The sequence below is a fragment of the Bradyrhizobium sp. genome (genome assembly GCF_030646015.1).
In the GTDB taxonomy this organism is placed as follows: domain Bacteria; phylum Pseudomonadota; class Alphaproteobacteria; order Rhizobiales; family Xanthobacteraceae; genus Bradyrhizobium.
Window position 1 is genome coordinate 1 of sequence record NZ_JAUSLT010000093.1, and the last position, 48062, is coordinate 48062.

Here is a 48062-nt window from a genome sequence, read left to right on the forward strand (position 1 = left end):
AGCGCGAGATAAGCCGTCAAGCCATTGCGCAGGGAATGTCGGATGTTCTCCGCTGCCCTGTATGCTCGTGTGCGCCTTTTTCGCACAATTTTGCACACGAGACCGCGGGTGCAGCGCGCATCCGGCATTCCCTGCTCCCTCGTTGGAGGGACAACGAAATGAAAACCTCGGGCAAATCGTGCCGCGAGAAGGTTTAGCCGTGTGCGTTGTTCTTTTTCCCTTCTCCCCTTGTGGGAGAAGGTGGCGCGCGGAGCGCGCCGGATGAGGGGTATCTATCCGCGGGCAGAACTGCGCGTTGAGGCAACCCCTCGCCCGTCTCGAATGCGCGACGCGCATTCGATCCACCCTCTCCCACAAGGGGAGAGGGGAAGACGGCACCTTGCTCGCTGCTAGTTGGCCTCACCCCAGCAGCACCGCGTCGGCGCCGTTCACCGCTTCGGCGCTGTCCATCACCGTGCGTTCCAGCGAGCCGGCCTGCACCGTGATGTTCTCGGCAAAGAACCGCGCCAGCGTCACGTAGCGCGCGGGATCGCCGGCGCCTTCGCCGAGATCGCGGGCGGCGAGCGCCTCGCCGGCCAGCATGCAGCCACCGAGCGTCGAGCCGAACAGCCGCAGATACGGCGTGGCGCCCGCCAGTGCCTCGTTCGGCGCCGAGGTGACGCGCTCCAGCAGCCACTTGCTGGTGCGCTCCAGCGAACCCAGCGCGTCGCGCAGTTTCGCGCCGGTGGTGCCGAACGCGGGATCGTTCGAGGCTTCGACCTTGGTGACGATGCCGGAGAGTTCCTGAAGCAGCGTCCAGACCGCAGCACCGCCATTGGCGGCGAGCTTGCGGGTCACCAGGTCGATCGACTGGATGCCGTTGGTGCCTTCATAGATCGCGGTGATGCGGGCATCGCGGTAATGCTGGGCGGCGCCGGTCTCCTCGATGAATCCCATGCCGCCATGGATCTGGACGCCGAGCGACGACACCTCGTTGCCGATGTCGGTGGAGAACGCCTTGGCGATCGGCGTCAGCAGCGCGCCGCGCGCCGCGGCGTCGCCGCGCACCTTGGCGTCGGTCGCGCGCGTGGCGACGTCGAGTGCGACCGCGGTGGCGTAGCAGATGGTGCGCGCGGCGGCGGTGAGCGCGCGCATCTGCATCAGCATCCGCTTGACGTCGGGATGCGCGATGATCGGGTCCATCCCTTCGCCCTGCTTGCCGACAGCGCGGCCCTGCCGTCGTTCCTGTGCGAACGCCAGCGCCTGCTGGTAGGCGCGGTCGGCAATGCCGACGCCTTCGAGGCCGACGCCGAGCCGGGCCTGGTTCATCATCGTGAACATGCAGTGCATGCCGCGGTTTTCCTCGCCGATCAGGTAGCCGACCGCGCCGCCCTTATCGCCCATCGTCATGGTGCAGGTCGGCGAGGCATGCATGCCGAGCTTGTGCTCGACGCCGGAGGGATAGATGTCGTTGCGCATCCCGAGCGAGCCATCGGCATTGACCATGAATTTCGGGATCAAAAACAGCGAAATGCCCTTGGTGCCCGCGGGCGCATCGGGCAACCGGGCCAGCACGAAATGCACGATGTTGTCGGTCATGTCGTGATCGCCATAGGTGATGAAGATTTTCGTACCCTTGATCCGGTACGTGCCGTCGGGCGACCGCTCGGCGCGGCTGCGCAGCGCGCCGACGTCGGAACCCGCCTGCGGCTCGGTGAGTTGCATGGTGCCGGTCCATTCGCCCGACACCATCTTTTCGAGATAGATTTTTTTCAGCTCGTCGCTGCCATGGGCGTCGAGCGCCTCGATCGCGCTCAGCGTCAGCAGCGGGCAGAGCCCGAAGGCGATGTTCGACGCGCTCCAGATCTCGGTGCAGGCGGCGTTGATCGCCAGCGGCAGGCCCTGGCCGCCGAACGCTTCCGGACCCGACACCGCGTTCCAGCCCGCCGCGATCCAGCGCTGATACGCATCGGGCCAGCCGGGGGCGGTGGTGACCTTGTCGTTCTCGAGCTTGATGCCGTGCTCGTCGCCGACCCGGTTGAGCGGCGCCAGCACATCGGAAGCGAACTTTCCGGCTTCCTCCAGCACGGCGGCGGCGATGTCGCCGTCGAAATCGCCGTAATGGCCGGCCTTCACCGCGGCCTGCAGGCCCGCGCCGTGATTGAGGGCCAGCAGCATGTCGTTAACAGGCGCGCGGTAGGTCATGGCGGCGTCTCGCTTTGGGACGGGAACGGAGGGCTGCCGTCTTCCCACGAAACCCCGGTTCTCTCAACTCATACGTGGCGAGACCGGATGGGTTGCAAATGGCGCGGCCGCGCCATTTGGGCCGAAGTTCACCCGGTTCACGTGACGGATTACTCTATATACCGGGCAAAGCAGGCCGGCTCGGGTCCAGGCCGAAATTCGGCGGATAGGCGGTTGAAATGGCTCAACTCCCTCTATAGACCGGCGTTGCCAGAGGAATGCACGGCGAGCCCCGTCCCGCCGCCTTCCAGACCGGTTTTTGGGGCGTCGCCAAGTGGTAAGGCAGGGGATTTTGATTCCCCCATGCGGAGGTTCGAATCCTCCCGCCCCAGCCAGCCAGCGCGGCGGCCCTTGAATCGGCCTGGCTGGGGAGCTGATGTACAGCTCTGCGACACACTCCTGCTGCACAGGAAGTCGCGTTCCGATGGCTGTCCACATCTTTCGCCGCGAGGCGACCTACTATTGGCGGCGCCGGACCCCCCGCTCGCTTGCCATTTGCCTGGGCCGCCCGCGTCTTTTTATGAGCCTTCGAACGACGAGCCCGGTGATGGCGCGTCGGCTGGCAGCCCAACTCGACGCCATTCTGGAAGACGCCGCGATGCTTGCCGAGGACACCGACCTGCACCTCTCACGGTCCCAAATCGAGACAATGCTTGGCGCTCGTTGAGCGGCAGCTGACGAAGCTGGAGCGGGTGGCGCTCGCTGCGAAAAACGCGTTCGGTTTTGACATCGAACAGGCGAGGTCGGACGACAAGCGGGCCTTGTGGACCTATACCCTGCTCGACGCCCAGGGCGCCGCCGCGGCCGTGCGCCCCGAGGATCGTCTTCGCATGGCCGCCGACGGACTCTCGGACGCCGACATCGAGGCGGTGGACCGTCATCTGACCATGCTCCAGATGAATGCCCTGGTGCCGACAAAGCATCACATCCTTAGGCAAATGATCGAGGGCGTGGCGGCCGCGCCGACAGCCATGAACATGGGTGTGGCCCAAGGGATCGTTTCGGACGCACGCTTGTTTGAGCTGGTCGAAATCCTTCTCGCTTCGAAGGCAGACGTCTCGTTGATTACCGAAATGGCGAGGCGAGGGGATCTGACCACGCTTGCGACGATCAATACGAAGTGCCCGAAACTCCTTCAGGCCGTCTTGACGTTGGCGCAGTTGGATGATGAAAGCGTAGTTGCCTTGAATGGCATTCTTCGCAACGCCTGTGAGGCATCTTCCGGCGCCGAGGAAGTGTTGAATGCTGCAGTCGCAGCGTCACAACATCCTGGTGACGTTATGCGGTACCTCGAGGTCAACCGACGCGGTGGAGTGCGTGCTCGGGTTCTCAGATGGATCCTAAGGGGTGCGACCTAGCCTCGTTGCGCCAGTATCACGGTGTTCCTCTGTTTATGTCACGCCAATAGGGGAACGGCCGCTTCTGGCGCAAAGCAGCCGGTCGTGGATACGTCCGTTCCTGGAGGCAGAACGGACGGTGCCTTGGTTTCCCCCCATGTCCGATTCTGACCCGACCGACATGCTGCCTTCAATCACCGCGCGAACCCAAACCCGGCCCCATTTACCATCGCGACGCGCGTGGTACGATCCGCTTGCGCGTCGCGAGTTAGGAGGACAACCGCCACGAACTGTTTGGACGGAAAGGTCCAGACGACATGGCATCCTCGCTCGCTTCGAATCCGCTTCACAGGAGGGACGCTTGAGCATGAAAACGATCCGATCGCCCAAGGTGGCGGAGGCGCCGCCGCAGACTTGGTCCAGCATGAAAGTGGCAAACGGACATTTCCACATCGCGGGGATGACCGGCTCGGGGCCCAAGGGGGAGCACCCAGGCGACGACATGTACATTCAGGCCAAGTCGATCTTTCAGAAGTTCAAGGATCTGCTGGAGGCCGCGGGCGGGAAGATGAATGACATCATGTCTATCACGGTGTACGTCACCAATCTCGACGAGAACACCGAGGTGTGGCGCGCGCGCCGGGAGTTCTTCACCGGCGACTTTCCCTGCTCAACCTTGATCGAGGTAAAGCGCGTTGGTTCGCCAAAGGCCAGCCCGCCGCTCAAGGTGGAGATCAACGCGACCGGCGTAATCGGCGCGGGCGGCTAGTTCGCCGCTCCCGGGCGTCCCGTGCGCTTGTCGCAGAGAACCAGGATCTAACGGTCTGGGTAGGACAGCGACAATTAACTGCGGGAGCGATCCCGCCTGATCGTCGGCTATTGGCGCAAAGCGGTCATGTCCGACCTAGGACAAATCGCTTAGATGAGTTTCCCTTGCGCCGTGTTAGAAGGACCACCGACGCTCGATTTCCTTCACGGCTATCTTCATGCTGGGTAGATATTTTCGGGCGGCGGCCTCGGGCGTCATCGACGACGAGAAGAAGATAAGGTTTAGGCTGCCGAGACCTAGGCCACGGCCCGGGATAGCCAAAGCGATGGCGCTGATGCCGGTTTCGGTTCCTCTGACCGACGATGCGTACCGATGCCTTCTTCGTTTGCAGCAAGATGTCATCGATGAAGCGGCGATCCTTCGCCACCCCTGCATCTTTCTCGACAAGCGAAGCGGTCAAGTCGAGCATCTCGGGACGCAATGCCGGCGGTGAGGCAGAGAGGATGGCCCTTCCGAGCGCGCTGCGCACCAGAGACGTCTTGTGACCCATCATGAACCGATGAACGGAGAATGGACTGAAGGGGTGGGTGCTTTCTCGGATCAGAACCGAGCCGAGTTCGAAGACTCCGAAGTCGCTCGGCCAAGACACTTGGTCCAGCAGGCTGAACATCGCCGGAACCGCAGCCTGGCTCGATAGGTCTCGTGAAGAAACCCCTTCGTTCAGTTTGCGCACGTGTGGCGTGAGACCGAACAAGGCGTTCGTCTCATCGAACGTTACGTACCCGTCATCCCGCAACATATCGAGCAAAATTTTATGGCGCGATGCATGCGCCTGGATCGAAACTGTAGCTCTGCCTCAGTCGCACGGGTAAGCAACATGAACAAAATGGTCGCCGATAGCGCCTACGGCGCTCGGTGGCTGACTTACGCGCAGGATCAGACTCGTTCGGCCCTCCATCAATCCAAAGATTCACCGATTTCGATCATTCGCAGTGAAGACTTTGCGACGACGGTCCGTAGTAGTTCGGCAAATCTTAGTTGGAGAGGATATTTCATCGCGCCTTCGAGCTGAAGGATGCCCATCACTCTTGAGCCGGCACGCCCGTGAAGCGGTCGCGCAACCGTGTCGATGTGAAGCATGTTCGGGCAGGCAACCCAGGTATCGCGGACCGGACGAGCACGACCGTGTGGCTGAGGTCGTGGCGTTCACCGAAGCGGTAAAGCAAAAGCTCGGAAACTAATGTGGCAGCGCATGATGCCTCTTTGTCGGCCGCAGTTTTGCCGCTCCCGGCCGTCGCGGATCAGATCGCCGACAACGCGTCGCGTCTGTTGGCGGGCGACCAACTGCTTCGGGTGGGTCAGCAGAGCTTTTGGCTATTGAAATTCACAGAACCAGTGCAAGGAAAGAATCCAATGAACGAAACGCAGGCGACCAAAGGCAATGGACGAAACCTACACCTGGGCAAAGAATGAGGGACTTGCGAAATGATCGTTGCCAACCTGCGGCTACTCGGTGCCAGCGCGCAAGCGCCTTGGGCGAGTGTTGCGCTGACCAATTGAACCCGCCGCGCAAAGCGGTCGCTGAGGCTGGCAGTTAGACCAAACTTTCTTACGCTGGCTCGACCTACTCAAACTTCCCCATGATGGACTGGAGCGAGAGTTCAAGTTTTTCAATTGGTTAGAAGGCGGCGTGTGCACGATGTGTGCACCGGGAGGTCAAAGAAAATCTAGCGACACCCAATGTAAGCAGGCTGAACTGAACGCGCTGCGGTGTCAGCGGCGGGCCGATGTTTCGGGTCGATTGCCGAAGATCCAACTCGCGGAATGAACGATTATGGAATGGCCGCTTTCGGCGCAAAGCGGACCTTCGTCAGTTCGAGCAACACTGCTTTCTGACGGGGCCGTTCTTGGCAACGCCGCGGGCGGGGAAGGGCCTCGCAGCCGGAGGGCTAGGTTGAATGTCTGCGCGGACGTTTGCCAAACGCCATGTGGCCTTGCGGTCTGCTCCGCACGGTCCGCGATTGCTCCCTCGCTCATGACCGCCCGCAAAAATGAGACGCTTGGATATGGGCGGCGTGGGCTTTGGACGGCAGCTTTCCTGAAGGCGCGCCGGGGGGCGCGTCATGAGGCGTAACGGGGGAGATCCGGCGTGTGCCGGATTCTATCTCCAGCGTCACAGGGAGGAACAACAATGCGCAAGTCTTTGCTTGGCGCCGTGGCGATGGCCGCCCTTATGCTGCCCGGCGCAGCTCTCGCCCAGAGCGGCACCATCAAGATCGGCATTCTGGTGGCGCTGGAAGGCGCCTTCGCGACCGGTGGCCAGGATGGTGTCCGAAATGTCGAACTGGCTCTCAAACAGGTGAACAACACCATTGCCGGCAAAAAGATTGAAACTGTCGTCGCTCCGACGGATACCAAACCTGACACGACGGTTCGTATGGCTCGCAAGCTTATAGAGCAGGACAAGGTCGACCTTATAATCGGCCCGCTTTCCGGCTCGGAAGGCATTGCCATGCGCGATTTTGCCAAAACCATCCCGGACAAGGTAGTGATCAACGGCATTTCCGGCGCGCTCGAGACGACCTGGGTCGATCCCGCGCCGAACTTCTACCGCTTCAATCTCGACGGCTCGCAATGGGGCTTCGGCCTCGGCAACTACGTCGTGAAGAAGAAAGGCTGGAAGAAGGTGGCAACGATCGCAGCCGATTACTCGTTCGGCTACACGAACTTCATGGGCTTTGCGGTGGACTTCTGCAAGTCGGGCGGCGACATCGTCCAGCGGTTCTGGCAGCCGCTCGGCCAATCGGATTTCGGCGGGATCATCGCGCAGCTGCCGGACAATGTGGATGCGATCTACCTCGGCCTCGGCGGCACGGATGCGATCAACTTCCTCAATCAATATCAGCAGGCCGGTGAAAAGACCCGCTTGATCGGCGGCACCATCATGGCCGACCAGACGGTTCTGACGGCGAAAGGTAAAGCGAAAGACGTGCTGAAGGGCACGCCGACCTCCGGCCCCTTCGCCGCCGACAATACCGACCCGGCCTGGACCTCGTATGTGAAGCTCTATCAGGAAGGCTTCCCCGCCAAAGACCGCCTGCCATCGCCTTCGCTGTTCGGTCTGGGCTACTACACGGCCACGCTCGCGGCCATCAAAGGGCTTCAGGAGGCCGGGGGCGATCTATCGAACGGGCAGGCAAAGTTCAAGGAGGCTCTGAACAAGCTTCAACTCGACAGCCCCGTCGGCAAGATCACGCTGAACGAAAACCGGCAGGCGACCGGAACGGTCTTCGTCAACGAAGTGGTCGATGGGCCGGATGGCAACATGACCAGCAAGATGGTGGCCAAGACCGAAAACGTCAATCAGACGCTCGGCATGACGACGGCTCAGTTCAAGGCCATCGGGCTACCGTCGCGCGATGCGGTTGACTGCGCCAAGCTGCGCGCGGGCGGCTGAGCCCGCCTGTCCCTGATGTCATCTTCGGTGGCCGGCGTTCTCGGCCGGCCACCGCTTCCTTCGAGAATTCCGCCATTGGACTCATGCGGCGGAAACGCCGGGAGCATCTCCGATGACTCTCATCGACTATCTCACGCGCACCCATTTCGCAGAAGCTGCGATCGAGGATGCGCTTCCCGAGGAGGTGGGGTCGCTTGCTCGGGCGCTGGTGCTCGTTGACAACGAGCCGGGAAGTGCGGCCGTTTGTTCTCGCGTGCAGGAGTCGCTCGACCAGACGTCGATCAGCCTGGCGCGGACCGATCGTGCCGGCCCTCATGAGGAAGCGACCCTCCGGATTCTGAGGGCTATGCGCGACATCCGGACAGACACGCTCATCGCCGTGGGCGGATCTGCAGCCGTCGGGCAGGCGCGGCTCGTTGCGGAGCATGCATTGCGGCGCGGCGAACACCTCACGCTGATCGCGGTCCCTGCCGGACTTTGCGATTTCGGGTTAGCGCGGCGGGTGCGCCTGGGGCAGGGGCAGCCGGTCGCCTGTCCGCGCCCCGACCGGGTCATCGCCGATCCGACGGTACTTGAGGGCGCGTCCTCGCGCCGCCTCGCCGCCGCGGCCATGGAGGTGCTGGTCCATGCCATCGAGGCCTATGCCAGCCCCGTCTACCATCCGCCGGCAGACGCGCTTGCGCTAGAGGCCACAAAGCGGCTGACGCGGTGGCTACCGGTGGCGCTCGCTTCGCCCGGTCACCGGGAAGCGCAGCGCGAATTGATGGCCGCGGCATTGACGGCGGGGCTCGCGCTGGAAAAAGCGGTCGGAGGGGTCGATGCGCTTGCGCATCCGATCAAGGCTGAACTTGGACCCGGCGTCCTGCATGGCGATCTCCATGTGCCTTTGATGGCGGCCATGGCCGACTTCAATACCGAGGCCGTGGGCGAACGATACGCCACCATGGCCGAAACCTTTGCCAGAACAACGCGGGAGCCGCACTTCAGCACCGCAATCGGAGCTTTCGCCCGCGCCATCGGCCTGCCAACCTCCTTGCGGGAGATGGGGATCAATCCGGCTCGGTTCGATCGTTTTGCGGAAATGGCAGCGAACGACCCCGGAGCCCTTGCCAATCCCCGACGGCTGACCCCAGGCGACTGCCGCCGTATTCTCGAGGCCGCCTGGTGAGCACGAACGAGCATCCGGTACGAGGAAAGGCCCCTGGGCCGGTGGCGGGGGGGGCAATTTGCCTGTTGTCACAACGCGATCTCCTTATACATTCTTCCACTACCGCGCACAAAGATGAGCGGGGAGGAAACCGATGAGTATAGCTCACGCGGTCGCACATGGTGCGTTCGGGCGCGCGTGTCTCTATGAGCTGGATCGGCCGATGGTGCCGCATGCCCATCGCGAGGGGCATCTGATCTTTCACGTCAGCGGACCGGTCGCCAGCGTGGTTGTCGATGGCAAGACCTTGCCGCTCACGACCCGGAGCGCAACGGCAATCAGCCCATGGCAACCGCATTATTTTGCGCCGGTTGACCGCCGGGAACCAACGCTGACGCTCGTTCTCTACATCCGCCCGGGCTGGTTTGTTGATGCGAGCCACACGGCCTTCGAAATCCTGCGCTTCGGCCGCTCGACGGTCGAGATGAGCGACCACATCACCCGGCTTGTCTCGGAAACCGCACGGCTTCTCGCCAACCATGGCGGCTGCGATGGCTCTTTCGAGGACCGGCTCAGTGCGCTGACGCAGGCGGCCTTCGATCAGACCTGGCAGTGGACGAGCGCGGCTGACAGGCCGGCGGCCCAATGCTCGGGACTGCGGGATTTTCGTTTAAGGCGCGCGATCAGCCTCCTGAGCGAGCGGCTCGGCGAACCCGTCGACCTCGCACAGATCTCGCGGAACGCCGGCCTGTCGCGCCCCCATTTCTTCAAGCTGTTTCGCGAGCAGATGGGTCTGCCCCCCACGATCTTCCTCAACGCCCTTCGCATGGAGCGCGCCATCGAGCGATTGGCCAGAGGCCGGGAAACGGTTTCTGAAATCGGGCTTGATCTCGGCTTTGCGACCCCGGCGAGCTTCTCGCGGTTCTTTATCGCCAATGGCGTCGTGCCGCCGAGCGCCTACCGGCGCAGCGTCGCGGGCCTCACCCACTGAAAGAGGTGCTGCCCCCAAAGAAGAGACGTTCGGGCTAGAGAAAAGACGTTCGGGAAAGGACAGGCCGGCAACTTCAATCTAGCCTTCATTCCAACGGTGGCGAAGCTGTGCCACGGGAAGCTGCTAGGCCGTTCTGAGATGGACAATTTCATCAAGCGCTATCCGCTCTGGAGCCTGATTTTCATCCTCTTGGCCATAGCGTTCCTGTATCTTGTGTTAGCCCCCTGGCCACCCGAACTGGTGGCGAGCTGGGGCCGCAAGCAAATCTTCCTGAATGCACTCTTGGGCGGTATCACGCTTGGCGCGCTCTATTTCCTCGTAGCGGCCGGCTTCACGCTGATTTTCGGCCTGATGCGTGTCGTCAACCTCGCGCACGGCTCGCTGTTCCTGATCGGCGGATATGTCGGCTACGAGGTCGCGACCGCCTCGGGTTCGTGGCTGCTGGCATTTCCGGTTGTGTTCATCGTCGTGGGGCTGATCGGGCTCCTGATGCAGTTCTTCATCTTCTCGAAGATGGAAGGCGAAGAGCTCCGGCAGACGCTGGTCAGCATCGGGCTTTCGATCGTGTTTGCCGACCTCATGCTCTGGTGGTGGGGCGGGCAATCGTATTCGATCCTCGCTCCGCAATTCCTGCAGGGGCCGATGGAATTGCCCCTCGTGAGCAACGTCAACGAAGCGACCGGCGTGGTCACCTGGCTACGCTACCCGTCCGTGCGCGTCTGGATCCTGGTGGCGGCAATCGTGATCGGCATCGCGATGTGGCTGGTCTTGAACCGCACCGCGCTTGGCATGCTGATCCGTGCGGGCGTCGACGACCGTGAAATGCTGGCCGCTTCCGGCGTGCGCATCCACCTGGTGTTTCTGGCGGTGTTCGGCTTCGGCGCCGGGCTTGCCGGTATCGCGGGGATCGTCGGCGCCACGTTCCAGTCGCTGTCGCCGGGCGAGGATACGCGTTTCCTGCTGGCGAGCCTCGTGGTGGTGATCGTCGGAGGCATGGGCTCGATCGTCGGCGCGGCCCTGGGCGCGCTGATCATCGGGGTGGCCGAACAGATGGGGTTTGTCTACGCACCGACCTATTCGATCGTTCTCACCTTCCTCATCATGGCGGCGGTGCTGGCGTTTCGCCCGCAAGGCCTCCTCGGAACGAGGCGGTAGGACATGTCCGTTGCCGATCAAGCCCCTGGCTTCGCCAGCGCCGCCGACCAGCGAATGTGGTCCGAGCGCATTCCCGCCCCCTGGTGGATCTTCGGGTTTATCCTGCTGTTGCTGCCGATCGTGGCCAACAATTTCTGGCTGTTCCAGATCATGGGCTGGACTTTCATTCTGGGCATGATCGGGCTCAGCCTGATGTTCCTCGCCGGCTATGGCGGAATGGTGAGCCTGCTGCAAATGTCGATTGCCGGAATGGCCGGCTACATGGTCGCGATTCTTGGGCCGTCCGGTGCCGCCAACGTCAGTCTCGGCCTTACCTGGTGGATCGTGCTTCCGGCCGCCTTCCTGATCGCGGCTATTTTCGCGACGATATGTGGCGCGCTCGCCGTTCGCACGGATGGCATCTACACGATCATGATCACGCTCGCGGTTGCGGCGGCCTTCTTCTATTTCACCCGACAGAACTACTCGATTTTCAACGGTTATTCCGGGTTCAACCTCGTGTTGCCGCCGAAGCTTTTCGGCGTGAACTGGCGCGATCCCGTGCCTTTCTACTATCTCACGCTCGCCTGCGCCGCGCTTTGCTACGGCGCAGTCGTCTATCTCGCGCGCTCTCCCTTCGGGCTCGCCCTGCAGGGCGTGCGCGACAACCCGCGCCGCATGGCGGCACTGGGTTTCAACGTGACCGCCCATCGCGTGGCGGCCTACGCGCTGGCCAGCGTTTTCGCGTCTACGGGCGGCATTCTTCTGGTCTGGCAGAACGCGCAGATCGCGCCGGGCACGATCGGGATCTCCTCCGCGATCGACGTCCTCGTGGTCGCGGTCGTCGGCGGGATACGCCGTCCGCTCGGACCGTTTATCGGAGCCTTCATCTACGTGTTGCTGCAGGTGTTCTCGACCGACATTCTCGGCTTTTTCGGTTTCTCAGCGGATCGCTTCAAGCTGATCATCGGGATCGGTTTCCTCGCGGTCGTGCTGTTCTCGCCGGATGGCGTGCTAGGCCTGTGGGATCGCTGGCGCGCAGGGGTGGCGGCGCGCAAGGCCGCGACGACGGGAGGCGCGACATGAACGCGCCCGTCGTGACGTCCCGGATGAACTTGCCCGGGGCTGGCAATGCCAGCTCCGGCAATGCGCTGGAACTGCGCGGCATCACCAAGATGTTCGGCGCGCTGGCAGCCATCTCGGACGTGACGCTTTCGGTGAAACCGGGCGAAAGGCGGGCCGTTCTCGGCTCGAATGGCGCGGGCAAGACCACGCTGTTCAACTGCATCACCGGGGATTTTCTGCCCACAGCGGGCCTGGTCCGGTTCTTTGGCGAGGACGTGACGGTGTTCCCGCCCCATGAGCGCATCCGGCGCGGCTTGCGTCGTACCTACCAGATATCCTCGCTGTTCACCGGGCTGAGCGTGATGGATAATATCTATCTGGCCTGCTGCGGCGTTTCCCGAAACCGTTTCTCGCTGATCCGGCCGCGCCCCGATGATGCCCTCGTGCACGCGGCAGGGGTATTGGTCGAGGCCGTGCACCTGACCGACGACAAGGACCGATTGGTCGGCGAACTCGCCTATGGCCAGCAGCGCCAGCTTGAAGTGGCGCTGGCGCTGTCCGGCGCGCCGCGCTTCGTGCTGTTCGACGAGCCTGCGGCGGGGCTGTCGCCGACCGAGCGAGCGGATCTGGTGACGATTTTGACCTCGCTGCCGGCGCACATCGGCTTCATCATCATCGAGCACGACATGGATGTCGCGCTGCGTGTCGCCGAAAGCGTGACGATGATGCACAACGGCCGGATATTCAAGGAAGGCCGGGCCGACGAGATCGAATCCGATCCGGAAGTTCAGGAGCTTTATCTCGGAGGCGGTCATGCCCAGCACTGACCGCCGTCCGCCCCAACGCGGCACGCTGCCGGCGCTGCAGATTCGCGGGCTGAACCTGTATTACGGCCGCTCGCACGCGCTGCAGGGCGTCGATCTCACGCTGCAGGAGGGCGTGCTCAGCCTGGTCGGCCGCAACGGCATGGGCAAGACCTCGCTGTGCAAGGCGATCATGGGCCTGGTGCCGGTGTCGAGCGGTTCGATCAGCGCGTTCGGCGAGGAACTGATCGGCCGCTCCACCACCGACATCGCCCGGCTCGGCATCGGCTATGTGCCGCAGGGCCGGCGACTGTGGCGATCGCTGAGTGTCGACGAGCATCTACGGCTGGCGCAGCGCGGGCCGCGCGGCGCCTGGACGCCGGAGCGGATCTACGACAACTTTCCGCGGCTTGCCGAGCGAAAGAACAATGCCGGCTCTCAGCTCTCCGGCGGCGAGCAACAGATGCTGGCTATTTCGCGGGCGCTGCTGCTCAATCCGCGGCTCCTGATCATGGACGAGCCGACCGAAGGCCTCGCGCCTGTCATCGTCGCGCAGGTCGAGGACATGCTGGTGCGGCTGAGCGAGGAGGGCGAGGTCGCCATCCTCGTTATCGAGCAGAACATCGGCGTGGCGACCGAGATTTCCGATACGGTCGCGATCATGGTCAACGGCCGCGTCAATCGCGTCATTGAGGCGGCGCGGCTGGCAGCCGATCGTGACCTGCAACAGCGCCTGCTTGGCGTCGGCCGTCATGGGCACGAAGAGATCGAGCCACCGCTGGCGGCCGCGAGCCAACCGGGCGGACCTCGGACCACGCCGGCGCCGGCGCGCAGCGATGCGCCGATCCGGGTCTATCTGTCGAACCCCGTGTTGCCGACCCGCTGGAGCCCTGACGTTGCCGCAGCGCGGATCGAGAGCGCCGCGCGTACCCTGACGCGAGCGCCTGTCGCTGCGGCGATCGCCGCATCGGATCGCAAGGCCGGACGCAGCATAGGTGGGCTCAACGAGCCCTTTGTCGCCGTGGCCGGCACCTTCGACACCAAGGGCGAGGAACTGCGATTCATTGCCGACCTCATCAAGGCGACGGGCCTGCCGGTGAAGCTGGTCGATCTGTCGACCACGGGCCGGATCTCCGGCGCGGACGTGCCGCCGCTGGAGATTGCGTTGCATCACCCGCGCGGTTCCGCCGGCATATTCAATGCCGAGCGCGGCGCCGCCGTGGCGGCGATGGCGGAGGCGTTTGAAGCCTGGGTGAAGGGCAAGTCCGGCAACGACGGCGTCAGGCTGCTGGGCCTGATTTCCGCCGGCGGCTCCGGCGCCACGGCGTTGGCGACGCCGGCGATGCGGGCGCTGCCGGTCGGCGTGCCGAAGCTGATGATCTCCACCGTCGCTTCCGGCAACACGCGGGCCTATGTCGGCCCTTCCGATATCATGATGATGTATTCGGTCACTGACGTTCAGGGCCTGAACGCGATTTCGCGACAGGTGCTTTCGAACGGCGCGCAGGCGATGGCCGGGATGGCGCGGGCACGGCTGGAGGCGAGCAAGGCGCCGCCGCCGCGCCGGCGCGCCGGCGAAGACCGGCCGCTGGTCGGCCTTACGATGTTCGGCGTCACCACGCCCTGCGTGCAGCAGGTCACGAAGCTGATTGGTGACGACTACGAATGCCTGGTGTTCCACGCTACCGGCATCGGTGGTCAGTCGATGGAGAAGCTGGTCGACGGCGGCCTGGTGTCGGCGGTGATCGACGTCTCGACCACCGAAATCGCCGATCTGCTGTTCGGCGGCGTGTTTCCGGCGACCGAGGACCGGCTCGGCGCCATCATCCGCAACCGGATTCCCTATGTCGGTTCGGTCGGTGCGCTCGATATGGTCAATTTCGGCGCGCCCGACAGCGTCCCCGAGCGCTACCGCGGCCGGTTGCTTCATCAGCACAATCCGCAGGTGACCCTGATGCGCACGCTGCCCGCGGAGAATGCCGAGATGGGCCGCTGGATCGGCGACCGGCTCAATCGTATGGAAGGCCCGGTACGCTTTCTGCTGCCGGAGGGCGGGGTCTCCGCACTCGATGAGGCGGGCAAGCCGTTCTTCGACCCGGCTGCGCGCGATGCGCTGTTCGGCACGCTGGAGGCGAGCGTGCGGCAGACGGCGTCACGCCAGCTCGTCCGCGTCCCGCATCACATCAATAGTCCGGCATTTGCGGCCGCGCTGGTGCAGCATTTTCGCTCCCTGCAGGGCGCACGGCCGCGCGTGCGCGCGGCGGTCCGGTAGGGGATGAGCATGGCAGCAATCGATCGGCAGGTCCTTCTCGGCAGGTTTCACGCGATGATCGCCCGCGGCGAGCCGATCGTCGGTGGCGGCGCCGGCACCGGCCTGTCCGCGAAATGCGAGGAGGCCGGCGGCATCGACCTGATCGTGATCTACAATTCCGGCCGCTTCCGGATGGCCGGACGCGGTTCGCTGTCCGGCCTGATGCCTTACGGCGACGCCAACGCGATCGTGATGGAGATGGCCGCCGAGGTGCTGCCGGTGGTGAAGAAGACTCCGGTGCTGGCCGGCGTCTGCGCCACCGATCCGTTTCGCAGCATGGATCATTTTCTCGACGAGGTTAAAGCGATTGGCTTCTCCGGCGTGCAGAATTTTCCGACGGTCGGGCTGATCGACGGCAGCTTCCGCACCGGGCTGGAGGAAACCGGCATGTCCTACGCGCTCGAAGTCGAGATGATCGCGCTGGCCGGCGCCAAGGGGCTGTTGACGACCCCCTATGTGTTCTCTGCCGACGACGCCGCGGCGATGGCGCGCGCAGGGGCCGACATCATCGTCTGCCATTTCGGACTGACCGCCGGCGGCGCGATCGGGGCACGGACCGCGCTGAAGCTCGACGATGTTCCGGCCATGCTTGACGCTTGGGCGGCGGCGGCGCTCGCGGTGAAACCCGACGCCATCATCCTCGTGCATGGCGGCCCGGTGGCAGAGCCCGCCGACGCCGAATTCGTCATCAAGACCTCGCGGCATTGCCACGGCTTCTACGGCGCCTCCTCGATGGAGCGGCTGCCGGTCGAAGTCGCGATCCGTGAACAGACGCGGAAATTCAAGGCCATCAGTCGCAGCTGAGATGAACTATCGACCGTACTTCGTGGAGGGAGAACAGACATGTCAGGCCAGTTGATCGGAGCGCTCATTCTCTGGCTGATCGTGGCGGTCATCGCGATCGCGATCGCCGTCTATTTGGTGAACTGGCTCTACCGACGCTCGTCGAAGGAGGCGGCTTTCGTGCGAACCGGCCTCGCCGGTGAGAAAGTGGTGATCGATTCGGGCGCCTTCGTGCTGCCGTTCATCCATGACATCACGCCGGTGAACATGAACGTGCTGCAGATGCGGGTGCATCGCGGCCAGGACGACGCCATCATCACCCGCGACCGAATGCGGGTCGACATCGACGCCGACTTCTATGTCCGCGTCCGCGCCACCATCGAGGCGGTGTCGCTGGCGGCCTCGACGCTCGGCAGGCGCACCATGCAGCCGGAGACGTTGCACGCGCTGCTGTCCGGGAAATTCGTATCCGCGATCCGCTCGGTCGCTTCCGAGATGACGATGGAGGACATGCACGAGCAGCGCGGGGTCTATCTCGCCAGGGTCAAGGAGGCCGCCGCCGAGGCGCTGGCCAAGAACGGGCTCGAGCTGGAATCGGTGGCGCTGATCAATCTCGATCAGACCGACCTGCAATATTTCAATGCCTCGAACCGCTTTGACGCCGAAGGCCTGACCCACCTGATCGAGCAGATCGAGGGGCGGCGCAAGACGCGCAATGACATCGAGCAGGATTCGATGATCCGGATCCGGACGCGCAATCTCGAGGCGGAGAAGCAGTCGCTCGAGATCGAGCGCGAGAGCGAATTGGCGCGCCTTGAGCAGCAGCGCGATGTCGAGGTGCGCCGCGCCGTGCAGCGCGCCGAGATCGCCCGCGAGCGCGCGATGCGCGACACCGAGGCCGAGCAGGCCCAGATCAATGCGCGCGAGGAGATCGAGAAATCGCGGATCGGCAACGAGCGCGCCATCAGCGAGGCGAGGATCGCCTCCGAGCGCGACGTTCGCCAGCGCGAGATCGAGCGCAGCCAGATCGTCGACCAGGCAGAGATCGCCGCGCGCGAGACGGTTGAGAAAGCGCGGATCGCCAATGACCAGCTGATCAAGGAGGCCCGCATCACTGCCGATCGCGAGATCCGCGAGCGCGAGATAGAACAGGTGCGCGCGCTGCAGGCCGCCGAAATTGCAGCGCGCGAATCTACCGAGCGCGCCCGGATCGCGCAGGAAGCGTCCGTCAGCACCGACCGGATCGCCAACGAGCAGCGGATTTCCGGCCTTGACATCGCCAAGCGGCGTTCGGTCGAGGAGGCTGATATCGCAGCACGGCTCGCCACCGAAACCGCGGAAATCGCCCGCAACAGCGCCATCATCGCCAATCGCCTCGCCGCGGAAGAGAAGCGGCTGGCGCGCGAGATCGTCCGCGACCGCACCGTCCAGCAGGAGAGCATCGCGGCGAAGGAACTGGTGGAGTCCGCCCGCATCCTGCAAGAGGAGAAGGTTCGCGCGCTGACTATCACCCGCAACCAGGCGATCGACGAAGCCGAGATCGCAGCATTGCACACGGTGGAAGCCGCGCGGATCGCCAATGAGAAGGAAATCGCGGCGCATCGCATCCTGGCTGAACAGGAAACCCGCTCGCAGGAGATCGCGCGGACGCAGACACTGGAAGGCGCCGAGATCGCCGCGCGGGAGGCGACCGAGACCGCCCGCATCGCATCCGATCTCGAAATCCGCAGCTTGGACATCAACCGCGCCAAGGCGATCGAGACCGCCGAGATCAAGAAGCGCGATGCGGTCGAGGTCAGCCGCATCGAGGCTGAGCTGGCGATCGACAAGGGACGGATCGCGGCGTCGAAGAGCCGCGAGGTGCTGCAGATCGATCAGAAGAAGACCATCGAGATCGCCGAAGAGGAGCGCGTGATCGCAACTTCCGCGCGGAAGATCGAGCGGGTCGATTCCGACCGTGCCGTGCGCGCAGCCGAGATCAATGCGCGCCAGGAAATTGAGAAAGTCGACATCACGCGCGAGCGCGAACTGGAGGTCGCCCGGCTGGAGCGGCGCAAGGCGCTCGAGCAGCTTGATATCGCGCGCAACCAGGCGCTGCAGGAATCCGAGATCGCCGCGCGCGAGGAGATCGAGCGCGCACGCATCGCTTCCGAACGTGGCCTCGACGAGGCCCGAGTCGGCCGCGACCGCGACCTGCGCAAGCTCGAGGTCGATCGCGAGCGCGAAGTCGAGAGCGCTGTCATGGACAAGGCGATCGCGATTTTCGAGAAATCTCTGCTGGAATCCGCGGCCCAGGTGAAGGCGGAAATGGCGAAGGCCAAGGCGGTGGAAGCCGAGGAGATCGTCAAGACGGTGCGCGAGAGCGAGAACGCCAAGCGGCGCACCACGGTGGAAGTCATGCTGGCGAGGAAGAACGCCGACGAGAAGCGTATCGAGGCGGAAGCCCATGCGATCCGCGCCGCGGTCGACGCGGAAGCGCAGAAGCTGCTCTACGAAGCCGAGAATGCGCTCACCGATGAGGCGCGCTACGGCCTGTTCCGGCGACGGCTTCTGGACCGGATCGAAGGGATCGTTCGCGAGAGCGTCAAGCCGATGGAGAAGATCGAGGGCATCCGCATCCTGCACGTCGACGGGCTCGGCGGCATGGCCGGCAATGGCGGCGGCAGTTCGCGCACACCCACCGACGAGGTGATCGAATCGGCGCTGCGATACCGGGTGCAGGCACCGCTGATCGATCAGGTGCTCAAGGAAATCGGGATCGAGGGCGGCAGCCTCGCCAGGATGGGTGGGCTGATGCGAGAGGCCAGCGACCTGCAGCGCGTCGGTAAGGAAGCCCAGCCGCCCAAGCCGAAGGGCGACGGACCGGTCCCTGCAGACGCGGGTTCCGGCGAGCCCAAGCCACCGTCCGGCCGCGGCGGCAAAGGCAAGGCCAAGGAGTAATCGGATGGCCCGCGTCTACGTATCCAGCGTCATCAATGCACCGGCGGCCAAGGTCTGGGCGCGCGTGCGCGACTTCAACGGCCTGCCGAACTGGCATCCCGGTATCGCGGAGAGCCGGATCGAGAACGGCGAGCCGGCCGACAAGGTCGGCTGTGTCAGGGCGTTCGCGCTGCGCAATGGCGATCGACTACGCGAAAAGCTGCTCGGGCTGTCCGATTTCGACATGCTCTGCACCTATTCGATCCTGGATTCGCCGATGCCGCTGACCAACTACGTCGCCTCGCTGCGGCTGACCCCGGTAACCGACCAGGACCGCACGTTCATCGAATGGAGCGCCGATTTCGACTGCGCGCCGGAATTGGAAGCGGAACTGGTCAGCGGAGTCGGCGGCAACGTGTTCCAGACCGGGTTCGACGCTCTCAACCGCGCCTTCGGAGCCTGAGCGATGCCGAAGGTCGTTCGCAGCACCATCATCGACGCGCCGGTCGAGCGGTTGTGGGCGGTGTTGCGCGACTTCAACGGCCACGAATCCTGGCATCCCATCGTCGCCAAAAGTTCGATCGAACGCGGCTATCCCTCGGACAAGATCGGCTGCGTCCGTCGCTTCACGCTGCAGGACGGCGCCGAACTGCGCGAGCAGTTGCTGGCGCTGTCGGATCTGGAAATGACCTTCAGCTATTGCCTGCTGGAGACGCCGATTCCGCTGTTCAACTACGTCGCCCATGTCCGGCTGCTGCCGGTCACCGACGGCAATCGCAGCTTCTGGCATTGGGAGGGGCGGTTCACCACCCCGGCCGGACGCGAAAGCGAACTCGCCGACCTCGTTGGCAACGACGTCTACTCGAACGGCATCGCGGCGGTCCGCCAGTTGCCGGAACTCGCAGGTTAGGAAACGCCATGCCCGTCAACCTACGCATCGTGCAGGGATTGCAGGAAGCCGCCGAAATCCTGGCCGGCGACCGTGCCGCGCAAATGCTCGGCGGCGGCACGCTGCTGGTGCGCGCCATCAACGAGGGCGCGATGACGGAGGGTACCTTGCTGCGCACCGTCGATCCGGTGTTGTTGGCGATCAACGCCGGCGGCGCGCGGGTCGAACTCGGTGCCGGCGTCACCATGGCGATGGTGCTTGCCAGCCGCGATCTGTCCTACCTGCACGCGCCGGCGCGCGGTATCGGCGGTCCCGCGGTGCGGACCACTGCGACGATCGGCGGCAATCTGTTCGCCGCGACACCCTATGGCGATTTCACCACCGCGCTGCTGGCGCTGGACGCCGTCGTTACCTTGCATGCCGGCTTCGGCGGCGCGCGGGCAATGCCGCTCGAGGAGATGCTGGCGAACCGGGCGCGGGGCGGGGTCGGGCTGGTGGCTTCGGTCGGTTTCAACCGTCCGGCCGGCGCCGATGCGTTTCGCTTCTTGAAAGTCGCGCGGGTGCGGCCCAAGGGCATCTCGGTGCTCTCGATCGCGGTGCATCTGCCGCAGAACGCCGGACGGATCAGCGGCGTGCGGATCGCCTACGGCGCCATGGGGCCGACGCCACTGCGCGCCAAGGCGGTCGAGCGCGTGCTGGAGGGCCGCAGCCTGGATGCAGCCACGATCGCCGCGGCAAAGACGGCGGCACTGGAAGGCACGCAGCCTGCGACCGATGCGATTGCGTCGGAATGGTACCGCCGCGAAGTATTGCCCGTGCATCTCGGCCGGCTGCTTGCCGGCGAGACGTCCTGAAGGAGCGCGAAAATGGCCCGGATGCCCGTACAGTTTCGCCTCAACGGCACCGATCGCGCGGTGTTCGTCGAGCCCGTGGAAACGCTGCTCGGCACCATCCGACGCGGTCTCGGCGATTTCGCGCCGAAGTTCGGTTGCGGCCAGGGCACCTGTGGCGCTTGCACCGTGCTGGTCGACGGCGAACCGCGACTGGGTTGCCTCACGCTCAGCGTGACCTGCGAGGGGCGATCGATCGAAACCGCGAGCGGGCTCGCCGATGGGCCGACGCTGCATCCGCTGCAGGCCGCCTTCATGGAGCATTTCGCCGCGCAATGCGGCTTCTGCACGCCGGGCATGCTGATGGCGGCGAAGGCACTGCTCGATCGCAACCCGGATCCGACACGGGTCGAGGTCGTGGAGGCGATCGCCGGCAATATCTGCCGCTGCACCGGCTACGAACCGATCATCAACGCCATTCTGGCCGCCGCGCAACAGCGCGGCGCCCGCCGCGCCTGAGGGGTCCCGATGCTGGAATTTCGCAAGGATCTGTTCGCCGACGAGCGCGACGACAATCTCAACGTGATCGGCAAGGGCGAGCAGCGCCAGGACATGCTGGGACATGTCACCGGCCGCACCCGCTTCTTCGACGATCACGGCTTTGACGGCCTGCTGCACCTGAAGGTGGTGCGCTCGCCGCATCATCACGCCCGGATCCGCAGCATCGACGTCTCGGCCGCGGAGCGCGCGCCCGGGGTGAAGCGCGTGATCCGGGCTCAGGACGTCCCGGTCAACAAGAATACGCTGCTCAGCCTGATCGGATTCGGCAAGGACGACGAGCCGACGCTCGCCGTCGACAAGGTGCGCTACAAGGGTGAGCCGATCGTCGCCATCATCGCCGCCAGCGATGCGGAGGCCATGGCCGCCGTCAAACTTGTTCGAGTGAGCTACGATCCGTTGCCCACGGTGTTTGACGTGCAGGAGGCGCTGAAGCCGGGGGCCGTCGTCGTCAACGAGACCTATCCCGGGAACTACTTCGAGTATCACGACAAGTACGACCACCAGAAGCTGCGCTTCGGCGACGTCGAGGCGGCCTTCCGCACCGCCGATCACGTGCTGGAGGAGCGGTACCAGATGTCGCCGATCGAGCACGCCTCGACCGAGACCAACGGCACCATCGCCGCGCCGGAAACCAACAACCGCTATGTCGTGCATTCCTGCGCGCAGGGCCTGTTCTTCTCGCTCGGCACCACCGCGAAAATTCTCGCGCTGGAATCCAACCGGCTGCATTTCATCGGCGGCACCGTCGGTGGCGGATTTGGCGGCAAGGTCGATTCTCTGACCGAGCCGCTGGCGGTGCTTGGCGCGATTCTCACCGGTCAACCGGTCCGCTATGTCCTGGGGCGCGAGGAGGAGATGCAGTTCGGCTCGCCGCGCGGGGCCGAGCGGCACGTCATCAAGGACGGCGTGATGCGCGACGGCCGTATCGTGGCGCGGCAAATCACCTCCTATTTCGATGCGGGCGCCTATACAAGGCTGTCGAGCTATGGCGTGGTCAAATGTGTCGCCCACATGCCGGGTCCCTATACGATCCCGAATGTGCGCGGCGACGCCTATTGCGTCTTCACCAACCGGGTGCCGGCTACCGCCATGCGCGGCTTCGGCGTTACCGGACTGGACTTCTCGATCGAGGTGCAGATGGACAAGCTGGCGCATCTGGTCGGTATCGACCCGATGGAATTCCGTATCCTCAATGCCTATCGCGACGGCGACATGAAGGCGCATCGCCGCGTCGCCCATAACACCGCGCTGATCGAATGTGTGCAGGTCGCGGCCCAGAAGGTGAACTGGCCGTTGAGCGAGACGGCGCGGCGCGCTTCGTCGCTAAGCGGCGGCGGAGGTCCGCGCGCGGCGATTCCACCCACGGTAACTGACGAGAGCGGCCGGATCGGCCGACCGGAGACGCGGCAGGCGCCGCCGCAGCTGACGCCGGGCGCGGCACCGCTGCCGGCGTACCAGCCGGCGCCCGCCGTGCCCGTCCAGCAGCCGGCGGCGCCGCTGCCGAATTATCCGTCGCAGCCGGCAGCCGCCGCACCGTTGCCGGCTCCCACGCCACCGGTTCAGACTCCGCCGCCGACGCCCCAGCACGGCGCGGCGCGGTTCTCGTCGGTGTTCACACGGAGGCGCTGAGATGGCACGGCATCAGGGGCGCGGCATGGCGTCCATCAACTACCCGATCGGCATGAACCTCGGCGGCGATCCCAGCCAGGCGCTGGTGCATGCCAATCCGGATGGCAAATTCACCGTGGCGCTGTCGGCGATCGATCTCGGGCAGGGGATGAAGCAGGTCAGCCGGCAGATCGCGGCGGAAACGCTGGGCGTGCCGATCGAGGACGTCTATGTCGACACCGCCGACAGCGACACCGGTCCGCACGATATGGGCTCGTTCGCCTCGCGCGGCACGCATCGCGTCGGCAACGCGGTGATCGTCGCGGCGAAGGAGGCGCGGGGCGTTTTGCTGGAGGCGGCCGCCGAGGAACTCGAGGTCAATGCCGATGATCTCGTTACCGACGGCAAGGGCAACATCCATGTCCGCGGCGCGGCGTCGAAATCGATCACGGTAAAGGCCGCGTCGCAGGCGGCGCAGTTCAAGCAGGGCAAGACCATCTCCGGCCGCGGCATCTTTCTGATCCCGCTGTCCAACGTCAATCCGGAAACCGGCGAGATGTCACCGGTCACCGCCTATGCCCATGCCTGCCTCGTGGTCGATCTCGAGGTCTGCGACGAAACCGGAGACGTCAAGGTCAACAAGTTGACCAGCGCCTATGAACTCGGCCGCGCCCTCAATCCGAAAATGGTCGAGCAGCAGCTGGTCGGCGGCGCCTGGATGGGCATGAGCCACGCGCTCTACGAGACGCCGGAGCCGTATTATCCCAATCCCGAAAATGGCGGGCGCGACTACAACGAATATCTGATGCCCGGTCCCGGCGACATCGCGCCGCACGACATAGCGGTGCTGGAGCGACCGGCGCCGGACGGCCCGTTCGGCGGCAAGGGTCCCGGCGAGATGTGCGCCAATCCGGTGCTGCCGGCGGTCGCCAACGCGATCTTCAACGCCGTCGGCGTCCGGATCGACACGCTGCCGATCACGCCGGAAAAGATCCTGCGCGCGCTGAGGGCGCAGGGCGGCGCGCGGCCGCAAGCCCGGCGCGCATAGGGGCATTGGAATGGCGGTGCGCGGAAGTGTCGGGGGGATCGATCGGCCGGAGAAACTGGCCGAGGCCTTGCGCGCGGCCTATTACCTCGCCGATGACGGTTTTGCGACCGCCGGCTATCTCGCGCTCGCGCTCGGCAAGCCGCTGCTGCTGGAAGGCGCACCCGGTGTCGGCAAGACCGAAGCCGCCAAGGCGATCGCCGGGATCATGGGGCGGCAGCTGATCCGGCTGCAATGCTACGAGGGCATCGACGCCGCGGCCGCGCTGTACGAGTGGAACTACCCGCGCCAGATGCTGGCGATCCGCCAGGCCGGCGACGAGCCGATCGACATCTATCGCGACGATTTCCTGATCGAGCGGCCGATGCTGGCGGCGCTGCGCCGGCCGGAATCGACCGTGCTGCTGATCGACGAAATCGACCGCTCCGATCCGGAGTTCGAGGCGTTCCTGCTCGAATTCCTGTCGGATTTCTCGATCTCGATCCCGGAGCGGGGCACCCTGCGCGCGCATGAACGCCCGGTGGTGATCCTGACCTCGAACCGCACCCGCGATTTGCACGAGGCGCTGCGGCGGCGCTGCGTCTATCATTACATCGCCTATCCGGATCCGGAGCGCGAGGCGCGGATCATCATGATGCGGGCGTCCTCCGTCGCCGAAGCCACCGCGCGCGCGATCGTGACGGCGGTGGGGCGGCTGCGGCAGGAGCCGCTGACCAAGCCGCCCGGCGTCGCCGAAGCGATCGACTGGGCGGAAGCCGCGACGTTGCTGGCGAAAACCGGCGCGCCGTGGCCGGACGCATTCCGCCGCGCGATCGGCGTGGCGCTGAAGGACGAGGAAGATCTCGCCTTTATTGCGCCGCGGCTCGACGCCATCATCGCGGAGATCGCGGCATGACGGTAACAGCGCTGCCGCAGGCGGCCCGGCCGCTGCTGGATTTCATCGCGCTGTTGCGCCGCAATAGCTTTTCGGTCGCGCCGGAACAGGGCCTGGCCTTTCTGGGGGCGATCGAACTGCTCGGCCCGCGCGACATCGGTGACATCCGCCGCGCCGGCATCGCCACGCTGGCGCCGCCGTTCGAGCGGCAACCCGATTTCGACATGCTGTTCGATATGCATTTTCTCGGCCTTGCCGGCGCGTTGTCGGATCAGGTCACTGAGAGCGACGAGGAATTGCAGGTACAGGACGACGGCGCCGGATATGACGCGCCGCTGTCGGACGATATCAACGAAACCGGGCAGGCGGCGACCGCCAGCGAGGCGCTGTCGCGGCGCGCGCTGCGGCCGGACGACGACAACCAGCAACTGGCGCAGTTCAGCCGGCAGCTGCCGGCCCGGCTGCCGCGTCGCCGCGGCTATCGGATGCGCTCCGCGAAACGCGGCGCCGGCTTCGACCTGCAGCGTTCGCTACGTGATGCCATCCGCACCGATGGCGAGATCATCCGTCTGCGCCGCCGCGAACGTCAGCCGCGGCCGCGCGCCATCCTGCTGCTGATCGACGTGTCGGGCTCGATGAAGGTGCGTTCCGACGCGCATCTGCGCTTTGCCCATGCGCTGGTCAACGCGGCGCCGCGCGTCGAGGTGTTCACGTTCGGCACCCGGCTGACGCGGCTGACCCGCGCGCTGCGGCTGAAGAACCGCGAGCAGGCGCTTGCCGTCACAGCGGACCTCGTGGCTGACTGGGACGGCGGCACGCGAATCGGCGATGCGCTGGCCGCCTTCCTCGCGGTGCCGCGTTTCGCCGGATACGCCCGCGGCGCGCTGGTGCTGGTGCTGTCCGACGGATTGGAGCGCGGCGATCCGGCGCAGATGATCCGCGCGGTCGGGCATCTCGCCGCGCGCGCCTGGCGGATCGACTGGCTGACCCCGCTCGCCGCGGCGGCCGATTATCGTCCGGAGACCGCCGCGCTGCGCGCGGTGCTGCCGATGCTTGACAGCCTTGCCAATGGCGCGACGACGGAGCGGCTGTGCCGGCACGTTCTCGACCTGTCACGACGGAGGGCCGCCCGATGAATCCTCCTGTGTCCGGCTGCGTCGATGCGCATCATCACATCTGGCGGCAGCAGGATCTGCCCTGGCTGCTCGGGCCTATGCAGCCGCGGATCTTCGGGCCCTACGAGCCGATCCGTCGCGACTACACCATCGCGGAGTATCTGGCGGATGTCGCCGCCGCCGGCATCACGCGGTCGGTGTATGTGCAGGCGAATTGGGCGGTGGAGCGTTTCCTCGACGAGGTCCGCTATGTCAGCGACGCCGCGCGGGAAACCGGCTGGCCGCACGCCATTGTCGCCTATGCGGATTTCACCGCGCCTGACGTCCGGCCGCAACTGGAGCAGCTGGCGGCGTTCCCGCTGGTGCGCGGCGTCAGGATGCAGCTGCACTGGCACGATAACCCGCAATACCGCTTCGCGTCTGCTCCGGATCTCGCGCGCGATCCGATACTCCGGCGCAATATCGCGAGATTGAGCGAGTATGGCTGGGCCTTCGACCTGCAGGTGTTCGCGCCGCAGATGGCGGATGCGGCCGAGCTTGCCGATGCCTGTCCCGGAGTCAGCTTCGTGCTGCAGCACGCCGGCATGCTGGAGGATCTGTCGCCGGCCGGCATCGAGGCCTGGCGCGGCGGCATGGCGTTATTGGCGCAGCGGCCCAACGTCGTGGCAAAACTGTCCGGCCTCGGCACCTTCCTGCATCGCAACGATCCGGCGCATATCGGCTTCGTGGTCGGCGAAACCGTCAGGCTGTTCGGCGCCGGCCGCTGCCTGTTCGGCTCGAATTTTCCGATCGAGAAACTCTGGACCCGCTACGACGCGCTGGTCGATGCCTATCGCGCGGCGACCCAGACGTTGTCCGCCGTGGACCGGCAGGCGATCTTTCACGACACCGCCGCCGGCATCTACCGGCTGGCCTGATCAACACGATCCAACGAGAGGAAACAAACACATGGCGCTCGAGATCAAGATCCTGGACTACGGCGACATCGAACTGGAATCCAGCTTCCTCGTGCTGGGTCGCGATTGCGGGCGTGTCAGGCGGGTATACACTTACGGCTTCCTGATCCTCGGCGGTCCGTGGCCGATGGTGGTCGATACCGGCTATCGTCACAATCAGATCATGGAGAGCCTCGGAATGCGCGGGCTGCAGCATCACGAGAACATGATCGAGAACCAGCTCGCCAGGCATGGGGTGAGGATGGGCGATGTCCGTTACGTCATGCACACCCATCTCCACATCGATCACGCCGGCAAGGACGAGCTGTTCCCGATGAACACGACGGTTCTGCTGAACCGGCGCGAACTGGAATATTCGGTTTCGGGCCTGATGCATCCGCAATATCCGTTGCCCGACATCAAGCACCTGATCGACCGGCTGCATACCCGCCACGCGCTGCGGCTGGAGGATCTCGAACTGTCGGGACCGATCGAGGTCTGCCCCGGCGTCACCATCGATGCGGCGGGCGCCCATACCGAAGGCTCGATGAACGTCCATGTCGAGACAGCCGAGGGTCGTGCCACCATATGCGGCGACGTGATCTATGATTTCAACGACCAGATCGTGAATCCCTTCCACGAATTGCATCACAACGAGCCCCGCACCACCGGCAACCACGGCAACACCAAGCGCGAGGAGAAGGCTGCGATCAAGCGGCTGCTGTCGGGTTCGCGCTTCCTGCTGCCGGTGCATGACAAGCCCGCCAAGATCGAGCACGGCCAGGTGGTGGCGCGGCTGGACATGGCGGTGCCGGGACCAACCGTGCAGTCGTTGCCGTCACGCAACTGGTTCGCAGCGTGAACGGCGTATTCGGAGACCAGCGATGACCACGCATATCGCACTGCGGCCATCCTTCGCCGAATTGGTCGATCTGTGGGCGCCGGTTCGGCAGGTCGGCACCGGCTTCCAGTTCACGGAAGGCCCCGTCTGGCACCCGAAGGCGCATGATCTCCTGTTCTCCGACATGCCGGGCGACGTGCGCCGCCGTTTCGACGGGCAGGGCATTCGCGAGGCGATGCGTCCCGCCAACAAGTGCAATGGGATGACCTATGATGCCGAATTGAACCTGATCGTGTGCGAGCACGCCACCTCCACGCTGGTGCGCGAACGCCCCGACGGGCGGCGCGAGGTGGTGGCGTCGCATTTCGATGGGCTGGAGCTGAATTCGCCGAACGACGTCTGCGTCAAATCCGACGGCGCGATCTATTTCTCCGACCCGTGGTACGGCCGGATGCCGGTCTACGGCGTCGAGCGTCCGCGCCAGCTCGGCTTCCAGGGCGTCTATCGCGTGCCCCCCGGCGGCGGTCCGCCGCAATTGCTGGTCGATCGTTTTCTGTTCGATCAGCCGAACGGTCTGTGCTTTTCGCCGGACGAGAAGCGGCTCTACGTCAACGACACCGTCAAGCATCTTATCCGGGTGTTCGACGTCGGAGCCGGCGGCGGCCTTGGCAACGGCCGGGTGTTCGCCTCCAACATTGTTTCGGCCACCGAGCCCGGGGTGCCGGACGGCATGAAATGCGACGCGCTCGGCAATGTCTGGCTTTCGGCGCCGGGCGGCATCTGGGTGTATGCGCCTGATGGCCGGCTGATCGGCAAGCTGCGCATTCCCGAACTGGTCAGCAATCTGACCTGGGGCGGACCGGATTGGCGCACGCTCTACATCACCGCCACGCATTCGGTCTATGCGGTGCCGGTGAAGGTCGGACCGCGCAACGAGCCCTATATGCGCGCCGGCCAGCTCGCGCCAGCGGCGGCGCAGCCCGCGCCGTTCGCTGCTGCGGCGACCATCAGCCGGTCCGGCGCCAAGCTCGCCGAGCCGGGTTACGCGATCGATCCCATGCGCTGCGCCCTGATCATTCAGGACATGCAGAACGACGTGGTGATGGACGGCGGCGCCTTCGCCTCGTCAGGCTCGCCGGCGCATTGCCGCGAACAGAACGCCATCGCCAACGCAAAGCGGCTCGCGGAGGCCGCGCGTGCGCGCGGCGTCATGGTGATTCACGTCTGGTTCGTGGTCGAGCCCGGCGCGCCGGGCGTGACAGCGAATGCCCCGCTGTTCGAGGGGCTGATCGATGCCAAAGCAATGGTGCGCGGCACATGGGGGGCTGCGCCGGTGCCGGGGCTGGAGCCGCACGCCGGCGACCAGGTGGTGGAAAAAACGCGAATGAGCGCCTGGGAGGGCACGAGGCTGGAGACCATGCTGAAGGCGGCCGGCCGCGATTTCGTCATTGTCACCGGGGCCTGGACCAACATGTCGATCGAACATACCGCCCGTACCGGCGCAGATAAGGGATTTTACATGGTCGTGCCGGAGGATTGTTGCTCGACCATGAACGACGAATGGCACATCGCGGCGGTGAACTACGCGATCCAGAATGTGGCCATGGTGACCCGCGCTGACGACCTGATCGCAGCCTTGTCCTGATCCGGGCCGCAGCTGCCGGACCGCAATCGCCAATGGTATCCGAGCAGCGATCGCCTGCACGGGAAAAATCCCGCGTGGAAGTTTGTTTTGGGCGGCAGCGAGTGCGCTCTGGCAGGCATGGCGCAGCACCGCATCGTCCGCGTTTGAACGTCGAATGTCCGCTTCTGGCGCAAAGCGGCCGATCAGGGAGCTCTGTAGTAAACCTTCATGAAATTATGTCTGATTGTCGGCTATACTCCAACCGCGGCCGAGACTCCGTTTCTGCTCATCCACCACGGAACTGCGGACGACGCTTAGCTACGAACGCGGCAATGCCTTCTTGCGCGTCGTCGGAGCGGCTGGCGACCACAATCGATTCTTTCTCGGCCTCGAGTTGATTGGAAAGACCTGTCTCAAACGATTGACGGAGCATGCGGCGCACGGCGCCGTACGCCCGCGTCGGACCCGCTGCGAGTTTGGCTGTGAGGGCGGCTGCCTCGTTTTCGACGGCGTCGCTCGCCGCCAGGCGCGACACCAATCCGAATTCGAGTGCTTCCTGCGCGGTCAGGCGTCGGTTGAGCAGAAAGAGCTCTTGTGCACGCCGCATTCCGACCATGGGCGGCAGAAACCAAGTATTGCCGCCATCGGCGGTCAAACCGAGGGCCCCGTAGCCCAGCGCAAACCGCGCATCGTCGGCTGCAACGACTATGTCGGCGGCGTAGAGCAGGCCCAGCCCGCCGCCGCCTGCGCCGCCGCGCACCGCGGCGACGACAGGTGCATCGATGCTAGTCAGGCGTTCGATCGCCAGATGATAGCTGTCGATCATGCGGCGCAGCCGATTCGGCAATTGCTCGCGCTCGGTTCCCGCGAACAGGCCGAGGTCGCCACCGACTGTAAAGCTCGGCCCATTGGCTGCGATCAGCTCCGTTTCGCAGCATGGATCATTTTCTCGACGAGGTTAAAGCGATTGGCTTCTCCGGCGTGCAGAATTTTCCGACGGTCGGGCTGATCGACGGCAGCTTCCGCACCGGGCTGGAGGAAACCGGCATGTCTACGCGCTCGAAGTCGAGATGATCGCGCTGGCCGGCGCCAAGGGGCTGTTGACGACCCCCCTATGTGTTCTCAGCCGACGACGCCGCGGCGATGGCGCGCGCAGGGGCCGACATCATCGTCTGCCATTTCGGACTGACCGCCGGCGGCGCGATCGGGGCACGGACTGCGCTGAAGCTCGACGATGTTCCGGCCATGCTTGACGCCTGGGCGGCGGCGGCGCGCGGCTCGCAGTCGGGCCCGGACAGGGTCGAATCCAGCGCCGGCGTGCCGCCGTCATTCACGGCCGAAGCCGCTCCGCCGCCGGTGCAAGCGCCCGGGCCGCATCGACCATGAACTGGACGGCACTGCGATCGGATCGTGCCTTCAGTGCTCCGGCCCGGTAAAGCCCGATCAGTCCATGCGTCAGTCCCCAGACGCGCAAGACGCCGATTCGGGTCGCATCGCTGCCGATCGGCGGGGCGTGTCCCGCCTGGATGGTTACGGCAGCGGCTTTGACGACGCGGCGCAACTGCGGTCCGATACCCTCCGCGTCATGAAAACATTTTCGCAAGGGCAGCGCGAACATCAGGTCGTAGAGCTGGGGCTCCGCCAGTGCAAAGCTGGCGTAGCACTGCGCCAGGGCGGTGCGTCCGCAGTCCAGCTCTGCCACCGGAATGGCCTCCAGCAAATCCGCCAGCCGGGCAAAGCCGCGCTCCGCGACGGCAAAGAGCAGATCCTCTCGCGACGTGTATTGCCGGTAGAGCGCCCGGTGATTGACGCCGAGGATTTCGGCTACCGCCCTGAGCGTAACGGCGTGCTGCCCATGTTCGGCAATCAGCGCCAGGGCCGCATCGACCGCGGCCCGTTTGGTGTCGCCATGGTGAAACGAGTCGCGTCGTATCGCGTGACGCGTGGGTTTCATCTTAGACCTGTTTTCTCTTCATCGAGACGTGCCAGTCGACGGTCATCTCGGCGATTTTGGCCTGGTCTTCACCAATGAAATGGACCGTCACACGAAACACCGATTTGCCGTCGGTCCTAACGGTATGGACCAACGCGTCGGCGTCGTCCGATATCGAGGCTTCGGCGCGTACGCCTCCCTTCGCGACGGCCAAAAACCGGATCGCGGCTTCGGCGGCGACGGGGCGGATTTCAAGCAGCATAGGCGCGAAGGTTCCTGCCATCGCCGCGCCGGACGCCGCTTCCCCCAATGCAAACAGCGCGCCGGCATGCTGCGTCCCGATGTGGTTGAGACCCTCGGGGCGGAACGGCAGGCGGGCAACGGCCCGGCCTTTTTCGATCGTCTCCAGCTCGATCCCGACGTGGTTCGCGAACGGAACCGCCGTGCTCAATTGCCGCCTGATGAGTTCATAGGTCATGCCGGGCCTCTTGCGTAAATGTCTCCAATGGAGACATATACATCAATTTCCGGGTTCGTCGAGTCCGGTCGAGGTTTGGAAGCCGACGAGGCATCGAAGGCCCGTTGTTGTCCGGCGCGCCGGCCAGCCACGAGCGGCAATTTCGCAGGGCCTGCCGGCAAAAATGAGCGGCGACGCATCTCGCTCGGAGGCGGGCGCGTGGTAATGATGATCGGGACGATCAGGAAGAGGCGCGCACAAGACGAGCCGCCGCGATTGTCGGGGGCTGGCCGGGTGAACCGGACGGCCGCTGCGGGAGAGAAGGTCAGAGGACCCAGGCATGCTGGAAAAAATCAGGACATCGGCCGAAGCCGAGGCAAAATCGTGGATCGCTGACTTCAGCCGTTCGCTGGCGGGCGGAGACGCGGCGGCGCTGCGTGCGCTGTTTGTGCCTGACAGCCACTGGCGAAACCTGTGCGGCATTTCCTTCGATATCGCGACCTTCAGCGGCGCCGGCAAACTGGCCGATCAATTATGCCGGCGTGCGCGCGCGGTGGCCGCCGCCGGGTTTGAGATCGACACCGGATTGTTCATGCCGCGCCGCGCTGTGGTCGCGGGGCAGGAAGTGATCGAGGCGATTTTCCGGTTCGATACCGCTAATGGTCCTGCCGTCGGGGTGGTCCGGCTGTTGCCTTCGCCCGGCGCGCCGCCAAAAGCCTGGACGCTGTCGACGGTGCTCGACATCGACAGGATCGGCGCGGCGAAGTCGGGCAATATCGAGCCCACCTCGCACAGCCGCGATTTCGCCAAACGGAACTGGCTCGAAGAACGCCAGGCCGAAATCGCCTTCGAAGGGCGCGAGCCCGACGTTCTGGTGGTCGGCGGCGGACATGCAGGTATTTCCGCGGCGGTCGAGCTGAAGCGGCTGGGCCTCGATACGCTTGTCATCGACAGGCAGCAACGCGTCGGCGACAACTGGCGGCTGCGCTATCACGGCCTCAAGCTGCATAACAAGACGCCGGTCAATCACCTGCGCTACATGCCGTTCCCGCCGAACTGGCCGGACTACATCCCCAAAGACAAGATCGCGAACTGGCTCGAAGCCTATGTCGAGAGCATGGAGGTCAACTTCTGGACCGGCACCGTGTTCGAGGGCGCCGAATACGATCAATCCTCGCAGAGCTGGATGGCGCGGATCCGTCGCGGCGACGGCAGCGTTCGGATGCTGCGCCCAAAACATATCGTGATGGCGACCAGCGTCAGCGGCACGCCCAACATTCCCACCATCGCCACGATCGAGAATTTCGCCGGCAAGGTGCTGCATTCCAGCCGGTTTGCCGCCGGCGCGCAGTGGCGCGGCAAATCCGTGATCGTGATGGGGACCGGCACCAGCGCGCATGACATTAGTCAGGAGCTGCAGGCCAACGGCGCCGACGTCACCATGGTTCAGCGCAGCCCGACCCTGGTCGTCAATGTTGACCCGAGCGCGCAGCTCTACGACAAGACCTATCTCGGCGACGGGCCGCCGGTCGAAATCAGGGACCTGTTGAATGCCTCGGTGCCGCTCGAAGTGGTCAAGGCATCGCACAAGATCATCACCAAAGAGGTCCGCGAGCTCGACGCGCCGCTGTTGTCGCGGCTGGAGCAGGCGGGCTTCCGGCTCGAATTCGGCGAAGACGGCACCGGCTGGCCGCTGAAGTTCCGCACCCGCGGCGGCGGCTATTACTTCAATGTCGGCTGCTCCGAGCTGATCGCCGACGGCAAGATCCGGCTGATCCAGGCTGATGACATCAGGCAGTTCGTCAGCGATGGATTGCTGCTTGGCGACGGTTCGAAATTAGCGGCGGACCTCGTGGTGCTGGCGACCGGGTACAAGGGCCAGGATCACATCGTGGGCTCGCTGTTCGGCGCTGAAGTCGCCGCGCGCGTCGGGCCGATCTGGGGGTTCGATGCCGACAGCCAGGAACTGCGCAACATGTGGACCCGCACCGGGCAGCCCGGGCTGTGGTTCACCGGCGGCTCGTTCTCGCAATGCCGGATCTATTCGCGCTTCATCGCGCTGCAGATCGACGCGATCGAGGAAGGGCGTCTGGAGAAGGCATTGTAACGTTGGCGCCAGGCGAGACCGGTTTCACGGGATCTCACCTGGCCCGCTTGCGGTGGGTTCAGTGCGCTGCGAGTTTGCGACGAACCCTCGCGACCACAGGCCGCCAATCCAGCAGCAGCCGGCCGGCCCAGCCGCAGAGGACCGTCAGCATGAAGACGGTCCCCACCTGCCAAACCAGCACCATCAGGCTTGCGTCCTGACCGTGGAAGAGACGAAGACCGAAGTTGCCCAATCCGGCCGCCGCCAGACCTCCCAGCGCCGCCGAAGCATGCGGCCAAAGGGGGGCTCCCTTTCGCAGCATGAGCGCCATCGCCACGGCCGGCAGCGTTCCGACCAGTGCAATGGCGGGAATGCAGAGGAAGTCCGAGGTGAAGTCCTGAAAGGCGCCTCCGCGCAACCACGCCTCGACGCACCCTTCGCCGACACTCGCCAGCCAAACCGATAGCGGCACCAGTGGAAGCAACAGAAATCGGCGGTCGTATCCGGGAACGATCGATTGAAAGGCGGCAACGGCGGCGCCGATCGCTGTGCAAAGCGCGGCAATTTGTTCGACGAGATAGCGAAAATCCGTGAACTTGACGGCCAGGTCATCGCGCGGAACCATCATCATGACGATGACGGCGACATACGGGACGGCCATCGCAAACCATAAGGCAGTCCGGACCCAGGGCGATGGAAGCCTCTGAACCGGATCCGCATCCTCGGTCAAACTCGCAATCAGTCTGTCGGTGTCCATGGCCATCACTCTTTGCTGAGAGCCTTCCGCAGGTTCAGGACCGCCCGATGGATCGAAATCTTCAGCGCTCCTATGGTGGTTCCGCTCGCCGCTGCCGCCTCCTTGAGTGACATTTCGCGCAGCTTCAGCATTTCGATCGCCTTCCTCTGACCTTCGGGCAGGCCCTTGATGGCGATCGTCAACTCTTCCGGGTCGCGATATTCCTCGTTCTCTATGTTCGCCCAATCATCGGCAAAGGTTACGGGCAGTTCGTCCATCTGGACCTCATTCGATTTTCCCCGGTAGAACCGTCGCGCGCTGTCGATCAGCCTGTTATGGGCGATGGTCGACAGCCATGGCATGAATGGACGGTTTGGATCGTACGTCGCGCGTACCGCGTGGATCGACAAGAGTATCTCCTGAACCAGGTCCTCGACTTCCTCAGCCGTGAAAAATTGTCGCCGCTTTCGCACGATCTGGCGCAATCTGGGTGTGATTTCCCTCAAAAGACGTTCGTAAGCGCGCATATCGCCGGCCTGTGCGGCCTGCATGAGCGACTCCAGGGCTGGCGAATTCGAATCCCGCTTCATCTCGGCGTAACAGCTCCGGGTATCGCGAAAGATCAAGTTGTTCCACGTCAGCGGGTACTCGGGTATCGCCGTCTTATTTTTGCAGGCGCGCGTAACTTCCGCCGGCTCCGCAGCGAAACTCTCTGGCCGACCGTCCAGGCATCCCTCGGAGATACATCGAACATGTCATTGAATTCCCTAAAGACACTGATCGCAATAGCCTTCCTCGCCGGGTCATCGCTGACGGCCCAGGCCGGACAACCGTTCGATACGAAGGCTTTCCAGCAAGCGCAAGCGGCCGGAAAACCCATCCTCGTCGATGTGACCGCGCCCTGGTGTCCGACGTGCAAGGTGCAACGACCGATCGTCCAGGAAATCGAAAAGTCGACGCCGAACCTGATTGTCTATGAGGTGGATTTCGATAGCGCGAAGGATGTCCTGAAGCGCTTTCGAGTCCAAAGTCAGAGCACCCTCATCGTATTCAAGGGCGCCAACGAAGTTGGCAGGTCAACGGGAGACACCAATCCCGCCAGCATCAAAGCCCTCGTCTCGAAAGGCTTGTGAGGGTGTCCGAACTCGGCAATCTGGCGCTCAGCTATGCCGCGGGCGGGTTATCGACCCTCTCGCCATGCGTGCTTCCATTGCTGCCGATCGTCCTCTTCGGCGTACTTGAAAAGCATGCCTGGGGACCGGTTGCCCTGGCTGCCGGCCTTGCGACATCGTTCGCCTTGCTTGGCACCCTGATCGCCTCGGTCGGTTTCAATGTCGGTCTCGACCCCGCGACGCTCAGATCCGCCATCGCGGTGCTGATGCTGGCCATGGGCGTGGTGCTGCTCGTTCCCGCTCTGCAGGGAAGACTGGCGGCTTTCGCAGCTCCCGTCGCAACCGGCGGCCAGACATTGCTCGATCGCCTTCAGCCGTCCGGACTTGGAGGACAATTCGTACTCGGTGGCTTGCTGGGCGCGATCTGGTCGCCCTGTTCCGGTCCGACATTGGGAGCCGCGATCGGACTTGCGGCCCAGGGCGACACGGTGGTCAAGGCGGCCGTCGTGATGGCGGTGTTCGGGCTCGGAGCGGCGACGCCCATCCTGGCGCTCGCCTATGGTTCAAGGCAGGCAATCTTCGCCCGGCGAGACTTGCTGGCCAGGACGTCGCGCATCGCCAAACCGGTCATGGGCGCGGCATTCGCGTTCGTCGGCGCATTCGTACTCACCGGCCTCGACAAGATCGTCGAAACGTCGCTGACGAATGCCATGCCGGACTGGCTGACGAATTTGACCACTCGTCTGTGAATCGATCCTGAACGTGCCGCCACAAGGGGGAAGCCATGAACTCGATCGCCATTCTGCTCATCGCTCTGCCGGCGCGAATAGCCTCGCATTTTCAATGGATCGGTCCGCTGGTCATGCGGCTTGTCGTCGGTTACGTCTTCATGCTTGCCGGCTGGGCCAAGCTCAACAATCTTCCCCAGATGATCCAGAACTTCACCGAATGGGGCATCCCGTTTCCGGGGCTGCTCACCCCGTTCGTCTCCGGCGTCGAATGCGTCGGCGGCGCCATGCTGATCCTCGGATTGTTGACCCGGATTCCTGCAGCCATGCTGACCGTTGTCATGATCGTCGCGATCAAGGCGGCGAAGTGGGAAAATGTGGATTCTCTCGAAACGCTGCTGGGATTCGAGGAGACAGCCTATCTGGCTGCGTTCCTCTGGCTCGCGATCGCGGGGCCAGGCGCGGCTTCCCTCGACCGGCTGCTGCTGCGAATGACCGGCCAGGAAAGCGAACGACGGCCGTAGGATTCGGGCGATCTGTCTGCCGCGCGGGCAAGAAAAAATATGCGGAGCAGGCGTAACTATCCGGATTGAGCAATCGAAACCTATACCAGGCAACCGATAAAGGATCGAGCCGACAGCGAACGACCGGCCGCGACGACTTGACGGCGTGGGAGGAGGTTCGCTGCGACCCGGAGATCGTCGTTGGCCGAAGCTGTTGCACGGGAGTCTTGAAGGTCGGACTGGTTTGCCCGGCTCGATGGCGACCCGTTTCAATGCCAACCCAAGTCTGGAGGAAAATATCATGAAGCTCAGCTCGAAGTCCGGTGCCGCTATCGCGGCGGTCGCTGCTACCATGTTCCTGGCCGGCGCCACCATGTCGACCGCGACTTACGCGGCCGGCGAAGGCAAATGCATTGGCGCCAACGCCTGTAAGGGCCAGAGCGCCTGCAAGGGCGGCCAATCGCCTGCCAAGGGAGCAAATGCCTGCAAGGGCCAGGGATTTGCGGAGATGACCAAGGACAAGTGCGCCGCTGCCAAGGGCAAATTCGTCGCCGGCTGACGGCTCGGCTGCATGGTCGAAGGGCCCGGCTTCGGCCGGGTCCCGAGATCAGAGTCGATTATGGAGTCGCGGACTCATGACAGCGATACGGCCGGGCACCCATTACCGGCGGGTCACCAGCGGAGGCCCAATGAACATTGCAACCAAATCCTCGCAGCCGTCTTCGCCGTCGACGACGGATCACCGGATGGATGCGGGCAAGCCGGCATTCCTCGGTTTTGGCCTTGGGCTGCGCGCCCAACACTATGACGAGATCCTCAGCGGAAACCCGCCGATCGACTGGTTCGAGGTCATCAGCGAGAATTACATGCTGCCGGGTGGCCAGCCGCTCCGGATGCTGGATAGAATTCGTCAACGCTATCCGGTCGTGATGCACGGTGTGTCGTTGTCGATCGCATCGACTGCGCCGCCTGATTTCGAGTATCTGCGGGGGCTGCGCGATCTCGCGCGCCGGGTCGAACCGAAATGGATATCCGACCACCTGTGCTGGACCGGCGTGCATGGCAAGTACCTGCACGATCTGTTGCCGATACCCTACACCAGCGAAGCACTCGATCACGTCGTCAGCCGTGTCCAGCTGGTTCAGGATTATCTGGGCCGCGCCATCGTGCTGGAGAATGTCTCGACCTACGTCCAATTCAGCAATTCCGAAATGACGGAATGGGAGTTCCTGAGCGAGCTTTCCCGCCGCTCCGGGTGCTGGCTGCTGTTCGACGTCAACAACGTCTATGTCAGCGCTTTCAATCATGGTTACGATCCGCACTGCTTCCTCGACGGTATTCCGGCGGACCGGGTGGTTCAGTTTCACATGGCCGGCCACAGTCACATGGGCACCCACATCATCGATACCCACGATCATCCGGTGTGCGAGGATGTCTGGGATCTCTACGCCGCGGCGTTGCAGCGCTTCGGCCGGGTCTCGACCATGATCGAGCGCGACGACAACATCCCGCCGCTCGACGAACTCATGGCCGAAGTCAACCGGACCCGGGAGATAGCCGGGAAGGTTCTGGCGCCGGGCAGGAAGACGGGATGAGCGACTTCGCGCGGCAACAGAGCGAGTTTCAGCGCGGCATACTGACCGGCGACGATTCGGTTCTTGCTGAAATTCTCGACAGCCCGCTGGAAGCGCGCGATGTCCTCTTTGGGGTCTACAGGCATGCCTACGGTTCGCGGCTGGTCGAGGCCGTCAGAAACGACCACGAACTGCTGCACATTTATCTCGGCGACGAGATGTTCGATGAGATGGGATACGCCTATGTTGCGGCAAATCCCTCGCGGCATCCAAACCTGCGCTGGTTTTCGCGAGCCCTCCCGGCGTTTCTGAAGGACGCGGCGCCCTACGGCAAATATCCCATCCTGTCCGATCTTGCCGCGCTCGAGAGAGCTCTCAACGATGCCTTCGACGCGCAGGACGCGCCGGCGCTTGCCGTCGCCGATATGGCCGGCTTTGCTCCGGAGGTCTGGCACCATCTCAAATTCATGGCTCATCCCAGCGCCGTCAGGCTCGACCTGACGACCAGTGGGTCCGCGGTCTGGCGGGCGCTCAAGAACGACGAAACCCCGCCGGATGCGGTCACTCTGGAAGAGCCATGCTGCCTCCTGATCTGGCGCCAGGACGTGATACCGTTGTTTCGCGAGCTTTCTGCCGAGGAAGCGATGATGTGGGACGAGGCGGCGGGCGGAATTCCGTTCGGGGTACTTTGCTCGATGCTGGCCACTTATGGCGATCCTGACGGCGCGGCGTCCAGAGGTGCCGGCTATCTGCACGGCTGGATGACGGCGGGACTTCTGACGGGAGTTTCCGGCGGGAGGTGAGAGTTAGGGCGTGGGCGACCGGCAGCCTGATCCTCAGAACGGATTGGTGACGATGCCGCCGTCGGCACGCAAGGCGGCGCCATTGGTCGCGCTGGAAGCCTTGGAGCAAACGTAACAGATCAGGTTGGCCACTTCTTCCGGTGTGGCATAGCGCTGCAGCAGCGATGCCGGCCGGCGCTCGGTGAAGGTCTTGGCGGCGAGTTCGTCGGCCGTCGTGCCGAGACCTTTGGCGCGAGCGGCAAGCCGGACCGGCGCCATCTCGACCCAGGTCGGGCCGGGCAGTACCGAATTGACGGTGATATTGGTGGCCTTGGTCTGTTCGGCGGCGCCGCGCGCGATGGTGAGCTGGGCGGCTTTCGAGAAGCCGTAATGCACCATCTCCTTCGGAATGAAGATCGCGGATTCGCTGGAGACGAACACGACGCGGCCCCAGTCCTTGGCATCGAGCATGCGCTTCAGATAGTGCCGGGTCAGCCGCACCCCGCTCATGACGTTGACTTCGAACATTCTGGTCCAGTCGTCGTCCTCGATGTCGAAAAAGGCCTTGGGCTCGTAGATGCCGAGATTGTTGACGAGAATGTCGACTTGCGGGAATTGCGCCACCAGCCCGGCGCAGCCCTCGGCTCGGCCGAGATCGAACACCGCCGCATGCGCCTTGGCGGCCGGTACGGCCTGCTTGACCTTCGCGATCGCCTCGGCGACCGAGGCGGCTTCGCGGCCGTTGACGATGACTTCCGCACCCATTTGCGCCAGCCCGATCGCGGTGGCGAGCCCGATGCCGCGGGTCGAGCCGGTGACCAGCGCGAGCTTTCCGGTGAGGTCGATGTTCATTTTGCAATACCTTTCGGGCGACGAAACTGGACGGCAACATGCAAGCCCCGCTCGTTGAAGGCAACAGCCGGAACGGAGTCGTCCGTTATGTCATGCCATGCGTCGGCATGGCGATACTATTCCAGCTGCTTCCAGTTCTCCGCGATGAAGCCGCGGGCGTCGACCTCGGTGGATTGCCGGACAATACGCGCCTTCCGGCCAACGCATTTCCATTCATAGACTGTAGCGTGGCCGGTCGCGCTCATCGGAACGTCCGGCGAATCCGGGTTCTGCCTGCAAAACCTTTCCGCCCCGTCCGAACTTCGGCTGACGTCGGCCTTTTCACACACCAGGTTCGCGCCGTAGCTGCAGAGCCAGACCGCGCCGTTGGCGCAGCGAACCGAGGTACTTGCCTGAACGTAGGAGTCCGGCGTCTCTGCCGCGAGTTCGAACATCCGCCGCGCGTTTGGTATCAAATTGCCAGGCATGGGTTGGACGCGGTCATCGTTGCCGACCCTGGCGCAATAGGCGCGCAGGTCCTGTGCGGAAGCCGGCGTGCACAACGTTGTCGCTCCGGCCACGGCTGCCAGCAAGACTCCGACAAAAATCGAACGAACTTCCGCTGCTTCGATCATCATGGCAGGCTCTCTCACGTCCAACCCTCAAATTATCCCCCGATCGGGCAGGCATGGCGTTGATCTCGGACAAAAGCGGCCTTGATCAGGATCAAGGGCGATCATTCTGCCGGAGCTAGAAACTACGCATGCAAGGCGACGGGCCTCTGAAACGCAAACCGACCACCCGTTCGCGGAGACTGCCGATCGGAATTACGATGGCTGCCGCGCTGCTGGCGCTGGCTTGGCCCGCGTTAGCGCGGACCGGTACCGATCAGGTGCGGCATCCCTCCGTCCAAGCCAATGCGATGCGATTGGCGCAAGCCGGTTCGGCACACGAGATCGTGGTGCTGCCCAACAAGCCGCCGCAGCGGTCGGGCGAGCGGGATCCGTCGTCGCAGGCGCTGATCGAGACCTGGCTCGGCGGCTACGGCTGGAACAAGGACAAGCGCTTTGATCTGGAGCGCTACGAGATCGTGAACCGGCGCGTGGTGTGGGGTGAGTTGGGCCGGGCGCTGCTGCAATTCCGCGTCGTGCCGGTCGACGGCGACGCGATGGCGTTGGCGGCGAAACGCTGCCCCGGCCGCAACCGGCCGATCGAGATGCAGATCTATTTCCAGTGGGGTCCGGACAACAAATTGTGGACCGCGCTCGCGAACCGCGGCGATCCCGGTTTCGAACCCTGCTCGAACGACGAATTGTGGACCAGCGAGCAGCTCGAGCTGATCGTCAATCCGCCGCCGCTGCCGGCGCCGCCGAAGATCGCGCAAAAGGACGTCGTAACCCCGCCATCCGGCTCGCCGGAGCGCAAGGCGATCCTTGACGGCCTGCGTCCGACCTTCGAGAAGGCATTCGGCAAACCGGTCGAGTTCAAGGTCGAGAGCCTGCGTGCCGCCGCCGGCTTTGCCTGGGTGGTGGTCCATCCGCAGCGCCCGAACGGGGTGCCGATCGGCAAGGCAGAATGGGATAAAGCGGTCGGCCCCTGCGAACAGAATCGGACCACCGCTGTCGCGCAATTCTGGATGCGCAAACGTGATGACGGCTGGCGGGTGGGCTGGGGTAACGGTTTCTGCGCCAGCGATTCCATTTCCGAACTGGGCTATTTGATCGGCGCGCCGCCGCAACTCGTCGATATCGAGAAATGGCCGGGCACCGACTTCATGCCGGTCGAAGACCCGCAATATTTCGAGCTGTGGAAGCCGTGAACGACTGTGCCGGCCCTGTCGGGGCCAACGGCTTCGGCCGTGTTGGCGAGGGTGCGCGGGCTCAACACCTTGACCTAGGACAAGGCGGCGAATTGGCCACGATCTAGTTTTGCTCCTGTCATTTCAGGGCCGGAGGATCACGGCGTGTCACTATCGATTTCTTCACGTTGGCTGCGCTGGCTGCTCATCGCCGTCGCGGTACTGGCCGCAGCGTTCGTACTTCTGGTCATCGATCCCTCGGGCGCATTGCTGTTCCGCGTCGTCGGGTTGATCGGCATGGCGCTGTTCGCGCTGTCGATTGTCACGATGCTGCTGACCTTCCGCAAGGCGCGAAAACTGTCGCCGTGGTCGCTGGCGATCGGTGCGATCGTCAGCGTGCTCTGCACCTGGGTCTTCTTCGCGCTGGCCGGCGCGCCGCTGTCGGCCACGGCGATCGGGCTCGCTGTCGCTGCCGGTGCGATGGTCGGGGTCGGCTGGTCGCTGACCAACCTGCTGTTCATCGACGGCGAAGCGATACGGGCGCGCGGCAACATCTGGTTTCTGGCGGTGTGGGCGTTGTCCCTGCTGATGACGCAGGCCGCGACGCTGGCGGGCGGGCAAACACCCTATGCGGTGGCGCCGGTTTCGTTTCTCGGCATGGGCCTCGCCGTCGGCAACAGTCTGGGGCTGCTGGCGCGATATGTCCGAGCCCGCGCCTCGATTTCCGTTACCGGAGAGAGACCATGAGTGCCTTCTGCACGGGGTGCGGCGCGTCACTGCCTGCCAACCAGAAATTCTGCACCAGGTGCGGTGCCGCCGTCCCCGATTCGAACCCGCTGGGAGCCGCTGTGGAGACGAAGCAAGCTGCTCCGGCAACCTCAAGCACGTCGCCGGTTTCGGGTTTCGGCAAGTCGCGCGCCATCCTTGTCGCGGGTCTCGTCGTCGGCGGTGTGGTTCTCGCAGCCGCGCTGATCATGACCGGACCGCAGGCCCCGCCATCGCCACCGAAGACTTCGACCGCCGTGGCGCCACCCAAAGCCGTGCCGCCCGCGACCCCGCCTGCCACCGTGGCCGCTCCCCCGGCGGGCTCCGCCACGGGGGCGATCAAGGCGAGCCGCTGGGAAAGCTATACCAACACCCGCTATGGCGTGTTGATCGACTATCCCGCCGACCTCTTTGCGATCCAGCCGCCGCCGCCCGACAATGCCGGGCGCCACTTCACGGCTGAAAAGGCCGGCGCCCGCTTTCATATCTACAGCCACGCCAATGCCCTCAGTTTCTCGGTCGAGGAATTGCAGGCCGAGGACGTGCTCGACATCGGCGATGCCGCGGCCGTGAAACGGAATGGCGCGGACTGGTACCAGGTCGTGGCCACCAAAGAGGCCGAGACCATCGTGCGCCGGGTGCTGCTGAGCGAGGACGGGACGATGATCCATCGGCTCGAAATCGCCTATCCGAAAGCCGTTGCTGCGGCGTTCGAGCCGGTGGTCGCGCGAATGATCAAGAGTTTCCGCGTCGATCCCGCGATTCCCGAAAAGGCCGCGAATGCGGCCGGTTCGCCGGTTTCGCCTGTGGCAACGAAGCCTGAGACGAAGCAGGCCGTATCGAATCAACCCGAAGCGAAAGCGCCGGAAGCGAAGAAACCCGATGCGGGCAAGCCCGTGTGGCGGCGCTTCGATTCCATCGGGATGGGCATGCGCCTTCCCGGCTATGGCGGCAAGGCCGGCGTATCGGCGGAAGTGCCGGCGAAATGGGCGTACTCCTCCTCGGCCAACTCGGCCATGCCCGAGCCGAACGTGATCGACTTCCAGGGACTGGAGGCCGACGGCGAAGACGTCCTCCATGTCACCTTCCGCGCCGAGCGCCGCGCCGCCAAAGCGACGTTGGCGAGCGAGGCGAAGATCATCAAGACCCGGCTCTCCGAAGGCGCCGACAACTATCGCCTGCTCAGCGAGCGCACGACGCAGATCGCCTTGCGGCCGGCCATCGTGTTCTCGGTGCAGTTTGCCGGCTCGGATTCGCCGGATCTGCTGCGCGAGGACGTCGCCATCATCGATGCCGGCCAGGTCTTCTACTTCGTCACCTTCGGCGCGCCGCAAGCGCGCTACGCCGCCAGCAGCAACGTCTTTACCCATGTGCTTGAGACCATCGGCTTCGCGGAATGAGCGCGATGGGTTGCAGAAATATCCTGCCTCGACTCCTGATAACTCTGGCGGCGCTGACGCTGGTTAAGCCGGCTCTTGCCGACAGAGAGAAGCTGTCGGATGCGTGGCCCGCGGGGAAATGGATTTTTTCGTTTTACCTACCCGACTCATACCTGCCCAATGGATTCTATTACGACCCGGACGGACGCCACTTCATCTTCAAGACCGTCGATCCTGGTTGCAACGAGGCGCATTGCCGGCGCTATTTCATTGGGCCGCATGCCCACTGTGCGAACTACAGCCTCTCCGCCAAGCCCGGTGAGCCAACCTCGCCGGTAGGTTACGGAGTCAATGTTACTTTCGCTCCGCGCAGCATAGGCGATGGCATCCAGGGTTATTGGAACCTGGGCTACCAGTCCGACAGCTCCTTGCAGAGCACTCTTGTCTTCAAGATCGGGTCCTGCGTGATGGGCCTATCGGTCCACGCCGACGAGGCGGGGCCCAAGCGGGGCAATCGCCGATTTCCCCGTCCCAGCGAAGAGGAAGTTCTGCAGACCTATCGGCAGTTTCACGCCGCGTTTGCTCGTTATATCGCCGATCGGGGCTGGACCAATCTCGAAACATCGCGAAAGAAACCGGATTTCGATCGCAAGACACCGTCGCCCGGCGTCGTGAACAACGATACAGAGCAGCCACCGTCTGAGGCAGAGGCCGAATCCCCCGTCTCTGACCTTACGCCCGCGGAGATCGCGACCGCGGCGGGACTTGCCGGCGGTACGGCGTTGCTTGGCTCGCTGCTGATGCTGGGTGCCACCGGTGTGCGGCGCGAGGAGGCGATCGCAGCCATCCGCGATCTGCTGCGCGGGCGCGTGCCGGAGGACCCGTTCGAGGCTTGGAAGCGCAAGTATGAGGCGCTGGGCTGGAAATACCGCGAGAAGAACGGGGTCGCGACCTTCGATCCGGTCGACGGCGCGCGCAACGAGGGCGGCGAAATCTATTCGGCCGAGCGCGGCGGTTTTGTACGGCCGGTCAGCGAGACGCCGCCCGCCCCACCACCGCTGCCACGCGACGGAGACGTCAACGATCGCGGCGAGGTGTGGAGTTCATTCTCCGGCGGCTATGTCGAGCGCAAGACCTATGACCAGGATATGGCGAACCGGGCCACACTCGCCGAGAAGGATCGTAGCGACCTCGCCGACATGCAGCGGCCCGACGCCGACGTCGCCGAGCTGAACCGCAAGATCGCCGAAACCCGCCGCAAGGGCGCGGAAATGCGCACCTACTTCAAGGCGCGCGACGAGCTGTTGGGCGCGCTCGGCGAGCAGCGCGGCCGCGAGGGCGTCGACGCGCTGCTCGACGAGTCCCGCTCCGGCCTGTTCGACGAACTCAGCGACCGCCTGCTGACGACGCCGGCCGACAACGACTACCGCAAGGGTCTGAAGGACCTGCTGCCGCTGGCCGATGTGATCGGCAACCAGATGCGGCCGGGCTACACGCCCACCTACACCTACAGGGACGCCGCGCAGGACACGCTGCTGCAGAGCGGGGCGGCGGCGCTCGATGCTATCCTGACAAAGGGCTGGGCCAGTTCGACGGTCGGCAGCAGCCTCGCAATGCGCGATGCGGCCCGCGCCGGCGGCGGCGTGGTCGAGATCGCGACCGCAGGTGTCAAGGCGGCGGTCACCGACGTCCTGTTCGGCAAGGCAATCCATTACGGCGCGGGTTATGCGGGCGAGGCCTGGCGTGCCGGCAAGAAGGCGGTCGCCGGCATTGCCGAAAGCGGCGCCGATCTTTTGGCGCAGGCGAGCCGGCGCTCCAAGGTCGCCACCGACCTCGTCGAAAAGATGCGCAAGAATCTGGGCACACTGGACCAAGGCGTGCATGTCGACGGCTCCGGGCGGCTGCGCGCTTCGCTGACTGACGTGCTGGAGGTGCAGAAGAACCCGCATCAGGTGCAGGCGCTGAAGCAAAGCGGATCGGCATCGACCCAGGAAGCCTTCAACAACACGCTGCGCAACGAGGTCTACAAGCCGCACGACCAGATGCTGCTGGAGAAGCTGCGCCAGTCGAGCCCCGAACTGGCCGACAAGAAGCTCGTGGTGCACGACTTCCGCACCCCGGGCAAGACCGCCAATCCCATCAACACCGACCGCGACTTCCGGGTATTGACCCAGAACGCCGACGGCAAATGGGTCGAGGTGCCCAAGACAAAATGGGAGCAGCACTCCAACGACGCCTTCGCCGAACTGACCTTCTTCGACAAGACAAAATGCCCTGATGGCATGAGCCCGGCGCAGCAGAAGGCGTGGTGGGCGGAACAGCACGGCCACACCCCGACCGACCGCGCCTTCCGCGAGGCCGGCCGCGACTACTCCGACCAGATCGCCGATCTCAGGACTGGCCAACGCGGCAACCTTCCCGGTGGCGAGGTGGGAGGCACCGGCACCACCCGGATCGCCGAACTCAAGGACATCGCGTCAGGCAAGGTACCCGTCCCGTCGCAGCCCGTAAAACTCGCCGATCCGCAGGGGCTGGCGCAGCAATTCCACGAGAAGGTGACCGGCAATCTGCGCCGCGGTGATCCGTTCGAGGCGATCGCGCAGGCGCAGAAGGGCGTCGACACGCTGGACAGCGTGCGCAAGGCCTATGGCGCGCAGAACATCCCGGCCGGCGAGGTGCCCGGCAATTTGCGGCAGGCGATGGACATCGTGAAGTCCTCCAACCTGCCGGTTCATCCCGACGCCGCGGTGCTGCACACGCTGGAAGGCAAACTGGAACGGCTCGGCTTCAGCGACCTCGGCGACTTCAGCCAAAAACTCTCCAGCCAGTTCGAGGGGCTGAAATGGACACCGTGATGAGCCGATTGATCCGCGCAGGGGCGACCGCGTTGATTGTGCCGATGGCGATCGGGCTCGCGTTCCTGGCCGAAGCACCCGTCCTGGCCCAGAGCAATTCGGCGCCTGACGGCATTCGCGCCGATATGTTTCCCGTCCCCGCGAGCGATCTTCCGGCCGGGTGGTGGTGGGCGAAGGACGCCGGCGCTGTCGACGCGCCGCCACAAAAGGTTCGGGAGTCCTGGACCCCAAGCTGGCGCCAGTCATTCTACATCAGCAGGACGAAAGGTTACGTCTTCAAACCATATGGTTCGGGGCTAGGCGGCTCCTGGTGCCGGCCGGAGAAGAACGGGCCGTGCGATTTGCCCCGCCTCGATATCGATATCAACATTACCGATTTCTCGATGCACGGGGGGGCCAAACCTTGCTTGGCGTCGGTCAAGGGCATGTTCGAGTCAGCCCCTTTGGAAAAGAGATGGCTTTCGCAAACATCATGGGTATCGCACAAAGGCGACCCGGATCAATTCGTGCTCCAGGCATGCTTCGGCCAGTTCTATGTCACCGTGCTTGTTGTCGGACGGGGCGATGCACGATTTGGTCAACCGGAAGAAAAGGCAAATCTCGAAGTCGCGAGGTTTTATGCAGGGGTGGTCGGACGCCGGATCGGCGAAACCCAAACCATCGAACAGGGCGTTCCGGGAAGCGACTCGTCATCGCTGGACACGCCGATCGCGACAGCCCCGCCGACCGACACGGCCGCAACGGACGGCAGCGAAACCGGCACCGGTGCAAATGAGCTTACCCCTGCCGAGATCGCGGCAGTATTGGTGATTGCCGGCGGCGCGGCGTTGCTGGGATCGCTAACGATGCTGGGAGCCACCGGTGTGCGGCGCGAGGAAGCGCTGCAGGCGATCCGCGATCTGCTGCGCGGGCGTATGCCGGAGGACCCGTTCGAGGCATGGAAGCGGAAGTACGAGGCGCTGGGCTGGAAGTACAGCGAGAAGGGTGGGGTTGCGACCTTCGATCCCGTCGACGGCGCGCGCAACGAGGGCGGCGAGATCTATTCGGCGGAGCGCGGCGGCTTTGTGCGGCCCACGGACGAGACGCCTGCCCCGCCTCCGCTGCCGCGCGACGGCGACGTCAACGCGCGCGGCGAGGTGTGGAGCGACTATTCCCACGGCTTCGTCGGCCGCAACACCTATGAGCAGGACAAGGCCAATCAGGCCTGGCTCGCCGACAAGGCGAAGTCGGACCTTACCGACATGCAGCAGCCGGACGAGGAC

Annotated in this window: 45 protein-coding genes, 1 tRNA gene and 1 pseudogene; 38 read left to right on the forward strand and 9 right to left on the reverse strand. The window is 64.4% G+C overall.

From position 1 onward, the window contains the following. Positions 1 to 399: 399 nt before the first annotated feature. Positions 400 to 2184 (reverse strand): acyl-CoA dehydrogenase, encoded by a 1785-nt coding sequence (locus Q7T45_RS14785; protein WP_304871687.1) that lies wholly within the window; start codon positions 2182 to 2184, stop codon positions 400 to 402. A 299-nt stretch (positions 2185 to 2483) separates the two neighbouring features. Between Q7T45_RS14785 and Q7T45_RS14790 the strand changes: the two genes are divergently transcribed. From Q7T45_RS14790 to Q7T45_RS14805, 4 genes are all read left to right on the forward strand, one after another. Next, a tRNA-Gln gene (locus Q7T45_RS14790) sits at positions 2484 to 2558 on the forward strand. 89 nt (positions 2559 to 2647) lie between these two features. Then, complete coding sequence (locus Q7T45_RS14795) at positions 2648 to 2890, forward strand: DUF6538 domain-containing protein (RefSeq protein ID WP_304871688.1); 243 nt, start codon at positions 2648 to 2650, stop codon at positions 2888 to 2890. Beyond that, a complete protein-coding gene (locus tag Q7T45_RS14800; RefSeq protein WP_304871689.1) occupies positions 2877 to 3581 on the forward strand; it encodes a hypothetical protein in 705 nt (234 codons plus the stop codon). The genes Q7T45_RS14795 and Q7T45_RS14800 overlap by 14 nt, the downstream gene beginning before the upstream one ends. 346 nt (positions 3582 to 3927) lie before the next feature. Beyond that, positions 3928 to 4329 (forward strand): RidA family protein, encoded by a 402-nt coding sequence (locus Q7T45_RS14805; protein ID WP_304871723.1) that lies wholly within the window; start codon positions 3928 to 3930, stop codon positions 4327 to 4329. Between the two features lie 124 nt (positions 4330 to 4453). Here Q7T45_RS14805 and Q7T45_RS14810 read toward each other — a convergent pair whose 3' ends face one another. Beyond that, positions 4454 to 5083 (reverse strand): hypothetical protein, encoded by a 630-nt coding sequence (locus Q7T45_RS14810; protein WP_304871690.1) that lies wholly within the window; start codon positions 5081 to 5083, stop codon positions 4454 to 4456. 488 nt (positions 5084 to 5571) lie between these two features. Here Q7T45_RS14810 and Q7T45_RS14815 point away from each other — a divergent pair, with 488 nt between their 5' ends. The 21 genes from Q7T45_RS14815 to Q7T45_RS14915 all read left to right on the forward strand — a co-directional run bounded on the left by Q7T45_RS14815 (position 5572) and on the right by Q7T45_RS14915 (position 29282). Continuing rightward, complete coding sequence (locus tag Q7T45_RS14815) at positions 5572 to 5802, forward strand: hypothetical protein (protein ID WP_304871691.1); 231 nt, start codon at positions 5572 to 5574, stop codon at positions 5800 to 5802. A gap of 718 nt (positions 5803 to 6520) precedes the next feature. Next, positions 6521 to 7786 carry an ABC transporter substrate-binding protein gene (locus tag Q7T45_RS14820; RefSeq protein ID WP_304871692.1) on the forward strand — a complete coding sequence of 422 codons (1266 nt, stop codon included), beginning with the start codon at positions 6521 to 6523 and terminating at the stop codon, positions 7784 to 7786. Positions 7787 to 7898: 112 nt separating this feature from the next. After that, positions 7899 to 8954, forward strand: coding sequence for an iron-containing alcohol dehydrogenase (locus Q7T45_RS14825; protein ID WP_304871693.1), 1056 nt, complete (start codon positions 7899 to 7901; stop codon positions 8952 to 8954). Between the two features lie 202 nt (positions 8955 to 9156). Next, a complete protein-coding gene (locus tag Q7T45_RS14830) occupies positions 9157 to 9924 on the forward strand; it encodes an AraC family transcriptional regulator (protein ID WP_304871694.1) in 768 nt (255 codons plus the stop codon). 138 nt (positions 9925 to 10062) lie between these two features. Next, the gene (locus tag Q7T45_RS14835; RefSeq protein WP_304871695.1) at positions 10063 to 11079 is read left to right on the forward strand and encodes a branched-chain amino acid ABC transporter permease; all 1017 of its coding nucleotides are present in this window, start codon (positions 10063 to 10065) and stop codon (positions 11077 to 11079) included. A 3-nt stretch (positions 11080 to 11082) separates the two neighbouring features. Further along, positions 11083 to 12144 (forward strand): branched-chain amino acid ABC transporter permease, encoded by a 1062-nt coding sequence (locus tag Q7T45_RS14840; protein ID WP_370691279.1) that lies wholly within the window; start codon positions 11083 to 11085, stop codon positions 12142 to 12144. A 23-nt stretch (positions 12145 to 12167) separates the two neighbouring features. Further along, positions 12168 to 12950, forward strand: a complete 783-nt coding sequence (locus Q7T45_RS14845) for an ABC transporter ATP-binding protein (RefSeq protein ID WP_304871725.1) — start codon at positions 12168 to 12170, stop codon at positions 12948 to 12950. Beyond that, positions 12937 to 15198: an ABC transporter permease gene (locus tag Q7T45_RS14850; RefSeq protein WP_304871696.1), complete on the forward strand. Its 2262-nt coding sequence runs from the start codon at positions 12937 to 12939 to the stop codon at positions 15196 to 15198. The genes Q7T45_RS14845 and Q7T45_RS14850 overlap by 14 nt, the downstream gene beginning before the upstream one ends. 9 nt (positions 15199 to 15207) lie before the next feature. After that, positions 15208 to 16041 carry a phosphoenolpyruvate hydrolase family protein gene (locus Q7T45_RS14855; RefSeq protein ID WP_304871697.1) on the forward strand — a complete coding sequence of 278 codons (834 nt, stop codon included), beginning with the start codon at positions 15208 to 15210 and terminating at the stop codon, positions 16039 to 16041. Between the two features lie 39 nt (positions 16042 to 16080). Continuing rightward, complete coding sequence (locus Q7T45_RS14860) at positions 16081 to 18960, forward strand: flotillin family protein (protein ID WP_304871698.1); 2880 nt, start codon at positions 16081 to 16083, stop codon at positions 18958 to 18960. Positions 18961 to 18964: 4 nt separating this feature from the next. Further along, entirely contained in the window at positions 18965 to 19402 is a 438-nt protein-coding gene (locus Q7T45_RS14865) for an SRPBCC family protein (protein WP_212264193.1), read from the forward strand. 3 nt (positions 19403 to 19405) lie between these two features. Continuing rightward, positions 19406 to 19849: an SRPBCC family protein gene (locus Q7T45_RS14870; protein WP_304871699.1), complete on the forward strand. Its 444-nt coding sequence runs from the start codon at positions 19406 to 19408 to the stop codon at positions 19847 to 19849. 8 nt (positions 19850 to 19857) lie between these two features. Next, on the forward strand, positions 19858 to 20682 hold the full coding sequence (locus Q7T45_RS14875; RefSeq protein WP_304871700.1) for a xanthine dehydrogenase family protein subunit M: 825 nt from the start codon (positions 19858 to 19860) through the stop codon (positions 20680 to 20682). 12 nt (positions 20683 to 20694) lie between these two features. Then, positions 20695 to 21177: a (2Fe-2S)-binding protein gene (locus Q7T45_RS14880; RefSeq protein WP_304871701.1), complete on the forward strand. Its 483-nt coding sequence runs from the start codon at positions 20695 to 20697 to the stop codon at positions 21175 to 21177. 9 nt (positions 21178 to 21186) lie between these two features. After that, positions 21187 to 22848, forward strand: coding sequence for a xanthine dehydrogenase family protein molybdopterin-binding subunit (locus Q7T45_RS14885; protein WP_304871702.1), 1662 nt, complete (start codon positions 21187 to 21189; stop codon positions 22846 to 22848). 1 nt (position 22849) lies between these two features. Next, the gene (locus Q7T45_RS14890; protein WP_304871703.1) at positions 22850 to 23875 is read left to right on the forward strand and encodes a xanthine dehydrogenase family protein molybdopterin-binding subunit; all 1026 of its coding nucleotides are present in this window, start codon (positions 22850 to 22852) and stop codon (positions 23873 to 23875) included. 10 nt (positions 23876 to 23885) lie between these two features. Next, positions 23886 to 24767 (forward strand): MoxR family ATPase, encoded by an 882-nt coding sequence (locus tag Q7T45_RS14895; protein ID WP_212413186.1) that lies wholly within the window; start codon positions 23886 to 23888, stop codon positions 24765 to 24767. Continuing rightward, the gene (locus tag Q7T45_RS14900) at positions 24764 to 25882 is read left to right on the forward strand and encodes a VWA domain-containing protein (protein WP_304871704.1); all 1119 of its coding nucleotides are present in this window, start codon (positions 24764 to 24766) and stop codon (positions 25880 to 25882) included. The genes Q7T45_RS14895 and Q7T45_RS14900 overlap by 4 nt, the downstream gene beginning before the upstream one ends. Positions 25883 to 25890: 8 nt before the next feature. Beyond that, positions 25891 to 26778: an amidohydrolase gene (locus Q7T45_RS14905; protein ID WP_304871726.1), complete on the forward strand. Its 888-nt coding sequence runs from the start codon at positions 25891 to 25893 to the stop codon at positions 26776 to 26778. Between the two features lie 31 nt (positions 26779 to 26809). Next, positions 26810 to 27658, forward strand: coding sequence for an MBL fold metallo-hydrolase (locus tag Q7T45_RS14910; protein ID WP_304871705.1), 849 nt, complete (start codon positions 26810 to 26812; stop codon positions 27656 to 27658). Positions 27659 to 27680: 22 nt separating this feature from the next. Further along, a complete protein-coding gene (locus tag Q7T45_RS14915; RefSeq protein WP_304871706.1) occupies positions 27681 to 29282 on the forward strand; it encodes an isochorismatase family protein in 1602 nt (533 codons plus the stop codon). A 265-nt stretch (positions 29283 to 29547) separates the two neighbouring features. Here Q7T45_RS14915 and Q7T45_RS14920 read toward each other — a convergent pair whose 3' ends face one another. Then, complete coding sequence (locus Q7T45_RS14920) at positions 29548 to 30183, reverse strand: enoyl-CoA hydratase-related protein (protein WP_370691280.1); 636 nt, start codon at positions 30181 to 30183, stop codon at positions 29548 to 29550. Here Q7T45_RS14920 and Q7T45_RS14925 point away from each other — a divergent pair. Further along, positions 30174 to 30647: pseudogene (locus tag Q7T45_RS14925) on the forward strand (phosphoenolpyruvate hydrolase family protein). The gene Q7T45_RS14920 and the pseudogene Q7T45_RS14925 overlap by 10 nt on opposite strands. Here Q7T45_RS14925 and Q7T45_RS14930 read toward each other — a convergent pair. Together Q7T45_RS14930 and Q7T45_RS14935 are read right to left on the reverse strand one after the other, a co-directional pair. Next, positions 30592 to 31215, reverse strand: coding sequence for a TetR/AcrR family transcriptional regulator (locus Q7T45_RS14930; protein ID WP_304871707.1), 624 nt, complete (start codon positions 31213 to 31215; stop codon positions 30592 to 30594). The pseudogene Q7T45_RS14925 and the gene Q7T45_RS14930 overlap by 56 nt on opposite strands. Position 31216: 1 nt before the next feature. After that, entirely contained in the window at positions 31217 to 31672 is a 456-nt protein-coding gene (locus Q7T45_RS14935) for a DUF4442 domain-containing protein (protein ID WP_304871708.1), read from the reverse strand. A gap of 319 nt (positions 31673 to 31991) precedes the next feature. Here Q7T45_RS14935 and Q7T45_RS14940 point away from each other — a divergent pair, with 319 nt between their 5' ends. Further along, positions 31992 to 33758 (forward strand): NAD(P)/FAD-dependent oxidoreductase, encoded by a 1767-nt coding sequence (locus Q7T45_RS14940; RefSeq protein ID WP_304871709.1) that lies wholly within the window; start codon positions 31992 to 31994, stop codon positions 33756 to 33758. Between the two features lie 58 nt (positions 33759 to 33816). Here Q7T45_RS14940 and Q7T45_RS14945 read toward each other — a convergent pair whose 3' ends face one another. Beyond that, a complete protein-coding gene (locus Q7T45_RS14945) occupies positions 33817 to 34500 on the reverse strand; it encodes an NrsF family protein (RefSeq protein ID WP_304871710.1) in 684 nt (227 codons plus the stop codon). Further along, the gene (locus Q7T45_RS14950) at positions 34500 to 35024 is read right to left on the reverse strand and encodes a sigma-70 family RNA polymerase sigma factor (protein WP_304871711.1); all 525 of its coding nucleotides are present in this window, start codon (positions 35022 to 35024) and stop codon (positions 34500 to 34502) included. Before Q7T45_RS14950 ends, Q7T45_RS14945 begins: the two co-directional genes overlap by 1 nt. A 201-nt stretch (positions 35025 to 35225) precedes the next feature. Here Q7T45_RS14950 and Q7T45_RS14955 point away from each other — a divergent pair, with 201 nt between their 5' ends. The 6 genes from Q7T45_RS14955 (at position 35226) to Q7T45_RS14980 (ending at position 39193) form a co-directional block, all read left to right on the forward strand. Then, positions 35226 to 35606, forward strand: coding sequence for a thioredoxin family protein (locus tag Q7T45_RS14955; protein ID WP_304739057.1), 381 nt, complete (start codon positions 35226 to 35228; stop codon positions 35604 to 35606). After that, positions 35603 to 36334, forward strand: a complete 732-nt coding sequence (locus tag Q7T45_RS14960; RefSeq protein WP_304871712.1) for a cytochrome c biogenesis CcdA family protein — start codon at positions 35603 to 35605, stop codon at positions 36332 to 36334. Before Q7T45_RS14955 ends, Q7T45_RS14960 begins: the two co-directional genes overlap by 4 nt. Positions 36335 to 36369: 35 nt before the next feature. Beyond that, on the forward strand, positions 36370 to 36837 hold the full coding sequence (locus tag Q7T45_RS14965) for a DoxX family protein (protein ID WP_304871713.1): 468 nt from the start codon (positions 36370 to 36372) through the stop codon (positions 36835 to 36837). 280 nt (positions 36838 to 37117) lie between these two features. Next, positions 37118 to 37375: a hypothetical protein gene (locus Q7T45_RS14970; protein ID WP_304871714.1), complete on the forward strand. Its 258-nt coding sequence runs from the start codon at positions 37118 to 37120 to the stop codon at positions 37373 to 37375. 187 nt (positions 37376 to 37562) lie between these two features. Next, a complete protein-coding gene (locus tag Q7T45_RS14975; protein WP_304871728.1) occupies positions 37563 to 38411 on the forward strand; it encodes a DUF692 domain-containing protein in 849 nt (282 codons plus the stop codon). Then, on the forward strand, positions 38408 to 39193 hold the full coding sequence (locus Q7T45_RS14980) for a DNA-binding domain-containing protein (RefSeq protein ID WP_304871715.1): 786 nt from the start codon (positions 38408 to 38410) through the stop codon (positions 39191 to 39193). Before Q7T45_RS14975 ends, Q7T45_RS14980 begins: the two co-directional genes overlap by 4 nt. 33 nt (positions 39194 to 39226) lie before the next feature. Here the strand turns inward: Q7T45_RS14980 and Q7T45_RS14985 are convergent, their stop codons facing one another. Further along, entirely contained in the window at positions 39227 to 40024 is a 798-nt protein-coding gene (locus tag Q7T45_RS14985; protein WP_304871716.1) for an SDR family NAD(P)-dependent oxidoreductase, read from the reverse strand. 116 nt (positions 40025 to 40140) lie between these two features. Next, entirely contained in the window at positions 40141 to 40641 is a 501-nt protein-coding gene (locus Q7T45_RS14990) for a hypothetical protein (protein ID WP_304871717.1), read from the reverse strand. Between the two features lie 194 nt (positions 40642 to 40835). Between Q7T45_RS14990 and Q7T45_RS14995 the strand changes: the two genes are divergently transcribed. The 5 genes from Q7T45_RS14995 to Q7T45_RS15015 all read left to right on the forward strand — a co-directional run. Next, a complete protein-coding gene (locus Q7T45_RS14995; protein WP_304871718.1) occupies positions 40836 to 41822 on the forward strand; it encodes a hypothetical protein in 987 nt (328 codons plus the stop codon). 144 nt (positions 41823 to 41966) lie between these two features. Next, a complete protein-coding gene (locus Q7T45_RS15000) occupies positions 41967 to 42548 on the forward strand; it encodes a hypothetical protein (RefSeq protein ID WP_304871719.1) in 582 nt (193 codons plus the stop codon). Next, complete coding sequence (locus Q7T45_RS15005) at positions 42545 to 43966, forward strand: zinc ribbon domain-containing protein (RefSeq protein ID WP_304871720.1); 1422 nt, start codon at positions 42545 to 42547, stop codon at positions 43964 to 43966. The genes Q7T45_RS15000 and Q7T45_RS15005 overlap by 4 nt, the downstream gene beginning before the upstream one ends. A 407-nt stretch (positions 43967 to 44373) precedes the next feature. After that, the gene (locus tag Q7T45_RS15010) at positions 44374 to 46800 is read left to right on the forward strand and encodes a hypothetical protein (protein ID WP_304871721.1); all 2427 of its coding nucleotides are present in this window, start codon (positions 44374 to 44376) and stop codon (positions 46798 to 46800) included. Further along, on the forward strand, positions 46788 to 48062 hold a 1275-nt coding region (locus Q7T45_RS15015; protein WP_304871722.1), incomplete at its 3' end, for a hypothetical protein. The genes Q7T45_RS15010 and Q7T45_RS15015, both read left to right, overlap by 13 nt.

Coding starts and splice junctions, on each gene's coding strand:
- Q7T45_RS14785 (WP_304871687.1), bottom strand. CDS start 2,184: ATGACCTACCGCGCGCCTGTTAACGACATGCTGCTGGCCCTCAATCAC.
- Q7T45_RS14795 (WP_304871688.1), top strand. CDS start 2,648: ATGGCTGTCCACATCTTTCGCCGCGAGGCGACCTACTATTGGCGGCGC.
- Q7T45_RS14805 (WP_304871723.1), top strand. CDS start 3,928: ATGAAAACGATCCGATCGCCCAAGGTGGCGGAGGCGCCGCCGCAGACT.
- Q7T45_RS14820 (WP_304871692.1), top strand. CDS start 6,521: ATGCGCAAGTCTTTGCTTGGCGCCGTGGCGATGGCCGCCCTTATGCTG.
- Q7T45_RS14825 (WP_304871693.1), top strand. CDS start 7,899: ATGACTCTCATCGACTATCTCACGCGCACCCATTTCGCAGAAGCTGCG.
- Q7T45_RS14830 (WP_304871694.1), top strand. CDS start 9,157: ATGGTGCCGCATGCCCATCGCGAGGGGCATCTGATCTTTCACGTCAGC.
- Q7T45_RS14835 (WP_304871695.1), top strand. CDS start 10,063: ATGGACAATTTCATCAAGCGCTATCCGCTCTGGAGCCTGATTTTCATC.
- Q7T45_RS14840 (WP_370691279.1), top strand. CDS start 11,083: ATGTCCGTTGCCGATCAAGCCCCTGGCTTCGCCAGCGCCGCCGACCAG.
- Q7T45_RS14845 (WP_304871725.1), top strand. CDS start 12,168: ATGAACTTGCCCGGGGCTGGCAATGCCAGCTCCGGCAATGCGCTGGAA.
- Q7T45_RS14850 (WP_304871696.1), top strand. CDS start 12,937: ATGCCCAGCACTGACCGCCGTCCGCCCCAACGCGGCACGCTGCCGGCG.
- Q7T45_RS14855 (WP_304871697.1), top strand. CDS start 15,208: ATGGCAGCAATCGATCGGCAGGTCCTTCTCGGCAGGTTTCACGCGATG.
- Q7T45_RS14860 (WP_304871698.1), top strand. CDS start 16,081: ATGTCAGGCCAGTTGATCGGAGCGCTCATTCTCTGGCTGATCGTGGCG.
- Q7T45_RS14865 (WP_212264193.1), top strand. CDS start 18,965: ATGGCCCGCGTCTACGTATCCAGCGTCATCAATGCACCGGCGGCCAAG.
- Q7T45_RS14870 (WP_304871699.1), top strand. CDS start 19,406: ATGCCGAAGGTCGTTCGCAGCACCATCATCGACGCGCCGGTCGAGCGG.
- Q7T45_RS14875 (WP_304871700.1), top strand. CDS start 19,858: ATGCCCGTCAACCTACGCATCGTGCAGGGATTGCAGGAAGCCGCCGAA.
- Q7T45_RS14880 (WP_304871701.1), top strand. CDS start 20,695: ATGGCCCGGATGCCCGTACAGTTTCGCCTCAACGGCACCGATCGCGCG.
- Q7T45_RS14885 (WP_304871702.1), top strand. CDS start 21,187: ATGCTGGAATTTCGCAAGGATCTGTTCGCCGACGAGCGCGACGACAAT.
- Q7T45_RS14890 (WP_304871703.1), top strand. CDS start 22,850: ATGGCACGGCATCAGGGGCGCGGCATGGCGTCCATCAACTACCCGATC.
- Q7T45_RS14895 (WP_212413186.1), top strand. CDS start 23,886: ATGGCGGTGCGCGGAAGTGTCGGGGGGATCGATCGGCCGGAGAAACTG.
- Q7T45_RS14900 (WP_304871704.1), top strand. CDS start 24,764: ATGACGGTAACAGCGCTGCCGCAGGCGGCCCGGCCGCTGCTGGATTTC.
- Q7T45_RS14910 (WP_304871705.1), top strand. CDS start 26,810: ATGGCGCTCGAGATCAAGATCCTGGACTACGGCGACATCGAACTGGAA.
- Q7T45_RS14915 (WP_304871706.1), top strand. CDS start 27,681: ATGACCACGCATATCGCACTGCGGCCATCCTTCGCCGAATTGGTCGAT.
- Q7T45_RS14930 (WP_304871707.1), bottom strand. CDS start 31,215: ATGAAACCCACGCGTCACGCGATACGACGCGACTCGTTTCACCATGGC.
- Q7T45_RS14935 (WP_304871708.1), bottom strand. CDS start 31,672: ATGACCTATGAACTCATCAGGCGGCAATTGAGCACGGCGGTTCCGTTC.
- Q7T45_RS14940 (WP_304871709.1), top strand. CDS start 31,992: ATGCTGGAAAAAATCAGGACATCGGCCGAAGCCGAGGCAAAATCGTGG.
- Q7T45_RS14945 (WP_304871710.1), bottom strand. CDS start 34,500: ATGGCCATGGACACCGACAGACTGATTGCGAGTTTGACCGAGGATGCG.
- Q7T45_RS14950 (WP_304871711.1), bottom strand. CDS start 35,024: ATGCAGGCCGCACAGGCCGGCGATATGCGCGCTTACGAACGTCTTTTG.
- Q7T45_RS14955 (WP_304739057.1), top strand. CDS start 35,226: ATGTCATTGAATTCCCTAAAGACACTGATCGCAATAGCCTTCCTCGCC.
- Q7T45_RS14965 (WP_304871713.1), top strand. CDS start 36,370: ATGAACTCGATCGCCATTCTGCTCATCGCTCTGCCGGCGCGAATAGCC.
- Q7T45_RS14970 (WP_304871714.1), top strand. CDS start 37,118: ATGAAGCTCAGCTCGAAGTCCGGTGCCGCTATCGCGGCGGTCGCTGCT.
- Q7T45_RS14975 (WP_304871728.1), top strand. CDS start 37,563: ATGGATGCGGGCAAGCCGGCATTCCTCGGTTTTGGCCTTGGGCTGCGC.
- Q7T45_RS14980 (WP_304871715.1), top strand. CDS start 38,408: ATGAGCGACTTCGCGCGGCAACAGAGCGAGTTTCAGCGCGGCATACTG.
- Q7T45_RS14985 (WP_304871716.1), bottom strand. CDS start 40,024: ATGAACATCGACCTCACCGGAAAGCTCGCGCTGGTCACCGGCTCGACC.
- Q7T45_RS14990 (WP_304871717.1), bottom strand. CDS start 40,641: ATGATGATCGAAGCAGCGGAAGTTCGTTCGATTTTTGTCGGAGTCTTG.
- Q7T45_RS14995 (WP_304871718.1), top strand. CDS start 40,836: ATGGCTGCCGCGCTGCTGGCGCTGGCTTGGCCCGCGTTAGCGCGGACC.
- Q7T45_RS15005 (WP_304871720.1), top strand. CDS start 42,545: ATGAGTGCCTTCTGCACGGGGTGCGGCGCGTCACTGCCTGCCAACCAG.